We start from the raw sequence: 57,671 nt of genomic DNA on the forward strand, positions 1-57,671 counted from the left end.
CGAATCTGCGATGGGAGATATATAATGAAGTGGACGACGGAGGCCAAGGTAGGGGCTTTTACAATAATAGGTATAGTTCTATTTATTGCAGGCATACTATTTGTAGGCCGTATCGATATTTGGGCTAAACCGCAAATGACAATTACAGGTGATTTCACTCAAGTAAATGGCCTAAAAAATGGGAATCAGGTTAAATTTTCCGGCGTGGCCATTGGGACTGTTTCTGATATTGAAATTACACCGCGTGGCGTTGTGGTTAAGATGAAACTTGATGAAAAAACGCAGATTCCAAGTGACTCAATCTTTTCCTTGGGGTCAGATGGTTTTTTAGGTGATAAATTTATTCAAATTTCACCAGGACAGTCTAAAGTATATTTACAAGATGGTGACTCCGTTAAAGGTGAAGGCGTTGATGCTGTGGATAAGGCCATGCAGAGTGCACAAAAATTAATGGATGGTACTGAGAAGATGCTACAGTCTATTAATAGTATTATTGGTGATCCTGCAACTCAAAGTGCACTTAAATATTCTTTGCAATCTACAGCTGTGATGGCTGATAATGCGGTAGCTATTACACAAAATATGGCGGATGTAACGGCTCAGCTAAATCAAGCAGCACAGCAATTTAATGCTGATGGTAATGCAGGCAATGATATGCGTGCTATTTTAACTAATTTAAAACAAACTACTGATCGTGTAGATAATATGGCTCGTACCATGGAATCAACTGTAACAGATCCTAAAGCACAAGAAAATATTAAGGAGACTTTACATAATACGGCACAGATTTCAGCTCGCATCAATAAACTGATGGGCGGAAAGGCGTACCAAACGGATGTAAATGGAAATAGTGTAGAGGTTGGTATGACTGAAAAAAAGTCATCTACCAAGATTGAACCATCTGTAGATTTGTTGTATAACACAACGGATAATGAATTCCGTGTCAATGGTAGAGTACGTGCCTTTAACAATAAAGGAATGGCTGAAATTGGCCTTTCTAATATGGGTGATGATACTACTTTTGATCTGAATGCAGGTCGATTTATCAGTTCTAAATGGTTGGTGCGTGGTGGTATTTTTGAAAGTGAATTGGGTCTTGGGGTGGATTATAACCTCCGTGGTCCAGTGTCCTTATCAGCCGCGCTATATGACCTTAATCATCGTAAATATCGTATTCGTAGTGATATACGTTTGCATAAAGATACCTATGGCGTTATTCAAATGACCAGACCGTTCAGTTCTACGAATGGAGGTACCTATTTCGGTATTAAACAAGTATTCTAATGACTAACACATTTACTCTATATGAGTATGGAGGTACATATTATGAATAAAAAGGTTCTTTCCTTAGGTGTAATGCTTTCTTTAGTTACTACTGGTGCATTCGCCGCTGATGTAGTAACTACATCCGTTAACAACGGAGACCAATTAAGCAAATATCAAAAAGAAGCTATTCAATTAACACAAAAGCAATTAGCAGAAAAATCTGTTTTAGACAGTAAAACCTATGAACGTACATTAGCTTTAAACGAAGCCCGTACGGTTGATTTAGCATTAGCTAATAATCGTACAGCTAAGCAAACTAAATGGGGTTATGAAGCTGCTAAATCTGCAGTAAGCCAAGTAGCAGCTGGTAAGAATCCAAGTGTTAGTTATGGTTGGAGTGCTCAAAAAACGGGCGGTGACACAGGTAGTGGCAAATCTGGTAGTCATAACTTCTCCATTAGTGCGCCTGTATTCAATCCACAACTCGATGCAAGCATTGATTCTGCACGTTATACTCGTGAAGGTACTGGTGCTAGCTATGAAGAGGCTTTACAACAATCAAAATATGATGCTCTTAACGGTTATTATACATTGATTATGAGCCGTAATATGGTAGATGTAGCACAACAAGCTGTTAAAGATTATCAAGGTCATGTAACCAATGTAGAGGCACAGTATAATGTTGGTTTAGTGGCGAGCTCCGATGTATTGGCCGCTAAAACAAATCTTGATGATTCTCAAACATCTCTTGTAAAAGCGCAAAATGCTGCAAATTTAGCAGAGGCGAACTTAAATCAAGTTATTGCATACCCTGCACAAACGGCTATTACTACAGCAGAGCATGATTTACAATATAAACCATATAATGTAACCTTGGAGCAAGCGAAAGCATATGCTATGCTTCATCGTTCCGCTCTTGTTAAATCAGCTCTTGATGTAAAATCTGCGGAAGAAGCTGTAAAATCTGCTAAGGCGGGTTATTTGCCTACGGTTGCTGTAAAAGCTGGTCGTGGCTATGGTGATCCAGATGGTTACTTTGGTACAAGTACAAAGTCCTGGAGTGTTGGTGCTAGTGCTACTTGGAACTTATGGGATGGTGGTGCAACACAAAATGCTATTAAAAAAGCAAATGCACAACTTGAACAAGCAAAAGAAGCTAATTTGGCAACTGTTGATGCTGTATTGTTAGCCGTACAAAAAGCATACTTGAATTTACGAGCTGCTGAACAAACAATCCAAAGTACACAAACTGCAGTCGCACAAGGTCAAGAAAGTTTCCGTATTGCTACGCTTCGTTACCGTGCAGGTGTTGGTACGAACCTTGATGTACTTGATGCAGAAACTAAGTTGACAACAGCTCGTAATAACTATGTAGAAGCTCTTTATAATTACAATATTAGCATTGCGGCTCTTGAACAATTAACAGGCGTTCCATTGTCTACACCTGTAGGTCAAGGTGCTGAAGTTATCGCTAATAGTGGTGCTGTTGAACAATTGTCAAAACTAGGCGGCAATCAATAATATGATCTTTAAAAAGACGACTTCGGTCGTCTTTTTTTCTTGTAATGGACATTATAGACAATGAGTGTTCTTGATAGGTTTTATAAAATTCACTCTGAAAATACTATAGTTATTACTGTGTCTGTGGTAAGATTAGTATATATATTTATATTATTCATAATGTGTATGGGAGTATCATTATGACCCGTAAAAAGTGGCTCCTTATCGGTGCAGCGATTTTAGGTTTGTCTAGTATTGTTGGTGCCAGCATCAATCCTATGGCTCAAACTTACATTGCACCTATGGTTAAAGAACAAGTAAATAATGTCATAAACGGATCTATAGACTATGATTCTCTCCGAATTAATTGGAATGGTGATGTTGTTCTAACAGATGTGACTATCAAAGATAGAGATGGTCATTTAGTTGGAACTGCTCAAGAGGTAGCTGTAGGAGTTAAACTATCTTCTTTGCCGAAGATTGTCGGTGGCAACACATCAGGGGCTACGGCTATTTCTAGTGTAATCGTTGAGGCGCCAGATTTTCATATATGGCAACTAGCTGATGGGTCGTGGAGTATAACTAAGTTAGTAAAACCATCCGATCCAAATAAGTCGGGTACTTTTGATGGCTCTGTGACTATTAATGATGGTCGCGTAGCGCTACGTACTAAAGATGGAATAAAGAGGAATGTAGAAAATCTTGATGGGACTATGGCGCTTGATATGAGTGGCATGTCTAAAGGTGCCTTTACTGCTGATGTAGATGGTTCCGCAATTACCTTGAATGGCAAAATTGATATGAACAATGTATCTAATTTTGATCTCTTTGTACAAGCTGATGAAATTGATACTGCTGGTATTATGAGTTTTGTTCCACTTCGTAAGGATCTATCTGTAACGAGTGGTAAGTTACAAGATTTACATTTAAATCTTAAAAGTGAAGATGGCAAATACATTATGAGTGGTAATGTAGGCTTTAAAGGTTTAACAGGCACTTATAAACGGGGTAATACAATTTATAATATTACCGATGGCACGGGTCGCATTATGCTTAATAATGATCAAATCGTTATTAGTCGTAGTTCTTGGAGGGTAAATGATCAAGTAACAAAGATCAATGGCTTAGTTACACTAGGCAAAGATGAAGAGTATTTAAATCTTAATGTTGTGGCCGATAAAGTAGATTTAGAGGCGATAACAGACGTCGGTGTTTCTGGTATTGTAGGTGGGCGTGCACATATTGGTGGCACGACAGTAGCTCCACGTGTAGATGCAACGATTGCTAGTGATGGTATTTCTTATAATGGTTACTATATTGATCGTTTACAAGGTGATATTGTATATGATAACGGTTTAGTTCGTACGGATGATGTGCGCCTATCAGTAGGCGAAGGTAGTGCAAAGGTTAAGGGCCAATATGTGGTTGATACAGGGGATTTTGATACTACTATAAAGATTCAAAATTTACCTTTAGGCACTTTCACAAAAGATATGATCTCACCGGTTACAGGTAATATCGATGGTGAGATGCGTATCTTAGGAAAAAATAATCAAGTTACAGATGTTGTAGGCTCTGTTAAAGGTCGCCAAATAGGCATTCGCGGTGTTGTAGTTGATACTGCAAAAGCTAACTTTACGCATGCTGATAATAGTACAAATATGACCGTTGTAGGCACTATAGGAGATGGGGCGCTAAGCGGATATGGCTATATCCAAAATGGTAATATAGATGCCACTATTTCCGGTAATGCATTGCCATTGACCGCACTAAGTCTTATTATTGGTCAAGATGTTGATGGCACCTTGAATACCTCTTTTGCGATACAAGGTACATTGGATAATCCAAATGTAATGGGCACTGTATGGGGGCAAGAGGTACATTATAAAGGGGCTCGATTCAATAATATCCATGGAGATATTAAGCTAGATAACCATATTCTCACTATCACCAATGGACATATTGGTGATGGCGATGGGGGCTATGATGTTAATGGTTGGTATAATCTTAATACAGATGTGTTAGATCTAAATGCCAAGGCTCGGGCTGCTCGTATTGAAAATGTGATTCGTACTGTTACAGATGTTCCTATTACAGGTTGGTTTGAAACAGACAATCATATTACAGGGACGGCTGCAAATCCGATTATAGAAGGTCGTGCTCATTTGTGGGATGGTTCTGCTTATGGCAAACTCGTGACCAATGCGTTTGCAAAATATAACTATCAGAATGATACATTAGAGCTTTATAGATTTGATATTGAAGGTTATGGTGCAACTATCACAGGTGGCGGTACAGTATCTAAAGAAGCAATTAATATTGATTTTGAAGGCAAAAAAATTGATATGGGCAGATTGCTCATTAATACGGATTACAAAGTTGATGGTTTGCTATCTGGTCGAGGACAAATTACTGGATCTGTGGATAACCCTCAATTCAATGGCTATATTTCATCCGATGCCTTATCAGTTAATGGGGAATTATTGAACGATATTCATGGTCGTGTTTATGCAGATAAATCGGTTGTAAATGTGCAAGATTTCACCTTTGCTGAAGCCGATGGTGGTCGCTACACTGCTAAAGGTGGTATGAAGTTTGATGATAGTAGACAACTATTTGGTGTATTAGATGTTACTAATGGTAGCGTAAAGAATTTGCTAACCTTGCTAGACCGGTCCAATGAACACATTGATGGCAAATTAAATGGTTCTGTTGAAATCGGAGGTACACGCGACAATCCAAGCGTTAATGTAACAGGCAAGATTAATGATGTAAGTATTGATGAAAAGATTGTTGGTGATGCAACTATCGATGCAAGTCTTGCTAATCGTAAATTCAAAGTTACAACTTTGAAACTGCCTGTTGATGAAGGTCTCATTGCAATAGGCGGTACGATGGATCTTGATGGTCAAGCGGACTTACAGGTTGCATTAAAGGATGTTGATATAGTACCGTTCTTGCCACTTATGGGTAAGGATATTCAAGCTACTGGTTGGGTGACTGGCGTTGTAAATATCACTGGGGAAACTAAGAATCCTAAAGTAGAATTATCCGGTGCTGTAGAGTCGGGGTCCTTTAATGGTGTTGGTATTGATGAAGGTTTTGTATTGGCTACAATGCAAGATCAAGTTATTCAGATTCAACGAATTCAAGGTGCCAAAAGTGGGTATAAACTTAGCGTCTATGGTAAGATTCCATTAGCGGCAATCTTTACGTCTGGGTATATTCCAGCAAATGATAGCAAATCTATGGATGTAACTATTGATTTTAACGAAGCAGATATGGCTGTTATCCCTCTTCTTACAACTAGTGTTAAGGAGGCAACAGGTCCGTTAAAAGGCACGGTTCACATTACAGGCACTATTGATCAGCCTGAAGCATATGGTACTGTATCCGTACGTAATGGTACGATGAAATTAGCAAGTGTAGAAAATCAAATTACTGGTATTGATGGTGACTTAATTTTCTCTGGTCAACAAGGTGATTTCCAATCCCGTATTAATATGGGCAAAGGCTCAGCTGGTTTGGCTGCTAAAGTAAATTGGTCTGGACATACTCTTACTAATTACAAGGCGGCAGTTCAGCTAGAAGACTTAGAGGTTCGCAGTGAATATGTAAGAGGACCGTTGAATGGTGAACTTTATATTGCTGACCGAGATGGATTGCCGACCCTTATTGGTACTTTAAATCTTGAAAAGATTCAATTCAAAATTCCTCTTTCCTTACAATCTAGTGAAAGTACCAAAGATATGGGGGTGGATGTTACTGTTCATGCGGGTAAAGGTGTACGTTTATATGATCGCACCTTATACAACATGTTTATCAGTGGCGATGTTCATTTTGGTGGATCTTTACAAAATCCAACTGCTAGTGGTCAATTTGATGTTAGAAATGGCACGTTTAAGTATTTGAGCCATGTATTTAATATTACAAAAGGGAATGCCCATTTCGTAGGTGGCTCTTATTTACCAAACTTACAATTAGAGGCTGAAACAAATGTAAGTAATTACACTATTATGCTTGGCGTAAAAGGGACAGTGGATCATATGGACTTATCATTGTCCTCTAATCCTAGACTGTCTAGAAAGCAAATCATTTCCATGTTGACCTTCGGCCGCGGTGCAGATTCAAATAGTAGTACTTTGACAAATGAAGATGTGAATGCCGTGGCTACAGCAGGGCTTCAAATGTTTGCTTTTGGCTATGTACAAGATGCATTACAAAATACACTTGGGTTAGACCGCATCAATATTACAACAGGGTCAATTGATCCCGATGAGCCAACCAATAGGGATACGGCAAGTAATTATAATATTGAAATCGGTAAATATGTATTACCGAGAGTCATGTTGACTTATTCTCAAGGTATTAATAACAAACAAAATAAATATGGTATAGAATATTCTGTTAAACGAAACCTTAAGTTCACGGGATGGCATACATCAAAAGGGAACAATTATATAGGTGGTCGTTGGACACGTAGCTTTTAAGAGTATGGCTAGAATGTGTAAACCCCTTAGGTATGCACATTCTAGTCATATTAATTTCATAAAATTTGTTTAATATAGTACTCATTCCAAGCAATTTATGCTATAATGATAAAGATTTATTAGTCTTTATAAATAAGATGTAAACTCTTTATGGGGATGAGTTCTAGGAGGAATTTATGTTTAAACCAAAAGCTTATAAAAGTATGCTTGCAGCGTCCGTGTTGACTGCTGTCATGGGGACAGGCAGTGTATTTGCTGCTGAGGTACAAGCTGGCTATACTCCAGATTTAAATAGCACAACGACGACTAATGCTGCTACAGCAAATGATGCAGCTACTACACAAGCTGTTTATAATGCTGATGCAACTACTACAACTATACAAGATGAAACTGATGCAGCTATCTTAGCTGCTCGTGGTGATACGACTATATCTAGTGACGGCACTGTAGTAAAAGGTTCTGATGGAACTGTTACAGTCAATAATGCTGCTTTAAAAACTGATGATAAACAAGTAAAAATGGTATCTAAAACTACTGGTGGTACTGATCTTGATAAGGCTGCTGAAAATGGCCAAACTCAAGCTGTTACAACAGTAGAAGCACAATATGTCACATCTGCTAGTGCTGAATCTGTTAATCCTTACGTAGGTAAATTGATTACCGGTTTATCTATATCTGGCGTTACAGCTGAACAGCAAGCAAATTTGTTGCCAATTTTAACTGAAAAAGTTGGCGATACCGTATCTGTTGATGGCGTATTTAAAGATGTAACTAATCTTGGTAATACTGGTTACTTCTCCGAAGTAAATCCTGTATTTACTTCCGTGCCTGAAGGCGTAAAATTGGACTTTGCCGTAACAGTAAATCCAGTTACTACTGGCGTTTCTTTTGAAGGTAATACTGTATATTCCTCCGAAGTATTGACTAAGTTCATGGATATTCAACCAGGTCAAGTTCTTAACTCTGTATCCGTAGGGCAAAAAGTTCAAGGCATTAATGCTGCATATGCTCGCGATGGCTATATGTTAGCACACGTTGATGGTATCCGTGTAGATGACCAAGGCATACTTCATATACACATTGTTGAAGGTGTCGTAGAAGATATCATTCCAGCAGGTAACAAGAAAACCCGCAATAAAGTTATTACTCGTGAATTTGTTCAAAAGAAAGGAAAACCTTTTAATAAATTCTTGGTACGTCGTTCTGTAGAACGCGTATATAACTTAGGTTTCTTTGATGACGTAAACGTTCGTATGTTGCCAGGTGAACAAGATCCAAATAATGTAATTATTGAAATCGATGTATTGGAACATAAGACTGGTACCATCACATTAGGCGCTGGTTACTCTAAATCTGATGGATTGATGGGTATTGTTGAATTTGGTGAAGATAATTTACGTGGTACTGGCGATAAATTTAAAGTTCACTGGGAAATCGGTGGTAAGAAAAAATATAAGAACTACCAAATCTCCTATTTGAAACCTTGGATTGATAGCAAAGGTACATCCCTTGGCTTCTCCTTCTTCAACCGCGAAGATGAATACACAGATTACAATGAAGATGGTAGTGAAGTAGCAGAATACAATAAGAAATCTCGTGGTTTCAATATTTCCTTCGGTCGTCAAACTGGGGAATATACTCGTGATTACTTGACATTAGAATCTCGTAAAGATACTTATAAATGGGATGATGATGATAGCTCTGGTTTCCGTTATGATAAAAATGCGGGTAAAGGTACAAACTGGGATAATGGTTCCTATAACTTTGCATCTGACAACTATGTAAAAAATAACTTCGGTCGCATTAACTCCGTAACATGGCAAAAAGTATACGATTCTCGTGATAATATCTATGAACCAACTCGTGGTCGTCGTATTTCCTATACTACACAATGGGCTGGTCATGGTTTAGGCGGTGACTTCGACTTCTATAAATTCACAGCTGAAGCACGCATGTATAAAAAACTTGGTGCTAAGAATGTATTGGCATTCCGTGCACGTGGTGGCTTTATTCAAGGTGATGCTCCTTATAGCCAATTGTTCACATTGGGTGGTGCTGATTCCTTACGTGGTTATGAAGATGATCAATTCCGTGGCAAGTATATGTACAATGCTACATTGGAATTCCGTTTCCCAATCGTTAAAAAGGTTAGTGGCGTATTGTTTACTGATATCGGTGATGCATGGGATGCACCAAATGTTACATGGTATAATAGCAAGAAAACCTTTAACTATGGCGTTGGTGCTGGTGTTCGTATTACGACTCCAATTGGTCCAGTTAAACTTGACTATGGCGTGGGTAAACACAAAAATAAATTCCACTTCAGCTTCGGTACACAATTCTAATATAGTAAATGTATATGGTGAAGGCCTCTTTTTAAAGAGGCTTTCACCAATATCTCTATATGGCATCCTTTGATGCAGTGATTTAAAGAAATGAGGGCACTCTATTATGATGCGAATGATGAACAACAAGGCGAATGTAAAGATTTTTTCCATCGTCATTGCTGCAATTTTTATTGTTGGTATTGGTGCGTTAGCTTATACGCAAATGGCTTCGCCTAGTAGTAATAGTGGGACTAGTACTATTGGGGTTATTGATACATCTCGTATGTTGTCTCAAGATAATCCAATTTATATCTCTGCAGCTCAAGAATATATGAGCTATCAAAGCCAATTACAACAAGAAACGCAAGCTAAAATTGATGCAGCACAAGATGATGCTACTAAACAAAAAATCGCTGAAGAAGCGCGTCAAAACCTAGCAAAAAAAGATCAAGAAATTGCTAAATCCGTTCAAGATAAAGCTATGGAGGCTGCAAAAGCAGTTGGTGATGCTAAGGGTCTTAGCGTTGTTATGACTAAAGATACTGTACTATATGGCGGTGTTGACATTACAGATCAAGTATTGAAAAAACTAGCTACTGATGCAAAAAAATAAACTGTAGTTCTATGTAAGGGAGAACGACAATGAACGGGAAACAACGATATATAGGACTAGTCATATTTCTCGTTGCTGCAATAAGTGCTATGGTTTGGGCCTATGGTTTTGTAACAAATCGCCAACAGGGTCCTGATGGCATGTCAATAGGTGTTGTACGCATTGATGATGTACTAGCGTTTAATCCATCCTATGCGGATTATAAACAAGCCAAGAATGAACTGGAACTTTTACAACGTCAATATGAACTTGAACAACAAGCCTTAAATGCCAAGTCAGAGACACAAGATGAACAGTTGAAAACACTTGCACTGGATTCAACCTTGTCAGATGCTCTTACGGTAGAATTGCAAACTCGTATTGCAACAAAAGAAAATGAACTAAATCAGCAATTAAATTCGAAGCGCAATGAATTGACTCAAAAGTATTTAGCTGAGTTAAAGGTTAGTACTAATGAATATGATCTGGAAATCGTAAACCTTCAATTAGACTTATATGCCTATGATGCACGTGTATATATAGATGATGCACAAAGAGCAGCGGCTATGGCTGAAAAGGCTAAAAAAGAAGAAAGGTTAAAAGAATTATTAGCTAAGAGAAAGCCGTCGGATTTCGATGTGGATTCAATTAAAGCAAAGGTACAGGCTGAGCTTGCTCCAATGCAACAAAAAGGGCAGGAAGAGCTCAATCAATACGCTGCATCCCTACAGAAGGAATTAGCTGAGAAACGAGACTCCATGGTGCAACAACAAGCACAAGCCATCATTGCTAATAATAATCTGCCTGTGGCGCAAGAGTGGAATGATACATGGGCAAAAAAGCTTTCAGATAAAGAAGCTGAAGTGAGTGCGCTTCATGAGGCCATTTTAGAAGATGTTCGTATGCGCGTAGCAATTATTGCTGAGGAACAACATTTGGATTTAGTCATCATCGATGATGGTGGTAATATTAAAGGGCTTGATATTACTGATGCAGTGAAGGCGTCCTATCGAGTTCAATAAGGAGTTATATTATGAATAAACGTATTAAATCTTTAGTATTAAGTGCAGCTTTAGTAGCTTCTATGGCTATCTTAGGTGGTTGTGGTTCTAACAATGTTGGCTATGTGGATAGCGTGAAAGTAGCAAATAGTACTGAAAAAGGTATTGAAATTACTAAAGAGATTAACGCTAAAAAAGCGGAATTAGATGCTAAAATTGCTGCTGCTGATGAAGCATCTAAACAAAATGTATTTAACCAAGCGAATCAAGAATTAAATGCCTTTGCAAATGCAAAAGCACAAGAATACCGTCAATATCAAGAACAAAAAATCAATGAACTTGTGAAAGAAAAAAAACTTGATGTTATTATTGAAAAAGGCGCTGTTGTTGGTGGTGGCTCTGATGTAACCGATGATTTGATCACAAAAATGGGTAAGGCTTCTGACGATCAAATCAAAGAAGTTGAAAACGCAGCTAAAGCTCAAGAGCAACAAGATGCTCAGCAAAATGCACAGCAAGCAGATCAAGCTACAACAAGTACAACTGAAGCTGCACAATAATTGAGGATTACCACAGGGGGAGGAGTTTGCCTTGGAAAAAACTTTACAGGAACTCGCAAATTTAGTAGGCGGTCAACTTATAGGGGATGAGTCTATTGTCATTACTGAGACACGTAGCTTTGAACAAGCGGTAAAACAATCCATAACTTTTGCAATTGGTGAATATGTTGAACATATTGCGTTATGCCAAGCGGGTGCTGTTATCGTTGAATCAGAAGTAAAAAATGCACCGATGGCGCAAATCGTAGTTGATAATGCAAAATCTGCATTTGCCCAAGTGCTAGAAGTATTCCATCCACCTGTTGTAGTTCCCCGTGAAGTGCATAGTACTGCTATTATTGGCAAGAATGTTACACTTGGTAAAAATGTAGCTATTGGTGCCTATTGTGTTATTAATGATAATGCTGTTATCGGTGATAATGTAACGATTCGACCTTATGTATATATTGGTCATAATGTACGAATTGGGGAAGATTCTGACATCTATGCGGGTGCTATCGTACATGAGAACTGTATTTTGGGTAAACGCGTTGTATTGCGTGCTAAAGCAGTTATCGGTGGTGAAGGTTTTGGTTTTGCCACAGAAAATGGTATTCATACGCATATTCCTCAAGTAGGCAATGTTATTCTTGAAGATGATGTAGAAATTGGCTCTTGCACTACTATCGACAATGCTACAATGGGATCTACCTTGGTACGCCGCGGTACCAAAATTGACAATCTTGTTCACCTTGGCCACAATGTTGAGATTGGAGAAGATTGTTTCTTAATCGCACAGGTTGGGATTGCAGGTAGTACAAAATGTGGTAACCATGTAATCTTTGCAGGACAAACAGGCTGTACAGGTCATATTACAATTGGAGATAATGTACAATTTGCAGGTAAAACAGGAATTACTGGCAATGTGCCTTCTAATTCTGTTATGGCTGGGTATCCAATGAGACCTCATAAAGAGTGGCTAAAATTGGCTGCTTACGAGAATCGTTTGCCAGAAATGGTGAAAACTGTAAAACAATTACAAAAAGAAATTGACGCTTTGAAAGCACAGCTTAAGGAGAGCTAATAATCCATGTATAGGTTTATGAAAATCTTTAGTGCCTTTATTTGCTTATTACCTAAAGGTTTGCAATATGCTATTGGTACATTGCTTGGTGAAATTGCGTGGTTAGTGGTGCCACCTAAACGCAAGCGCCTGGCGATAGGCCAAATTTTATTCTGTAATATTACAGATGATCCCAAAGAAGCTCGACGTATTGCGAAAGCTAGTACTACACGCTTTGGCCGTATGATTATTGATGTATTGCGCTATCCTGAAATTAAAGATGGCGCATACAAAGATATGGTGGAGTTTATTAATCGAGAGTACTTAGATGATGCCTTAGAAAATGGTCGAGGTGCAATTTTAGCTGCTGTTCATAGTGGTAACTGGGAACTTTTAGGTGGCGTTCTTGCTTCTGAAGGATATCCATTGATTTCTGTGGCTATGAAACAGAATGGTGATGCCGATAAGTTTATCAATGAATATCGTCGGATTATGCATCAACATGTGACCTATAAAACAGGTGTTCGTGAAATGATTAATGAACTAAAAAAAGGTGCATTTTTAGGCCTTATTATGGATCAGGACCCTGGTGATGATGGCGTTCTTGTACCATTCTTTGGCTATGAAACATTGACGGCTGCTGGGCCAGCTGTACTGGCTCGTATGCAAGATGTGCCTATTATTTTTGTAACCATACATTATAGCCTGTTTTCTGAGAAATATGAGATTGAAGCACATCCACCAATTTATGTGGAACGTACAGATGATAAAAAGCGTGATATAGCGGTAACAACAACTCGTCTAAATGAGTTTATTGAAGATTATATTCGACGATATCCTGAAGATTGGTTCTGGCTTCATAACCGTTGGAAATGGACTCGTCGTTTTTATGGTGAACAAATAGATACACCACCTGATGTTTTTCAATAGTTAATAATTTTAAAGAGATTTTGTTTATGCGATTGTGGAATCTTCAAGATGAAACTGATTCCTACTAGCATGGATGAAATCTCTTTTTATTTTATAACTTATAACTTAGTGTTTAAAAATAATCTATTAAAATTTTAAAGACTAAGAATAGTCTTTCCAATTAGCGTAATATATGGTAAATTTCTTGTAACGCCTATGCAAATAGGGTATAATACATATTGGTGTATAGTAAACGTGAATTCGGATTATGAAAGGACATTCTTATGAGTAAGCCACAACAAACAATAAAAAAGGCTGTTTCATATCAAGGGATTGGCCTTCATAGCGGTGAACCAGTACATATGGTTTTTAAGCCTGCACCTGAAGATACAGGAATTGTGTTTGTCCGCACGGACATTGAAGGGCATCCTTCTGTGCGAGCACACATTGATAATGTGACGAACACTATGCGCGCTACCACGCTGGAAAATGGTGAAGCAAAGGTATTTACTGTTGAACATGTGATGGCAGCGTTCAGTGCTATGAATATTGATAACTGTTATATTGAAATGGATTCTCCAGAACCTCCTGTAGGTGATGGTAGTAGTGCTATTTTTGTCAATCTTATTGAAGAGGCTGGCATTGAAGAACAAATAGCATCGCGTCATATATACAAAGTGACTCGATCTCATGCTGTTTATGATGGGGATCGTTTTATTGTGATTTTGCCATATGATGGCTATCGCATGACTTTTACATCAATTAACAGCCATCCGTTGCTTGGTACGCAACAATGTGATTTTGAAGTATCGCCTGAGTATTTCAAAGCACACATTGGATCGGCTAGGACTATCGGATTTATGAAGGAATTGGAACAATTACAGGCCATGGGGCTTGCAAAAGGCGGTAGCCTAGATAATGCATTAGTCTATGATGATGAGAAATGTCTATCTATACCACGCTTTGAGGATGAATTAGTTCGCCATAAAGCATTAGATGTTATAGGGGATTTATTCTTGTTAGGACCGATTGAAGGCCATGTAATTGCTTTGAAATCGAGTCATGAATTAAATTCAAGATTGGCTCGCAGTATAATGGAAGAAATAAGGGAGACACAGCCATGATTCTTAATCACGAAGATATTTTAGAAATTTTACCTCATCGTTACCCAATGCTTTTGGTTGATCGCATTGTTGAGTTAGAACCTATGAAACGTGCTGTGGGTATTAAAAATGCTACATTCAACGAATTGTTCTTCCAAGGTCACTTTCCAGGGAACCCAGTTATGCCAGGTGTATTATTGACTGAAGCTATTGCTCAAGTCGGTGGTATTGCATTATTGTACCCTGAGGAAAATCGTGGTCTTACTCCTATGTTTACAGGTATTGATAAAGTGCGTTTCCGCCATCCTGTAAAACCTGGCGATCAAGTTCGCATGGAGGTAGATATTGTTAAAATTAAAGGTAAAATGGGCAAGGTTGAAGGCCGTGCCTATGTTGGCGACAAATTGTGCGCTAGCGGTGAATACATGTTTGCCCTTGTATAATAGAATGAGGAGTGATTGTAGTGATAGTTGTAGGCATGGAAAATGCGGAATCCAACATCCATAGTACAGCCATAGTCCATCCAAATGCTAAATTGGGCAAAGATGTAATCGTAGGTCCTGGCGCTGTTATCGGCGAACATGTCGAGATTGGCGATGGCACACAAATCGGTGCACATGTTGTAATTGGTGGTTGGACAACCATTGGTAAGCGTTGTGAAATTTATCCTAACGCATCTATTGGGTTGGAACCGCAAGATTTAAAATTTAAAGGCGAAAAAAGCTATTGTAATATTGGCGATGAAACGGTTATTCGTGAATTCGTAACTATTAGCCGCGCTACTGGTGAAGGTGAAGAAACACGTGTAGGCAATAATTGTTTACTTCAAGCCTGTACACATGTGGCTCATAACTGTATCGTTGGTAATAATGTAATAATGAGTAATTGTGCTGGTCTTGCAGGGCACGCTATCGTTGAAGATCGCGTTGTTATTGGTGGCCTTGCAGGTATTCATCAATTTGTTAAAATCGGTCGTAATGCAATGGTTGGCGGGATGGCTAAGGTGGTACAAGATATCCCACCTTACGTAATTGCTGATGGTCAACCGGCACGTGTTATCGGGCTAAACTCTGTAGGCTTATCTCGTGCAGGAATTTCCGAAGATGTACGACGTGATTTGAAACAGGCATTCCGTATTATTTATCGTTCTGGATTCAGTTTATCTAAGGCGATTGAAGAAATGGAATTACAATTGGATTCTTCCGTAGAAATTGAAAATTTATTACGCTTCCTACGCAATGCTGATAGGGGAATTATGCGTACTCGTCGCGACTAATTATGAGGACCTCGTACAATGTACGAGGTCTTTTTGTGTGCATTATCACTAGTTGAGTTTTATATCAATGATTAATTTACATTATATTTTTATATTTATAGAAAAGTTTTGATAGATATAATCGTAGATTTTTTAGTGCTTAAAAGGAATAAGGGAATTATAATAAAATGATGAAGAAAAGGGCATAAACCATGGCTTTTTAATGGTAAAAAGTAGCTATTTATAGTACAATATATTGTATATGATTATGTCTATTTTTAGGCCTTTTCATAGGGAACTTGAAATTACTAATTGATATATAGGCCGTGAGGCCATCTAGGAGGTATAGTCTTGGCAAAGGTAGGATTAATTGCGGGCATAGGTGTTTTGCCTGTAGAATTCATGCGTGCCGCTCATGTATTGGGCCACGAGGTGGTTGTTATCGGTGTAGTACCTGATATAGACCCGGCTCTAAAGGCTGAGGCTGATGCTTTCTACGATATTGGTGTTGCTAAACTAGGTAAAATCTTCAAAACCTTGAAAAAAGAAGAGGTTGAAGAGTTAACCATGCTTGGGAAAGTTACTAAAGAGATTCTTTTTAAAGGTCTTACGTTTCCTGATTTAAAAACATTAGGTGTTTTAAAGCGTCTTAAAAATCGTAAAGATGATACGATTATGCTTGCCATCGTTGATGAAATAGAGCGAGAAGGCTTTAAAGTATTAGATCAAACCGTATACTTAAAACCATTTATGCCAAAGGTTGGAGTGCTTTCAAAAGCACAACCTACAGATGAGCAATGGGCTGATATTTGTTTTGGTTTTGAACTAGCTAAACAAATGGGTGCCCTTGATATAGGTCAAACTGTTGTTGTTAAGCATAAGGCGGCCATGGCTATTGAAGCTATTGAAGGTACTGATAAGTGTATTTTACGAGGTGGCGAGCTCGGCCGTGGGGATGCGGTTGTCGTTAAAACCGAAAAACCAAATCAAGATGTACGCTTTGATGTGCCGGCAGTAGGCATAAAAACGCTCATGTCTATGATTGATAGTGGTTGTAAGGTACTAGCTGTAGAAGCGGAAAAGACTATTTTCGTACAACAACAAGACGTGCTTGATATGGCAGATCGTCATGGTATTGTTATCTGTGCTGTTGACCAAGAATTTGTAAATTCCAGAAAGGATGCATAATGAAAGTCATGTTTTCCGCCGGTGAAGCTTCCGGCGATACTCATGCGGCAAGTGTAGCCAATGCATTGAGAGAAATAGATCCTTCTGTAGAAATGTTTGGTATGGGTGGCACCTTGATGGAGCGTGTTGGTGTTCGTATCGTGTATGATATTAAGAATCTTGGTGTCATTGGTATTGTAGAGATTGTGAAATCATTGCCAAAATTCTTTAAGTTGCGCACGTATTTGAAACGCGTCATGATGAAGGAGAAACCGGATATTCTCGTTTGTGTAGATTACCCAGGTTTTAATATGAAATTAGCTGCGGTGGCTCATGAACTGGAGATTCCTGTTTTGTATTATATTGCTCCAACGATTTGGGCATGGCATAGTAGTCGAGGTAATACAATCCGTAAGTATGTAACTAAGGTAGCATCTATCTTTCCATTTGAAGCTGAAGCATATCGCAAGTATAAATGTAATGTAGATTTTGTAGGGCATCCTTTACTCGACATCGTACATCCTACGATGACTAAGGATGCGGCCGAAGCATACTTCGGGGCTCGCAAAGAGGCTAAAAAGGTATTGCTCATGCCAGGCAGTCGTAAACAAGAGGTTTTATCCTTACTTGATACGATGTTAAAAAGTGGTGAGCAATTGATGGCGAAGTATGAAGATATTCAATTCTTCTTGCCTCGAGCACATACAATTGATCGAAGTGAGTTAGAAGCGTTTATTGATGCTCATAAGGTGCCTGTTACGATTACGGAAGACCATACATATGACTTGATGCAGATTTGTGATGTGTGCCTTGCCGCATCAGGAACGGCTACATTAGAAACGGCGATGATGGAATTGCCAACGGTGTTATTGTATCGTGTATCTCCAATTACGTATGGTATTGGTAAGATGGTTGTGAATGTAACACATGTGGGCTTGCCTAATATTGTAGCGGGTAAAGAAGTCATTCCCGAATTATTACAAGATGCTGTCACTCCAGACGCAATTGTGTCTTTGGTAGAACCATTGCTCAGAGATGTAGACAAAAATGAAGCTATGCGCAGTGAATTGCGCGAAGTACGTCATAAATTAGGTGAGCCGGGTGCAGTAAAACGGGTAGCACATCTTGTATATAATCTCGGTAAGGAGAAATGTAATGAATAGTTATTCTAGGCTCTTATACTTTGTAAAGCCTTATTATAAGCGAATGCTTTTTGCAGTGTTCTGCATGATTGTCGCTGCTGCTGCCTATTTGGTAGTACCTTGGCTAATTAAGAATGTAGTAGACCAAGTATTAGATGAAAAGAATATGTTTATGTTGAACCTTATTGTAGGTGCTATTATACTGATTTTCCTAATTCGTGGCTTTGCTACCTATGGTCAAACTTATAACATGTCCTACATCGGACAGCGCGTGATTATTGATGTACGTGAGGCTATTTTTAATCATCTACAAAAATTAAGCTTATCCTATTTCGATCGTCGTAAGACGGGCGTTATCATGAGTAATCTTACAAATGACGTAGCTGCATTGCAAACGGCCGTGGTAGATAACTTGATTTCTTTTATTACGGAATCTGTAACACTTATCGGTTCCTTGGTGTCTATGCTTCTCATTGACTGGAAATTGACGTTAGTTACTTTTATTACGGTTCCCGTAGTTTTAGTGATTATCAATGTTTTTGGTAAGAAGCTTCGCGTGGCGGGGCATGATGTCCAAGGGCGTGTAGCTGACATTACGGCACTTTTACAAGAGGTAATTAGTGCAGTTCGCGTTGTAAAATCCTTTGCTCGTGAAGATTTTGAGCGTAAGCGCTTTGAAGATGAAAATGATCGCAATTTTAAAGCAGTTATCAAAGCTACTAAATTGACTAGCTTGTTAAGCCCAATGGTTGAGTTTTCTGCGGCAATCGCTGTAGCGGTCATCCTTTGGTACGGTGGTTACTCCGTAGTAACAGGTGCTATTACTGCAGGTTCTTTAATTGCGTTCTTGATTTATGCTATTAACTTGTCAAATCCCGTAAAACGTTTGAGTCAAGTATATGGTAATATTCAAAAGGCGTTGGCTGCTGCCGATCGTGTATTTGAAATTTTAGATACTAAAACAGATGTTGTGGAGAAACCTGATGCTATTACATTGCCTGCTATTACCGGCAATGTGGAGTTTAATGATGTTTCTTTCTCCTATGATGGAGAAAAGACTGCCTTAGAAAATTTTACCTTGTCAGTTAAGGCTGGCGAAAGTGTAGCCCTTGTTGGACCATCTGGTGCAGGCAAGACAACTCTCGCTAACTTACTACCTCGTTTCTATGATGTAACTGGTGGTTCTATTACAATTGATGGTTATGATATAAAAGATGTTACTTTTAAATCTTTGCGTGAACAAATTGGTCTTGTACCACAGGAAACCGTATTATTCAATGCTACAATTAAAGAGAATATCTTGTATGGCCGTTTAGATGCTACTGATGAAGATGTGTATGAAGCGGCTAAAGCGGCTAACGTACTTGAGTTCGTTGAGAAGATGCCTGATGGTCTCGATACAATTGTAGGCGAACGAGGCAGTTCATTATCTGGTGGACAACGTCAACGCGTTGCCATCGCACGCGCTATTTTAAAAGACCCTCGTATTTTAATTCTAGATGAAGCTACATCTGCTTTAGATACGGAGAGTGAAAAACTTGTACAAGAGGCGTTAGATCGCCTTATGAAAGGGCGTACGGCATTTGTTATTGCCCATCGATTGAGCACTGTTCAAAATGCTCATCAAATTGTTGTACTCAATCAAGGCCGCTTGGTAGAGCAGGGGACTCACCAAGAGCTATTAGCTATTGACGGCGGATTGTACAACCATCTTTATTCCGTTCAATTCTCCAATAAAGGATAACCATGTACTGGATATATAACGTATTGCTCATATTCTATTGGATTGGCTTGATTCCGGTTATTTTATACCGACTTGCCTTTGAAGATGGATTTTATGAGCGTATCAAACAGAGTGCAGGCTATATGCCAGCTTCACTATTAAAGAAAATTGAAGGGCGTCGTGCTATTTGGATTCACGCCGCTTCTGTAGGGGAAATTGTGGCTACCAGTCCATTGGTAAAAGAAGTCAAAAAGGAGTTTCCTGAAGCTGTTGTGGTCGTGTCTGTAGTTACTGCTACTGGTCATGCTATGGCTCATCGTATCATTCCTGAAGCCGAAGGAATTATTTTCTTTCCCCTTGATTTACCATATTTAACTCGTAAAATTTTACATATTATTAAGCCGATTACTATTTTACTTGTAGAAACTGAAATCTGGCCAAATTTCTTGCGTATCGCCGAATCGGAAAATATTCCAGTTATGATGGTTAATGGACGCATTTCAGATCGCAGTATGAAACGTTATAAGTATATCAGTGCTTTTACGCGTGAAATGTTACGTTCTATTGAGCGTTTCTGCATGCAGTCCAAATTTGATGCGGCGTATATTGAAAGTTTAGGTGCTCATACACCTGATATTACCGTAACAGGTAATATGAAATACGATCAAACATATGCCACCGTATCATATGAAGAAAAACAAGCTCTTCTCGATGAATTTGGCTTTGGGAATAATCATCCTATCATTATTGCAGGTAGTACTCACAAAGGTGAAGAAGAGGCTATTTTTGAAACTTTCAAGCAAGTATTGAAAGCGTATCCACAAGCTCGTTTATTGATTGCACCTCGTGAGATTTATCGCGGTCATGATGTGCAAAATATTGCAAAGCGTTATGAATTGAGTGCTATTTGTCGTAGCGATATGAAGGAGCCTGTTCACGAAGGCATTCCCGTTGTTGTTTTAGATACCATTGGTGAACTTGGACGACTGTATAGCTTAGGCGATATTATCTTTGTTGGTGGTTCCCTTGTTAAAACTGGAGGCCATAATATTTTGGAACCAGCTGCACATGGTAAGCCAATTTTGGTTGGGCCTCATATGTTTAACTTTAAAGAAATTTTCGCCTTATTAAACTCTCGAAATGCTTGTGAGCAAGTGAAGAATGGAAAAGAGTTAACCGCTATGGTCTTGCGGTTATGTAATGATAGAGACTTGGCTAAAAAGATGGGGCAAAACTGCCTGGATATCATTAAAGAAAATCGTGGTGCTACGCGACGTAATACACAAGAGTTGCGTTTGCTATTTGAGAAACATCAAATTATTCCGTAGTAAGACTAAATTTGTAGATTAGTTTACTGTATTACATAATAGGAGGCGTCACCTATGAGTGGGGAAGCATTATTCAAATCCATCGTTAGTGGTGAAGATCAATCCGTATTAGGTGATATAGCTCGCTCCAGTTTAGGCCTTTTGAGTAAAGGTTATGAGAAAGCTGTATCAATACGCAATGCTCGATTTGATGAGGGTAAAGGCGTTACGAAAGTTATAGTGCCTGTAATCAGCGTTGGCAACATTACGGCTGGTGGTACTGGAAAAACACCGATGGTGCGATTTATTTGTGATGTGCTTACTCAGAAAGGCCTTCATCCTACTGTTCTTAGTCGTGGGTACCGTGCAGAAGATAATAACAAAAATATTATTATTTCTAAAGACGGAACAATGCTTGTAGAGCCATCTATCAGTGGTGATGAGGCTTGGTTACTGGCTAAGGTTTTACAAAAATCCAATGTAATTATTGGACGTGAACGTTCCAAATCTGCAGAAATCGCTATTAATGAGCTAGGTGCCGATTGTCTTATTATGGATGATGGATTTCAACATCGTGCACTAGCAAGAGATATTGATATTGTACTAATTGATGCATCCAATCCGTTTGGCTATGAACATGTGTTACCACGGGGACTATTACGTGAACCCCTTAGTGGTTTACAGCGCGCGGATATTATCGTTCTTACTAAGGTTGATCAAGTAGCACCAGGTATTGTATCCGGCATTCGAAAGCGATTAACTCAGATGATTCCCAATATACCTGTCTATGAAACAACACATAAACCGCAATTTATGTACACCTTAGATGAGTGGGCTAATGGTTTTGTTGGGGCTTCTGTAGATGCTTACAAGGAACAACGCATTATGGCTGTAAGTGGAATCGGAAACCCTCAATCCTTTACACAAACGTTAACTGATGTAGGGTATAACGTTGTTCATACCTTGCCATTTGGAGATCATCATGACTTTTCAAATGATGATGTAGTTGAGATTTGGAAACAAGCATTTGCTCATCAAGCTGATGCTATTTGTATTACAGAAAAGGATGCAGTTAAGTTAAGTCAGTTGCATGCAATTGAAGACTTAAAAATACCGATTCTGGTGCTATCTATAGGGATTGAATTTGTTTCTGGAAAACAAGAATTCATAGAAAATTTAGAGATTTAGTGTATAATAATAAGATACACGAATAACAGAAATGGGGTTTTATCGTGAAGTTTGGATGTGTTATTCCTGCGCGTTATGGTTCTACAAGATTACCAGGCAAACCATTAGCTGATATTGCAGGTAAACCTATGATTGAACGGGTTTATGCAAGGGTATCACAAGCTACAAAGACAGTATGTACAATTGTAGCCACTGATGATAACCGCGTATATTCTGCAGTACAACAGTTTGGGGGAACTGTTATGATGACAGATCCTAATCACCCTACAGGAACGGATCGATTAGCAGAGGTTGCTAGTCATTATACAGACTTAGATGTTGTTATCAATGTCCAAGGTGATGAACCGATGATTGATCCAAATCTTATTGATGACTTGGCACGTCTATTTGAGGAAGATCCAAACTTGCAGATGGCCACAGTAGCTACTCCTTTATTAGAGGAAGAGTACGAGGAGCCATCAGCGGTAAAGGTCATTTTAAATAATCGTAATGATGCGATGTATTTTTCTAGATCTTTAATCCCATATCCTCGTCATGACTTTGTGCGTCCGCCACTAAAACATATTGGCATCTATGCATATCGTAGAGAGTTCTTATTAAACTACGCTAAGATGGAGCCAACTCCGGCGGAGCAAACAGAATCTCTAGAACAATTACGTGCTCTAGAAAACGGTTATACAATTCGTGTTATTCTAACAAATAAACGATTTATCGGTGTTGATACACCTGAAGACTTAGCTCGTGTTAATGCAATTTACGAGCAAGAGGAGAAATAAATGAAAACAGTTCAAATTAAAGATATTACTGTGGGTGGCGGCAAGGGTTTATTTGTCCTTGCAGGTCCATGTGTTATTGAGGACTATGACCGCACATTAGCTATCGGTAAACGAGCAAAAGAGATATGCGAACGTTTAGGTGTTCCTTATATCTTTAAAGCTTCCTTTGATAAAGCTAATCGCTCTAGCTTTAACTCCTTCCGTGGACCAGGTCTTGAGGAAGGGTTAAAAATGCTTGCTTCTATTAAGAAGGAACTCAATGTACCTGTTGTCAGTGACATTCACTCTATCGAGCAAATTGAACCTGCAGCTGAAGTATTAGATATTCTACAAATTCCAGCTTTTTTATGCCGTCAAACTGATCTTGTTTACGGCGCTGCTAAAACTGGTAAATGCGTAAATGTTAAAAAAGGTCAATTCATGGCTCCTAAGGACATGGAAAATGTTCTTAATAAAATGAAAGAAACAGGTAATGAAAATCTTATGCTTACCGAACGTGGTTTTAGCTTTGGTTATAATAATCTCGTAGTTGACATGAGATCGTTCCCAATTATGCGTTCTTTCGACTATCCAGTAATCTTTGATGCTACTCATAGCGTTCAATTACCAGGTGGTGCAGGGACTAAATCTAGTGGTAACCGTGAATTTGTACCAAATTTGGCGCGTGCGGCTGTGGCTAGTGGTGTAGATGGGCTATTCTTTGAAGTGCACGATAATCCTGAGGAAGCATTATCTGATGGTCCTAATATGTTGTATTTAGATCAATTCGAAGATGTGCTTCGTGATTTAGTAGCTATTGATAAAATCGTAAAAGGTTAGGGGCGGTATTTGTGACTATTTTAGAACAAGCGGCACAGGTGCTTCATGAGGAAGCTCGTGCTATTGAAGAATTAAGTTCTCGTTTGGATCACAATTTTGTAAATGCTGTAAATATGATTTTGGCTTGTAAGGGCCGTGTAGTATGTACAGGAATGGGAAAATCTGGTCATATTGGTCGTAAAATTGCGGCTACCTTGGCTAGTACAGGGACACCGGCACTTTTTATGCATCCTGGTGAAGGCGTGCATGGTGATCTTGGTATGATTACTGAAGATGATGTAGTGTTAGCCTTTTCTAATAGTGGTGAAACAGGAGAAATTATTAGTATTTTGCCGTCTCTGCGCCGCATAGGGGCTAAATTAATCTGTGTTGTAGGGAAACCAGAGTCTACATTAGCAAAAAATTCTGATATTGTATTGTTGGCAGAGGTAGAACGAGAAGCTTGCCCATTAGGTTTAGCACCTACTACAAGTACTACTGTTGCCCTAGCACTAGGTGATGCGTTAGCAGTATGTTTATTGGAACGCCATCATTTTACTCCAGAAAACTTTGCTGTATTCCATCCAGGTGGTTCCTTAGGTCGCAAATTATTGTTGACTGTAGAAAATATCATGCATGGTGGCGAGGATAATCCAACAGTATTTAAAGGGGCTACCGTTCGTGATGCACTTTTTGTAATGACAGAAAAAGGGTTAGGTGCTACAAATGTTATTGATGAAGAAGGACATTTGTTAGGTCTAGTGACTGATGGTGATGTTCGACGTGGACTTGATTCTGGCAGCAATTTTTTAGAATGGCCCGTAGAGGATATGATGACGTCTATGCCGCGTACGATTACAAAGGATAAATTGGCCGCAGAAGCGCTTCATTTGATGGAGAAAAATCAACCTCGCCCTATCACCGTATTACCTGTGGTTGATACTAATAATGTATGTCTTGGCATTGTTCACATTACCGATTTATTGCGTAGAGGCATTGTATAATGAATATTCAATGGATTGTTCTCGATGTTGATGGAGTTTTATCAGATGGCACTCTAATTTATACATCGACTGGAGAAGAGCTCAAAGCCTTTTCTGTAAAAGATGGTTTAGGCTTGACTGCGGCTCGTAAATCAGGGATAAAGCTAGCAATTATTACGGCTCGTGTATCTCCGATGGTAGAGCGCCGTGCGAAGGAGTTGCATTTTGATGAACTTCTTATGGGGCATGCTAATAAAACTGAAGCATTAAGAACTCTTTGTAAAAAACATCAAATCGACTTAGACTCGATTGCTTACATGGGGGATGATCTTAATGATTTAGGAGCTCTTCAACTCGTAGGTTTGCCGATGGCACCAAATAATGCGGTATTAGAGGTTAAATCAATAGCTAAATTTATTTCTACCGTCAATGGTGGACATGGTGCTGTTAGAGAGGCTGTAGAATATATCTTGAAGAATCAAGGTTTATGGGATTCTGTTGTTGCAGATTATGCGCAAGAGGCCCATGCTCATGGACAATAAAGGAGGTGGGCAGAATGAATAACGAATGGCAATACCATTTAGTTAAAGGCATTAGTTGGCTTGTTTGTCGACTACCATACAAGCTCATTTTGCTCATAGGCGCTTGTTTAGGTCCTGTATATGGGCTAATAGCGAAGAAGCAAAAGCTTAGAGGCATAAATAATATTAAAATTGGTATGAATATGAACGATCAAGAGGCGGAACAATTAATTAATAAGTTGTTCAAGAATCTTGGTCGAAGTGTTATGGAAGTATTATACATGCCAAACCTGACGAAATCCTTTATCAATAAACACATAGAGATGCGTGGTGTTGAACATTTAGAAAAGGCCATTGCTGAAGATAAGGGAGTTATCGTTCTTACTGGCCATGTAGGCAACTGGGAATGGATGGGGGCTGCTATGGCAGCTCATGGATATCCTTCCACTACAATTGTTAAGAAACAACCTAATGCTCAATTCACACGCCTTATGAATGAATATCGTGAGATGGTGGGGCTTGACGTATTTGCTAGTGGTGGCAACGAAATCGTTTCTGCTGCTAAGGCTTTAAAAAAGAAAAAACTACTTGGATTCTTAGCTGACCAAGATGGATATATAAATGGTTTACCAGTTCCGTTTTTGGGACAAGATTCATCAGCTGTTATGGGACCAGCAACATTTGCAAAGAAATTTGGCTCTCCTGTAGTACCTATTTTTGCATCTCGTAAGCCTGAAGGAGGACATATCGTTCATATCTTGCCAGCATTACATTATGAGGAAACTGGCGATGAAGATGTTGATATGTATCGTCTAACTGAAGCCTGTGTACGTGTTACGGAAGAATTTATTCGTGAACATCCAGATGAGTGGCTTTGGTTCCAACACCGTTGGATGACTAAGATGGATCAAATTATTGATTACGATAAGAAGATAGCTATACGGGAGAGAGCGCATGAAAAACAATAAAAAGTTAATTGCCATTGTGGTCGCTATAGTATTAGCTCTAATCGGTCTTATTGTATTTATTATGAAAGACTCTAATGAGGCTAATTCCACTCAAAATCAAAGTGGACAACTCGTTAATTTCCAAGGTGCGGACTTGCAAGAGGAAAAAGATGGCAAGCTAGTATGGGCATTATCGGCTGAGAAGATTGAATATGACCCGCGTACAAAAGCTATCGTTCTGACCAATTTGAAAGGTCTGTTCTATCAAGATGATGTGACTACTACGATTACAGCGCCTCATGCTGTCCTGACGGGCGATCGAAATTCTCTTGATATTGATCAAGGCGTTACTGCTACTAATACGGAAGGTGCAGAATTTAAAACTGAGGCCCTTCATTTTGATAACAAAACGAAAACATTGACATCTAAAACGGCTTTCACTTATAACAGTAAGGATGTAACCCTCACAGGGGACAAGCTTGAGGGCAATATGTCTTTAAAAATTATTAAAGCCATTGGACATGCGAAATTAACAAAGAAGTAATTGAGAGGAAATATGATGAATAAGAAAAAACAGATTGGTATGGCTATATTAGCTGTACTCATGACTGCATCTGTTACAGTTTGGGCTGCAAATGATCCGTTGACTATCAGCGCTGATACATTGTCTTATGATGGCAATTCAGGTCGTGCAGATGCAACAGGTAATGTTGTTATTACCCAAGCGGATAAAACTATGACTGGTGCCAAGGGTTGGTACAATACAAAAACTCAAGAAGCAAATCTTGATGGTGGTGTATCTATGATTGGTTCTGATATGGCCATGTCTGCTCAAGCGGTTCACAGTTACAATAATAATAAATTCACTGCTAATGGTAGCGTTCATTTACAACGTGCTGATCGCCAAATCTTTGGTGACAGTGTTGAGTATAATACTGACTCTGAATACGGTCTTGTTACAGGCAATGCCCGTTTGATTGCTGAAGGGACAACCTTAACCGGTGATAAGGTAGAAGGATGGATGAAGGAAGTTCGTGCTGTAGCGCAAGGTAATGTTACTTTCTCTAATCCCGAACGAAACGTGTCTGGTTCTGCTGACCGAGCTACATATACACAAACGCCAAACCAAAATGATGGAGTGGTACTCTTATCTGGTTCTGCGCATGCCGTTCAAAATGGTAATGTACTGAATGCACCGGAACTGAAAATTCGTTTAGCTGATGATTCTGCTGAAACATTAGGTGGACGTAGTACACTCGTCATTGTTCCGAATAAATAAGGATAATATATGTATATAGAAACCAAAAACTTAGTTAAAACCTTTAGCGGACGCAATGTGGTAGATGGTGTAAGTCTACGCGTTGATAAAGGCCAAGTTGTAGGTCTATTAGGGCCTAATGGGGCCGGTAAAACTACGTCATTTTATATGATTGTAGGCATTGAAAGACCAAGTTCTGGTATCATTACCGTTGATGGCAAGGATATAACAAATATTCCTATGTATAAGCGGGCGGCTGAAGGTATTGGATACTTACCGCAAGAGGCATCAATCTTTCGTTCCATGTCTGTAGAGGACAATATTCGTGCCATGCTACAGACTACGGCAAAAAAGCCTGATGAGATTGAAGCTATCGTGGAATCATTGATTGAAGAATTTCATATTGGACATGTCCGTGACCGTATGGGGATGCAATTATCTGGTGGTGAACGACGCCGTGTAGAAATTGCGCGTTGCCTCGCCTTAGAACCTAATTTCATCCTTCTTGATGAACCTTTTGCAGGTGTCGATCCAATTGCGGTTGCTGATATTCAGCAAATTATCTTACACGTTAAGAACCGCGGTATTGGTATCTTGATTACAGACCATAATGTTCGCGAAACATTGGGGATTGTAGATAAGGCTTATATTTTGAGTAATGGTAAAATCCTCCTAGAGGGTACCCCTGATGAAATTGCGAATGATCCAATCGCTCGTGAACATTATTTAGGGGATAACTTTAAATTATAGGAGGGGCTATGCGATTATTAGATAAATATATTTTAAAAGCTTTTGTAGGCCCATTCCTATTTGGGGTTTTTGCTTTTACTAGTATTTTTATTGGTACAGGCACATTGTTTAGGATTGCTCAATATATTACTGAATATGGAGCGCCATTGTTGCTTGTCATGCAAGCATTTGTCTTGGCTTTACCAAGTATTGTTATCTTAACATTCCCAATGTCGGTTTTATTGGCTTCTCTTATGACCTTTAGTCGTTTGAGTAGCACTAGTGAAATCGTTGTTATGCGTGCTGGTGGACTAAGCTTTTTACGCTTGGCCATGCCCGTATATATCATTGCACTCATCATTTCCATTGGGGCTGTAGCATTTAATGAATTTGTTGTGCCTCGTACAAATCATATGTATCAAACGATTGTGCGCGAACAAATTATGAAAAATGCATCACCTCAAACACAAAATCATATTGTGTTAAAAACGATGAATGGTGACGAGCTAGGCACATTGCTGTATGCTAAGAGCTATGATGCTGAAACCAAACAGTTGTCCATGATTACGGTTCAACAATTTGGGGAGGGCGGCAAGTTACAACAAGTTGAAAATGCTGATACAGCTATCTGGAATGGTCAATATTGGGTGATGCAGAATGGTATCATCTATGATCTATCAGCTGGTAATGGTGTTGAACGTACCATGAAATTTAAGGAGCAATCCTTGCCGATTAAGTCTGCCCCAAAAGATATTCAACAAGATCAACGTAAACCTGAGGAATTAACGATTAAGGAGTTACGTCATCAAATCAGAGCTTATAAGGCTGCTTATACTAATGCTAATAAACTTGAAATGGAAATGTACCAACGTTTTACAATTCCGTTGGCAAGTTTTGTATTTGCTCTTGTAGGTGCACCTTTAGGCCTTCAAAAACAACGTTCTAGTTCATCTATCGGCTTTGGTATTAGTATTCTTATCATCTTTATTTATTATGGGGTGATGACCTTTGCTGGTGCCTTAGGGAAAGGTGGAGCATTGCCAACCGTATTAGCTGCATTAATACCGGATACATTAGGTATTATTGCAGGGTTGTATTTGAATTGGCGCGTATCGAAATAACAGATTGTATTCTTAGGAGAAAGGAGGGACATGATGTTAGTAGGTGTCAAAATCTTAATAATTATCGCTCTTATGGGTGGTCTCATTGCTTACATGGGGGATAAGCTAGGCACTAAAATTGGTAAACGTCGTATGTCCCTCTTTGGATTACGACCTAAGCACACATCTATTATAGTTACTATTGTGACAGGCCTTTTGGTTGCAGCAGCTACAGTTGGGGTATTAACCTTTACGTCTCAAAGTGTGCGAACCGCATTGTTCGGTATGGATCAGTTGCGAGCTGATATAAAGCAGCTGAATAATGAGGTTGCTGCAAAGACGCAAGAACTGATTCGTGGGCAGGCTTTGTTAGAACAAAATAAACAAGAGCTTGAAGAACGGATGGCTGAGATCGAACAAATTCGCCGTGAAGTAGAGGCTACAAAAGCTGAATTGGCGAGTGCACAAGCTGCTAAAGACGCAACAGAAGCCGAATTGGCATCTTTACAAGCCTCTTATGCAGAGGTGTCTCAAAAGGTAGCTGAGCTTGAAGCAACACGTGCTAAGATGGAAGCGCATATTAAGAATCTACAAAATACACAAGAACAATTGCAGAATGGCATCATTCATTTACGGGAAGGAACCATTCTCTTCCAAGTAGATCAGCTATTAGCACAAGCTGTTGTACGACCTGGTTTAAGTGAAGAAGATAGTAATAATGCTATTAAACATATTATCGATGATACAAATAAACTTGTTTTACGTCGCTTAGGTATAGAAGATAATGGTCAATCCGTTGTGTATGTAGATCGACAAAATGTTGAGGTAGCTACTCAAAAGCTAATCAATTCCAAGACTCCTATGGTGGTTCAAGTTGTGGCAGCCGGAAATATTATTTCAGGTGAACCTGCAGTTGCAGTTATTCAAGTATATCCACAACAGTTTATCTATAAAAATGGAGAGGTAATTCACTCTACGGTAATTGATGGGGGTACTAATGCTCAATCGTCTATGCTTCAATTCTTGAAACAAGTAAATGAGCGTGCTAAGGCAAAGGGGATTATTCCTGATTCCTTATCAGGTGATATTGGAACGATACCTGGTGATGATTTGTTTACAGCTATTAAAAGAATAAGTACTATGCGTGGCAAGGTTCATGTGGAAGCTTATACTGATGGAGATACATATTCATCTGGTCCTGTTCACCTCAAGTTGCGTATTACTCAAATGCCAGATTTCAATGATAAGGCAAAAATGCAAACTAATTAATATAATGAAGGTATGCTGTTTTCATACATTATAAAAGAAGGTCTTATGTAATTTTCAACATAAGACCTTCTTTTTATGTTAAAATATAACTACTGTACTTACAAAGGGGATAATCAAATGACTGAAAATACATATATTTTAGCAGTGGATCCAGGAAATGAGAAAACTGGCGTAGCTATACTCTCACCTTCCGGTGAGATGATATGCCGTAAAATTATTTCTTCAAATACTTTCAATAAAGATATTGAGCGTATTTTAACTGAATATTATGGTATTGTTCATATTGTTTGTGGAAATGGTACAAATCATAAACATTTGTATCCTTCGCTTCAACAAATTGGACGTAATCATAAAATTACAACTAGTTTAATCGACGAATCTCATAGTACAGAGGAGGCCCGTAAATTATATTGGCAATATAATCCTCCTACAGGGTGGCGCAAGATTATTCCTACATCTATGCAATTTCCACCAGAACCTGTAGATGATTTGACGGCTCTCGTTATTGGATTGCGCTATACGAAGCAGTTAGCTCAGAACGAAGCGGCAATCAAAGAAGAAACTATGAGTTCAAGTGAGTTAGAAGAGAAAAGATTACATGCTATGGAGCAGTTATACGGAAAAGGAGATAATCATGACAAGTGAAACTTCAACGCGTAACTGGTCAAATCTTATTATGCGCTGTGTAATGATGATTCTAGGCGCCCTAATATATACGGTGGGCTTAGATTTGTTTTTAGTACCAAATAGCATCATCGACGGCGGTATAGTTGGTATCTCTTTGATGGCTGCGGAACTATCAGGTATTTCCTTTAGTATTTTCGTAGTACTTTTCAACTTACCCTTTTTATATTTAGGCTATAAAGTAATTGGTAAAGGATTTACCTTGTCTACTTTGTTCTCTATTATATGGATGGCAATATTTTCTACCATTGCACACCGCTTTACACCTATTACAACTGACCCATTTTTAGGGGCAATCTTTGGTGGTATAATCTTAGGTATTGGAGTAGGGCTTATTATTCGTAATGGTGGCTCATTAGATGGATCTGAAATCGTAGCTATTATCTTTGATAAACGGTCCACCTTTTCTGTAGGCGAAATTGTAATGGCCATGAATTTAGTTATTCTTGGAGCAGCGGGCTTTGTATATAGTTGGAATAGTGCCATGTATTCCTTAATTGCTTATTTTATTGCTTATAAGATGATTGATGTGACCATTACTGGACTTGAAGAATCTAAAGGGGTTATGATTATTACCGATGCAGATAATTCCAAGATTATTGCTGATGCATTAAATGCTAATCTTAATCGTGGTGTTACTATTATGTACGGAGAAGGCGGGTATTTAAAACAACCGAAACATGTATTATATTCTGTAGTAACGCGGCTAGAAATTACAAGATTAAAGGATACCGTTTATGAAGTAGATCCTACAGCATTTATTACGATCCAAGACGTACATGATGTCTTTGGTGGGAGATTTACGAAAGGTGGTCATTAAGAGGAAACTATGAGTAATAAGTTAGGTAATACAATAGTAAAAGAAATATTAGATTGGATTTATGCTATTGCATTGGCATTAATCATTGCTATGGTAATTCATATTTTCTTGATTCAACCTACTAGAGTGTCTGGGGAATCAATGGATGATACATTACACAATGGACAATATTTGATTGTTACCAAATGGCATCATATTATGAATGATATGCCCGAATATGGACAAATCGTTATTATTGATAGTCGTGTTAATCGTGTTCGTACATGGGTGGATGATGTAAAAGAACCACTGATGAACTATGCATCTGTTTTTAATAAATCCGCTCAAACAAATGATGTATGGGTAAAACGTGTAATAGGTAGACCTGGTGATGTACTAGAGTTTAAAGATGGTTATGTATGGCGTAATGGAGAAAAATTACAAGAACCATATACAAAAGATACAAAAATGAATTATACTCGGTCTACACCTGTAACAGTTCCTGAAGGTCATGTATTTGTGATGGGGGATAATCGCAATCATTCTAGTGATAGTCGTTTTATCGGCCCAGTTCCTGTTGATCATATTCTAGGATTTGTTTCTTACGCAATTTAATAATCGTGAAAGCCTATCTACGATAAATTTCATCGTAGATAGGTTTTTTATAAGTTAAGAAGGATTAAGTTATGTTGTATCTTGTGAAATGTATACTAAATAAAATTTAGCAAGACGGCTAGGTCGAATCTAAATATATCACTTATCAAGCTTATAGAAAATAAACAATTCAAACAAATGAATTAATATAAATTATAAGTGTAGCTAAATTTAATAAGTAATAATTATTAAAATTGTGGCTGTAGATAATAAAATTATCTATTTTTTTAGACTATAAAATGAAATTTTGTAAAATTAAATTTTTAAAAATGCAGTAATAATCTATGTTTTTGATATAATTTTTATTCATGAAAGAAATTTCATAAAATTTAGTTGTGTAAAATGCTTTACAAAGTTTTGGGGTGGTGGTATATTCACATCAACAGAAAGGCTACGCTACAAAGAAGTGGAGCTAAGATAGATAATTTAGTTGAGGAAACATGGACACTCCTAATACATCTTTCATAGTGATACTACTTATGTAGTGAATGTCTTCTGCAAATATAAATTCTTATTTATAAGAAAGAAGGAATTCATTATGAAAAAACAATTCGCAACAATGTTAGCAGCAACAGCAGTGTTAGGTGTAACAACAGCATTTGCTGCAAATCCATTCTCCGATGTAACTCCAGATAGTTGGGCATACCAAGCAGTATCCCAATTAGCACAAGCTGGTATCGTTAATGGTTATCCAGATGGCACTTTCAAAGGCCAAAACAATATCACTCGTTATGAAATGGCTCAAATGGTAGCTAAAGCTATGGCTAACCAAGATCGTGCTAACGCTGAACAACAAGCTATGATTAACCGCTTGGCAGATGAGTTCTCTAACGAGTTGAACAACCTCGGAGTTCGAGTATCTCGCTTAGAAGACCGTGTAGGTAATGTAAAGGTAACTGGTGATGCTCGTATCCGTTATCAAGGTTCTGAAGACAAAGGTGTTTACAAAGCTAATAGTAAATCTTTAACTGACGGCCGTGCACGTGTACAATTCAATGCTAATGTAAATGATAAAACACAAGCAGTTGTTCGTGTAAAAGGTAATTACGAATTTGGTGACTCTACTAAAGGTTCTCAAGCAACAATCGATCGTGCTTACGTAGATCACAAATTTGGTAGCAACGTATCTGCTAAAGCTGGTCGTTTCCAACAAACAATTGGTGGCGGTTTGATGTACGATGATACATTTGATGGTGCACAATTGAACGTAGGTAATGATAAAGTTCAAGTACAAGGTGCGTATGGTTATATGATTGATGGTGCTGCTGATGGCAACTCCAAATCTGATAACCCATCTGTATCCTATGTAGGCTTAAAAGGTAAAGTTGGTAAAGAATCCTCCGTTGGTGGTTTCTACTCCAGATTATCTAGCGGCAACTTGAACCATAATGGTGTAACAGTTAATTCCGATAAACAAGATGTTTACGGTTTCAATGCGGACTTCCGTAAAAATAAATTGTGGGCTGGCGGTGAATGGTTGAAAGCTTCCAACGTAGATAATTCTCAAGCTTGGACAGCAGGTCTTGGCTATGGTAACTACGACATCGCTAAAAAAGGTACATGGGATGTGAAAGGTCAATACTTCAACCAAAAAGCTAATGCACCAATCGTAAGTTCCACTTGGGATCAAGCATATGATTTAACAAATACATCTAATGGTTACAAAGGTTACATGGCTAGCGTAGACTACGCAGTACAAGATAACGTAGGTTTATCCGCAGGTTATGGCTTCAACTCTAAAGACCAAAGCGGTAATGATCTTTCCGATTTCTATCGTGCAGAATTAAATTACAAATTCTAATTCCCTCACAAACAAAAAAAGACTTCTTCGGAAGTCTTTTTTTGTTGCATAAAAGTATTATGAATTATTTTATATATAATAGTATATATATATAGTAAAATGTTTTATAAATACATAATATTAAAAGTAATCGAATAATTTAGTGGTTATCAAGAATTATATCCCTTATATTGTAGGATATATTTATAAAATCTTTCTGTATAGAAAGATAAATTTCTTATTAATTATATATATATTAATAAGTTTAACTTAATGAAAAATATAATAAAAATTCTCAATTAATAGAAAAGGATATAAAATTAAATTTTTTTATGAAAAAAATTATATCCTATAAAACTAGATAAAATCTAACTTAGCAAGCATTTTAAGTTATAAAAACAAGATAATGAGAACACAATTGAGAAAAAAGGGTTTACACGAAAAAGTGGTTGTGCTAATATCACCGTACGAGAAGTAGCAAACACATGAAATGAAGAACTTCGATGTAGAATGTGGCGAGGAAACGTGGACACTCCCAAAGATTCTTAATCTGAAGAACTGAGTAGAATGTGAATGTTATGACTTGTAACATTTTATTTTCTATTTTTTTCAGAAAGAAGGAATTTAACTATGAAAAAACAATTCGCAGCAATCTTTGCAGCAACAGCAGTATTGGGTGTAACTACTGCATTCGCAGCTAACCCATTCTCCGACGTAACTCCAGATTCTTGGGCATACCAAGCAGTTTCTCAATTGGCTAACGCTGGTGTTATCAATGGTTACCCAGATGGTACTTTCAAAGGCCAAAATAACATCACTCGTTACGAAATGGCTCAAATGGTAGCTAAAGCTATGGCTAATCAAGACCGCGCTAACGCTGAACAACAAGCTATGATCAACCGTTTGGCTGATGAATTCTCCAACGAATTGAACAACTTGGGCGTTCGTGTAGCTCGCTTGGAAGACCGCGTTGGTAATGTAAAAGTTACTGGTGATGCTCGTCTTCGTTACAAAGATGCTGAACATGCTAAATCCAAATTTGACGCTCGTGCACGTGTACAATTCAACGCAAAAGTAAACGATCGTACAGACGCTGTAGTTCGTTTGACTTCTGGTAACTTCGAATTAGGCAATTCTGAAAATGAAGATAAAGCAGATGCTACAATTGACCGCGCTTATGTAAACCATAAATTCGGCGAACGCGTATCCGCTAAAGCTGGTCGTTTCGGTCAATCCTTCGGTGGCGGCTTGATGTTCGACGGCACATTCGACGGTGCTCAATTGAATGTTGGCAACGATAAAATTAATGTACAAGCTGCATACGGTTACATGGTATCCGGTGATAATGGTAGAATTGTTGCCAATAATACCAATGGTAACGAATTAACAAAAGATCAAAATGTAACTAACACATATATTGGTTTAACTGGTAAAGTAGGTAAACACACTATGGTAGGCGGTTTCTACGACCGTGTAAATCAAGATACTGATAATGGTTACAAAAACATCTATGGCTTCAATGCTGATGCTAACTTCGACAAAGTTTGGGTTGGTGGCGAATGGTTGAAAGATTCCCATGTAGACGACTCTCAAGCTTGGACTGCAGGTCTTGGCTTTGGTAACTACGACATCAAAAAAGCAGGTACTTGGGGCGTAAAAGGTCAATACTTCAACCAAAAGAAAAATGCACCAATTGTAGATACTACTTATAATCAATTCTACACTACAGATGCTAAAGGTTGGATGGCTTCCGTTGACTATGCATTGCAAAATAACGTTGGTTTATCTGCTAACTATGGTTTCGACTGGAAAACTCAAGATGGTACTGACAAAGGTGACTTTTACCGTGCAGACCTTAACTACAAATTCTAATTTGATAGTTAATTATATGAAAGAGACTTCTTCGGGAGTCTCTTTTTTGTGTTTAATATAAAGTTAAATGAAAATTATATGAAGTGTTTATTATAGTGTTTTATTAATATTATACAATTGATTAAGAAATAATAATTAATTGATAATAGAGGATTTTGCATTTAATGAAAGTTTTATGACTATACTTTCTAATCATTATTAGAGTTCTTACCGCTAATTTCTATCTATATAGCCACTATTAATGGTATAATAAAGAGTATTTAAAATTTTTATAAAGGAGGCAAACATGAATCCTTCTTTTTCTCATATTAAAATGGTTGCCATTGATTGTGATGAAACCTTGGTACGCAGTGATAATACTGTATCTGACTATACAGTAGATGTGTTACATCGTTTACAGCAAAGGGGCATCGTTGTTACCATTGCTACGGGACGGATGTATCAAACGGCAAAGCCTATTGGTTCTGCTTTAAAGCTTGGTAATGTACCCATGATTTTGTTCTCTGGAGGACTCATTCAAGAATTAGAAACAGGGTGTAAACTATTTGAGCAGACCGTTTCTGTTGAGGCTGTACAGCGTATTTATGAATTAGCAAAACAATATGATTGGCATATACAATCCTATATAGATGATCATTTGCTATGTCATCATAAAACATGGCAGTCCGATCTCTATGAAGTTCAAACGGGAGCGAAAGCAGAGTTTTTAGGTGATGGGTTATATACTTTAGAGTCTGAACCAAATAAGCTAATCGCTATTGATACAGTAGAGGGGATTGATCAAATTATTGATACTTTGACTCCTGAAGTGGGCGATTTGGTTAATCTAGTTCGTAGCCAAAAAGACTTTTTAGAAATCGTTGCCCTTAATGTGTCAAAGGGGCGTGCTTTGACACAACTAGCTTTAGATAATCATATTAGTTTAGAACATATCGTTTCTTTTGGTAATGCAGAAAATGATATTTCTATGCTACGTAAAACAGGTTATTCTGTAGCTGTTGAAAACGCTACAGATCATGTAAAATCTGTGGCTCATACAATTTGTGGCCATCATAATGACGATGGAGTAGCCCATTGGATTAAAGATAATCTTTTATAATGGAGTAAAACTATGGAAGCATTTCGTTTGTTAATAGTTACAGGTATGTCAGGTGCCGGCAAAACTCAAGTATTGCAAGCTTTAGAAGATATGGGGTATTTATGTATTGATAATATTCCCCCTGTGCTGATTCCTAAATTAAGTGAAATTTGCCGACAAGGTGGAGAACGGACTAATCGCGTTGCTCTTGTTGTAGATATTCGGGGGGGCGAATTTTTTGAAGCTCTTTCTTCATCTTTAGATACATTAAAAGATATGAAGGTAGATTTTGAAATTGTATTTATGGATGCTACAGATGAGACTTTGATTCGTCGATATAAGGAAAGTCGACGGAGTCATCCATTGGCTCCTAATGGGCTAATTACAACAGGGCTAAAAAAAGAACGCCAAATTCTTAACTCTGTGCGCCATAAAGCAGATTTTATTATTGATACCACTAATATGAAGACGGCTAGCTTGAAAGAGTATTTAAAAACGCGCTTTGCTCAAGTTGATGAAGCTCATGGTATGGCGATTACTGTAGTGAGCTTTGGTTTTAAGTATGGTATTCCTCTCGATGCAGATATGGTATGGGATGTTCGTTTTCTACCTAATCCATTTTATATTCCTGAGTTTCGTCATAAAACAGGTCGTGTGAAAGCAGTGAATGAATATATCCATTCCTTTGAAGTAACCGAGGAATTTAAAAAACGTTACTTTGATACCATGGACTTCCTTGTACCAAATTATGAACAAGAAGGGAAATCTCAGTTTATTGTGGCAGTAGGTTGCACAGGTGGTATGCATAGATCTGTAGCTATGGCAGAGGCTCTATACTCCCACTTGTTAGAAAAAGGATATCGTGTAACTGTTGAACATAGAGATATGATGAAAAATAATGTAGAAGAAGATTATAATCCTCATGAAATTATAACACTTGATAACTAGGTAGGGGGGATTATGTTGCGAAAAGGATGGTTCCGGTGGCTAATTCCGGGTCTAAATATAAAACGTTGGCTTGCCCTATTTAGTTGTGGTGTAGGCCTTTTAATTATTGGCATTTCCTTGATGTTTAACTATCAATGGCTTGCGGTTCTTGAAGATATTGTACTTGCCTTTTCTTATAATATGACGGGCTTTTACAATTATAATGTACTCATTGCTGTAGGGGCTGTAGTATTATCGATTGGCGCTGTATTAATGCTCATCGGTACAAGTAAAGTTATAAAAACGATTATTCGTGCGGTACTACCTAATCCTGACAGCAAGGTATCGGATATTATCTTTCAAAATATCCGACTCGATAAGGGCCCTAAAATTGTAGTAATCGGTGGGGGTACAGGCTTATCAAATTTATTGCGTGGTTTGAAATCACATACATCAAACCTATCTGCGATTGTAACAGTTGCTGATGATGGAGGTTCTTCTGGCCGCTTGCGAGAAGATTTTCAAATGATAGCACCTGGTGATTTAAGAAACTGTTTAGTATCACTAGCTGAACAAGAAGGGGTAATGGAGAACTTATTCCGTTACCGCTTCGAAGGGGAAAATGAGCTTTCTGGACACAGCTTTGGTAATCTCTTTATCACTGCGCTTGCTCAAGTTTACGATGGAGATATTGAAGAAGCTCTTGAAGCGGCTAGTAAATTGTTGCGTGTCCGTGGTCGTGTAATTCCTTCCTCTACAGAGTTCATTAAATTGCGTGCAGAGATGACAGATGGCACTATTGTAGAAGGTGAAAGTAATATACCACACTCGGGTAAACGGATTCGTCATATCTATAGTGATCCAGCATTGCCTAAGCCAGAGGGGGCTGCATTACGTGCCATTGATGAAGCCGATGTGATTATTTTAGGTCCTGGTAGTTTATATACTAGCATTATCCCAAATTTACTAACTGATAAATTGGCCTCTCATGTACGTGCCAGTAAGGCTAATAAAATCTATATTGCTAATGTTATGACACAACCGGGTGAAACCACAGGCTACACATTAAATGACCATGTAGAGGCTTTAATTGCTCATGGCGGAGAAGGAATTATAGATACTGTTCTTGCCAATGATGGGCCGTTGCCAATTCAAATGGTTGAACAATATAGTGCTGTAGGATCTGAACCATTGGTATTAGATACTAAAAAGTTACAAGACAAAGGAATCCGCACTATACGAGCTACCTTAATTAATCCTCAAAAACCAGCTGTTCACGAACCTGAACGGTTAGGTAAAGTTATTATGGATATCATTCATGCTATGCAATCTAACACTGAACCGCATATCTTAGAATATTATCTTCAACGAGATGATCATTAATGAGAAGGGATGTCCATGTCATTTGCAGAAGATGTAAAAAATGAATTATGCCAATATGAAGCCTCTAGTGATGCGGATGTGGCCATGAAAATTGAAGCGTCTTGCTTATTGCGTATGAGCGGATCTATCATTTTGGGGATGAAAGGTGCCGTTGGCATTCGTTTGGCTACGGCTAATAATGCAGTAGCTCGTCGGTTGCTTGGTATTTTGAAAAAGCAATACGAATTACCTACAAATGTATTAGTACGACAAGGTTTAAACCTGCGTAAAAAAAATATGTATACGCTCTCTGTGGAACCTTCTACAGAGGGGAGACAGGCTTTAGAGGATCTCGCTTTATGGCCTGTAACCGAACAAATCCCTCGCAGTTGGCTCAAATCAATGGAAGCACGACGTGCCTTTTTAAGGGGAGCTTTTTTAGGGGGAGGCTCTGTTAATAAACCACAAAGTGATTACCATCTTGAGTTTATGACGGGGAATGAGACTTTTGCGAGGGAAATTATTCATGTATTACGACTCTTTCACATTCACGCTGGTCTAACGGAGCGGAAGGACGAGTATGTAGTATATCTTAAAGAAGGGGATGCAGTAACAAATTGTTTGCAAATCATGGGTGCTCAATCGGCGCTTATGGAATTTGAAAACGTGCGGATTATGAAAACCGTACGGAATCAAATTAATCGTCAAGTCAACTGTGAGACGGCAAATTTACAGAAGGTTGTGGATGCAGCAGTTCGTCAGGTAAAAGCAATCCGTATTATTGATAGAGAAATCGGTATTGAAGAATTACCTGAAAAGTTGCGCGTCGTTGCAAGACTTCGGTGGGAGAATCCTGAAGCGAGTTTAAAAGAGCTTGAAGAGTTGATGGAGGGGGAACTATCTAAATCTGGAATTGGCCATCGACTAAAGAAGATTGAAGCATTAGCACTTACGTATGACCCGTTGGGGCTCGAAGAAGTATAGAGGTAATAATATATGTTTTCCTATAAATCAAGATATTGTGTAGCTGCGGCTATGGCTGCCATGGCTGCCCTTACAGGCCATGTAGAAGCTCGTGATATAGATTTACAATCAATTGGATATTTTCAGTTTTCTCCGTTGCCACCATCGTTGGTGTCTCAAACGGATACATTGCTCCTATCGGATAGTCCTGAATATGTAGGACCTGTAGGAGGTACGTTAAGTGCAGGTACAATTAATGGCAATGGTCGTATCTATTTCTATCATGTAAATGAAATGGATTTACCTCACAAGATTGCTATCGTCTTAGAAAACCAAACGGCTTATCCAACTTCAGTACATGTCATGAGACAATTAAAATCTGTAGCTACACCTGATTATTTTGCAGCAGGTCGTGATTTGTCTCGAAAGGATTTGGAGCAACCTCTTAATGAAAGCCCAGATGCAAGACCATTATATACTCTTAGCATCCCACCACAAGGGCGCCAATTAATCTTTAGTGACTTAGAAAATACACCGGTAAATCGAGATGCATTATTTACGGGTATTGTAGATATTAAAACAGAAGGGCCTATATTTGCGCGTGTCATGATGTTGCCTATGGGGATGGACCCTGTAGATGCATCACATTGGGTGAAAAACCTTCCTATTGATGAAATACAATTACGCGGTACTTATACTGGTGCTAAGCGTAATATGGAGGTTACTACACCATTCGATACCTCTTTAGGTGGTGCCTTTGTAGAAATTGGTAATGACCGAGAAGATACGTTTATTAATGGTGTAGACGAAATGCAAAATAAAGCATTTGTTCGAGATCGTGGTAACTATGGCGTATCGTATACGTTAAAAATTCCTACAAAGGGGAATGAACCGTTTAGACTGTATTTTAATCCTCTTGGGGGACCTTATTCTGGTTCCTTTACGGTAAAAACATTGCATCAACAAGGTGCTAGAAGGGGGCAGACAGATACACGGACTTACCACATTGGTGGTGCAGATGGTATTTCCGCATTAGGGGAAGGTACTATATTAGATAGCCGTCTTTTAGGGAACTATAATGCGGGCGATTTATTAACATTAAACTTTATGCCAGCCGGTGCATCGAATTTGCCAATTCGTTTCTTGTTGATTCCTGAATCTCTTGCAAATCCACAAAAACATCAAACTATTGCTGTTAATGTACCAAAAGATGTTAAAGATATTTTAGGGAACCCAACTCAAGGGGGAACACAAATACCTGTAGGACCTGTAGGTGGTAAAGATGGAGATAAAGGGTCCGTAGATACTAAAAAATCTACTGTTGAAAGTCCAGCTAAACGGGCAGAAATAATTGCTCATGAAGAAACTAAAAAGTTAAGCGATAAAGCTGTAGCAGATGTAAAAAAAGAAGCACAACTTAAAAAGGCAAAAGATGAGAAAGAAGCATTAGCTCGTAAAAAAGCTGAAGAGGCTCGACTAGCTGCAGAAAAAGCCGAAATGTTGCGAAAGGCTGCAGAAGCCAAGCATGCTGAAATTGAGCGCAAGATGGCTGAAAAAGCCGAAGCAGAGCGTAAAGCAGATGAAGCTCGCAAGGCGGAAGCGGCTCGTAAAGCTGAAATGGCACGTATCGAGGCAGCGAGAAAAGCGGAAGCAGATCGGCTAGAGGCGGCTCGTAAAGCAGAAGAAGCTCGACTAGCAGCGGAAGCAAAACGTCTTGAAGAAGAACGTAGAATTGAAGCTGCTCGTATTGAGGCCGCACGCAAAGCGGAGGAAGAAAGAAAAGCGGCCGAAGCTAAGGCACGCTTTGAAGCGCAAAGAGCAGCAGAAAAAGCTGCTTTAGAGGCCAAAAAGGCCGAAGAGGAACGCTTGGCTGCTGAGGCTAGAGCTCGTTTAGAAGCACAACGTAAAGCCGAGCAGGAAGCATTGGAAGCAAGACGTGCCGAAGAAGCTCGTAAAGCAGCAGAAGCGAAAGCTGCTTTAGAAGCACAACGTGCTGCTGAGCAAGCCGCTCTTGAAGCGAAGCGTCAAGAAGATGCTCGTAGAGCGGCAGAGGCTAAGGCTGCTTTGGAAGCACAACAAATGGAAGCAGCAAGAAAAGCAGAAGAGGCTCGTCGTGCGGAGGAAGCGCGTAGAGTAGAAGAAGCTCGAATTGAAGCGGAACGTAAAGCTGAGGCCGCTCGCGTAGCAGCAGAAGCAAAACGAGCAGAGGAAGCACGCAAAGCTGAAGCTGCGAGAATTGAAGCGGCGCGTAAAGCTGAACAAGCTCGTTTAGAAGCAGAAGCACGTAGAGCAGAAGAAGCTCGGAAAGCAGAAGCAGCTAGACTTGAGGCACAACGTAGAGCTGAACAGGAACGACTCGAAGCAGCGCGCCGTGCTGAAGAAGCTCGCATTGCTGCAGAGGCTAAACGTGCCGAAGAAGTGCGTAGAGCCGAAGAAGCTCGTCGCATAGAAGAAGCAAGACGTGCCGAAGAGGCTCGTAAAGCAGAGGCGGCTCGCATAGCGGCGGAAGCTCGTAAGGCAGAGCAAGAGCGACTTGCTGCAGAACGAGCTGAAGCAGAACGTCAAGCAGCCGAGGCACGACGCCTTGCTGAGGAACGATATAAAGCGCAACTAGAGGCAGAACGTAAAGCTGAAGCTGCCCGTCAACAAGCGTTGGCTCAAGCTGAAATAGAGCGTAAAGCAAAAGAGCGTGCTGAAGCGATTCAACGTGTTCGAGATCAACAAGAGAGCGCTCGTCGTCGTGCAGAACTTGCCCGTCAACAACTTGAAGCCGAACGTAAGGCTGCTCAAGCATCTAAGAGGACTCCTTCCTTCAGTGAACTTGATGATATTCATGGGGATACATCAAATGTAACTATTCCAAATGCTGTATCCATTGATGAGTTGACAAAACCTAGACCGACTGCATCTCAAAATACACGTCGTCGTGAGCAACGTCAACCTCAATTGTCGCCAAATCAGCAATATGTGCAGATAAATCCTGTAGCGAATGAGCCGCAACAAGATCAAATGCCATATACTCCACAAAATGAACAGCAAAATGATGAAGAAAACCCACCAAGATTATATCCATTAGGTTAAGACCCTTAATTTCTAAAAAGAAATTTTAGATTAAAGTTTAAGATATAGAAGTGGATTAATAGCTGTTTAAATATAGAGAGGACAAGCAATTTTATATGCTTGTCCTCTTTTTAAAATCCATATGAATTTTGTGTTTTACATTGACTTTCAAAGGTGGATTCAGTACAATAAATAAAGAAAATGCATATATGGTACGAGAGACCATTGCATAATACAATACCTTTTAATTTAGTCCAGAGAGGCTGAGAAAGGAATATAGTTGAAGTGCCCATAGGGGCTTCTTTGTGCAAACTATTTGACCTTTTGCCCTGGGCAAAAGGTCTTTTTTGTTACGTGAGTTAGGAGGAAATCATGGGACAAGTTAGCCTAAAAGGCAAAGATTTATTGGGTTTGCAAAATGTGTCACCTGAAGAAATCAAATTGATTTTAGATGTGGCAAAGAAAATGAAGAAAATCGTTCTTTCTGATGACAAGAAGGTTCCACTATTAAAGGGGAAATCCATTATCAACCTTTTTATGGAACCAAGTACTCGTACTCGTAGTTCCTTTGAGTTAGCCGGAAAATATTTAGGGGCTGACGTAATCAATCTTTCTCCTAGTGGATCTTCCATGGGTAAAGGTGAAAGCTTCCGCGATACATTATTAACTATGTCCTACATGGGTACAGATGCTATCGTAATGCGCCACAGCGCAGAAGGTGCACCTTTATACGCTACGAAAGCCGTAGATCCGATTATCATTAACGCAGGTGATGGCGCTCATGAGCATCCAACACAAGCATTACTAGACATGTATTCTATCTTAGAGAAAAAGGAATCTATTGAAGGATTAAAGGTGGTTATCCTTGGCGATATAATGCATAGTCGCGTAGCACGCTCCAACATTTATGGACTTACAAAAATGGGGGCTGATGTACATCTGGCTGGTCCTCGTACAATGGTATATCCAGAACTTGAAAAATTAGGTGTTACCGTACACCACGATATTCGTGAAGCCGTTGTTGATGCAGATGTTGTAAACGTACTTCGCATTCAATTAGAACGCATTCACTCTGCACTATATCCTACAAACAGAGAATATGCACGTATCTTTGGTATTAATAACGATGTATTGAAATTAGCTAAAGACGATGTAATGGTCATGCATCCAGGCCCAATGAACCGTGGTCTAGAAATCGCACCAGATGTGGCGTATTCTGATCAATCAGTAATTCAAGAACAAGTGCGTAATGGCGTAGCTATACGTATGGCTGTATTGTACTTAACTATTATCGGAGGTGACGGTAGTGAGCTTGCTTATTAAAAATGGTACGGTAGTAAATCCGGCGAAAAAACAAAACGAAGTAGCAGACATTCTCGTAAAAGATGGTAAAATTGCAGCCATCGGTCAAAACTTAAATGCTGAAGGTGCTGAGATATATGATGCAACAGGTCTTATTGTAGCACCAGGCCTTATTGATATTCACACACATTTGCGTGAGCCAGGTCAAGAAGCGAAAGAAGATTTCCACTCCGGTACACAAGCCGCTGCTGCAGGTGGTTTCACACGTGTTGTAACTATGGCTAACACAAATCCTGTGGTAGATAATGCTGCGCTCGTAAGAGGGTTGCAAAAGCAAGCCGAACTTACTGGTGTTGTTAAGGTAGAATTTATTGGTGCTGTATCAAAAGGTCTTGAAGGTAAGGAACTTGCTGAAATGGGGGATATGGCAGAAGCTGGTGTAGTAGCTTTCTCCGATGATGGCCACTATGTAGAAAATGCTGCATTTATGCGTCGTGCTTTAGAATACTCGTCCATGTTTAATAAGATGGTTATCGACCATGCAGAAGATATTACATTGACTAAAAATGGCCATATGCATGAAGGTATTGTTTCTTATGAATTAGGTGTTATTGGTCGCCCTGCAGTAGCTGAAGATTTGGCTGTTGCTCGTGATATCTTGTTATCTGAAATGACAGGTGGTCATATCCATATTGCTCACGTAAGTAGTAAAAATACTGTAGATATGGTGCGCCGTGCGAAGGCTAAAGGCCTTAATGTAACCTGTGAAGTTACAAGCCAACATTTGTCTTTCACAGATGAATACCTACGCGAATATAATCCAGCATTTAAAATGGCTCCTCCAATTCGCTCAGAAGATCATCGCCAAGCATTATTAGAAGGCTTGAAAGATGGCACAATCGATGCGATTATTACAGACCATGCACCACATGCATACGAAGAAAAAGACCATGAATTCTGCTGTGCACCAAATGGTTTCAGTGGCCTCGAAACATCTTTGGCAGCGGTTATTACAAATGCATATGGTCCTGATAAACTTAGCATTGATCAAGTTGTGTACTATATGAGTACTCGACCAGCTGAGTTGATGCACCTTGATGCAGGTGTTCTTGAAGTTGGTAAGCCAGCGGATATTACTGTATTCTCTACAACTGAAAAGTGGACAGTAGATAGAAATAAATTTTATACAAAAGGTAAAGTTAGCCCATTTGATGGTATGACTGTTACAGGTAAAGCTAAACTTACAGTAGTTGATGGCAAAATTGTTATGAAGGAGGGCGTAGTCTTATAATGAAAGGCAAGTTAGTTCTTGAAGATGGTTCCGTGTTTGAAGGTTCCTTATTAGGTGGCGCCCCAACGGTAGGTGAAGTTGTATTTAACACAGGTATGACCGGGTATCAAGAAATCTTGACTGACCCATCCTATGCGGATCAAATTATTACATTAACCTATCCTTTAATTGGTAATTATGGTACTTTAAATTCTATCACTCAAGGTCCTAAGCCATATTGTAAAGGTTTTATTGTAGGTGAACTATGTGACTTTCCATCTAACTGGCAAAATGAGGGGTTATTTAGTGAGTATCTTCGTTTGCACGGCATCCCTTGCCTTTATGATGTAGATACACGTGCGATTACACGTGTTCTTCGTAACCATGGTGTAATGAAGGGCGTACTCGTACGCTCTGATTACCCTATGGAGGATATTCAAAAATTGTTTAAACAAGACTTGCCAACAGATCAAGTTATGCGTGTAACTACAAAATGGCAAGGTATGCGTGGCGATAAAAATGCTGAATTCCACGTAGCGGTAATGGATTATGGTGTAAAGGAAAATATCCTTCGCTCTCTAGAAGCTGCAGGCTGTCGTCTTACTGTATTTCCTGCAGATGCTAAGGCTGAAGATGTGTTGGCAGCAAATCCAGATGGTATTTTTTTATCTAATGGCCCTGGAGACCCTCAAGATCTTGGCTATGCAGTAGAAGAAGTAAAGAAAATGTTTGGTAAGAAACCAATCTTTGGCATCTGTATGGGGCATCAAGTATTGGCACAAGCTTATGGTGGTACCACATTCAAATTGAAATTTGGTCACCGTGGTTCTAACCATCCTGTACAAGATTTACGTACTGGTCGGGTATATATTACATCTCAAAACCATGGTTATGCGGTAGATGATACTTCTTTGCCAGATTTCGTAGAAATTACACATCGTAGTGTAAATGATGGTACCGTAGAAGGTATGCGTCATAAAGAATTGCCAATCTTCTCCGTACAATACCATCCAGAAGCATCCCCAGGACCTACTGATAACCTATATTTATTTGACGAATTTGAAGACTTAATGAGAAAGGGAAAATAATATGACCTCAGAAGCAAAAAAAGTACTTGTAATTGGTTCTGGTCCAATTATTATCGGTCAAGCTGCAGAGTTTGATTATGCTGGTACACAAGCATGCCGTTCCCTTCGAGAAGAGGGTTATAAAGTAGTATTAGTTAACTCCAACCCTGCTACTATTATGACTGATACAGATATTGCAGACCGCGTATATGTAGAACCGATTAGTCTTGAATTCGTAACAGAAGTTATAAAAAAAGAACGCCCTTGGGGCTTGTTGGCTACATTAGGTGGTCAAGTAGGTCTTAATATGGCGGTACAATTGTCTGAAGCTGGCGTATTAGAAGAATATGGTGTAAAACTTCTTGGTACAACTCTTGAAGCCATTAAACAAGCGGAAGACCGTGAGCTTTTCAAAGAAGCGATGAAGGAAATCAACCAACCGGTTCCTGAATCCGATATCTTTAACGATCTTGAAGAAGCAGTAGCCTTTGCTAATCGTATTGGGTATCCTATTATCATCCGTCCTGCATACACATTAGGCGGTACTGGTGGAGGTATTGCCCATAATGAAGATGAAATGTATGAAATCACACGTCGTGGTTTGAAACTTTCACCAATTCACCAAATTCTAGCAGAACGTTCCGTTGCAGGCTGGAAAGAGATTGAATACGAAGTAATGCGCGATAGTGCAGATAACTGCATCATCGTATGTAATATGGAAAATATTGACCCTGTTGGTGTGCATACTGGGGATTCTATCGTTGTGGCACCAAGCCAAACCTTGAACGATATTCAATACCAAATGCTGCGTACCGCATCTGTAGAGATTATCCGTTATTTGAAAATCGAAGGCGGTTGTAACGTACAATACGCTTTGAATCCAAATAGCAACGAATATATTGTTATCGAAGTAAACCCTCGCGTATCTCGTTCCTCTGCATTGGCATCTAAGGCAACTGGGTACCCAATTGCGAAAGTAGCAGCAAAAATTGCAGTAGGCATGACATTGGATCAAATTACAAATGCTGTAACCGGTGAAACTAAAGCATGCTTTGAGCCGACTCTTGACTATGTAGTAACTAAGTTTCCACGCTGGCCTTTTGAAAAATTCAACTTGGCAGATCGTACCTTGGGCACACAAATGAAAGCCACTGGCGAAGTTATGGCCATCGACCGTTCTTTGGAAGGCTCCTTACTTAAAGCAATTCGTTCCTTGGAAATTGGTTTAGACCATATTGAGCTTAAGAAAATCGCTCATGAGTCTATGGAACAATTGATCGAACGTTTACATTTAGTAGATGATGAACGTATCTATGTTGTAGCAGAAGCACTTCGCAAGGGAATTAGTGTAGAAAAAATCCACTATATTACAAAAATTGATACATTCTTTATTGAAAAAATTAAAAACATTGTTACTGTGGAAAAAGCATTGGCTGAGCAAGGTTTAACAGAGGATGTATTGCGCAAAGCAAAACGTTATTCCTTCACTGATTCTGTTATCGCTCGTTATGCTAATACAACTGTAGAAGATGTTCGTGCAAAACGTAAAGAATGGAATATTCTTCCAACATATAAATACGTAGATACTTGCGCAGCTGAATTTGAATCTAAAACACCTTATTACTACAGTGCGTATGCACAAGAGGATGAGGTCCGTCCATTAGGCGATAAATCCGTAGTGGTACTTGGTTCCGGTCCAATTCGCATCGGTCAAGGCGTAGAGTTCGATTACTGTTCCGTACATTCCTCTTGGGCCCTTCGTAAAGCGGGTTACCAATCTATTATGATTAATAACAACCCAGAAACAGTGTCTACTGACTTTGATATTTCTGACTCTTTATACTTTGAGCCATTGACTGTGGACGATGTTATGGAAATCATCAATAAAGAACAGCCAGCGGGCGTCATTGCTCAATTTGGTGGTCAAACGGCTATCAATTTGGCAGGCCCATTGGCAGAACGTGGCGTCAAAATCCTCGGTACATCCGTAGATAGCATCGATATGGCGGAAGACCGTGAACGCTTTGATGAATTGTTGGCGAAACTTGGTATCCCTCGCCCAGTAGGTGCTTTGGTAACCTCTGATGAAGAAGCACAAGAAGCAGCTAAAAAGTTGAAATACCCGTTAATCGTTCGCCCTTCTTATGTATTGGGCGGTCGTGCGATGGAAATCGTATACAACGATAAAGAGCTTGATGTATACATGAAGGAAGCCGTAGTAGCATCTAAGGAGCATCCTGTTCTTATCGACCGTTACATGGTTGGTATGGAGGTAGAGGTTGACGCTATTTCTGACGGTACCGATGTATGTATCCCTGGTATTATGGAACAAATCGAACGCGCCGGTGTTCACTCTGGTGACTCCATGGCCGTTTATCCAGCTCAACATTTGAGCCAAGAATTGATTGATCAAATCGTTGATTATACACGTCGTATTGCAGTAGGCCTTAATGTTAAAGGTGTACTTAATATTCAATATATCGTGGCTGATGGTGAACTTAATGTAATCGAAGTTAACCCTCGTTCTAGCCGTACTGTACCATTCATTTCTAAGGTTACAGGTATCAATATGGTAGAATGTGCAACACGCATTGCCCTTGGTGAAAGCTTAAAAGACTTAAGCTTACCACTTGGTCTTGTACCTAATAAACCATATGTAGCTGTAAAAGCACCTGTATTCTCCTTCTCTAAAATGGGCCTTGTAGAAATCGCTCTTGGACCTGAAATGAAGTCTACTGGTGAGGTTATGGGGATTGGTCGCACATATTCTGAAGCTTTATTCAAAGCTATCAATGGTGCAAACATGCGTATTCCAGAGGATGGTACAATTCTCATGACAGTAGCAGACCGTGATAAAGCAGAAGCTTGTGAACTTGCAAAAGGGTTCATCGATCTTGGTTATCATATTGAAGCAACTGGTGGTACAGGTAAATACTTTATCGAACACGGTGTTGATTGTAAGGTGGTTAATAAAATCTCTGAAGGGGATGACAACTGTGCTGACCACATTCGTCAAGACAAGGTCGATCTTGTACTTAATACATTGACTGCAGGTAAACGTCCTGAACGCGAAGGCTTCCAATTACGTCGTCTCGCTGTAGAAATGGGTACACCTTGCTTAACAAGTCTTGATACAGCTCGCGAAGTATTGCGCGTTGTAGCAAACCGTAAAGATGATGCGAACTACAATGTAGAAGCATTGCAAGATTTTGAATTGGAGTAAAACCATGAGTGGCTATGTAGAACAGGGCGAAGTCGTTCGCAATGAGCAAATAGGCTCTGATGTGTGGATTATGGATATTCACGCACCAAAACAAGCAGCAGAAGCACAGGTAGGACAGTTTTGTAATGTTCGCGTAGCGGACTCTACGGCGCCATTATTGCGTCGCCCTATTAGCTATGCTGGATTTGATGCCCGAAAGGGTATAATTACCCTTTTGTATCGCGTCGTAGGTAAGGGGACTGAAATTATGACACGTCTCGTGCCTGGTGATACATTAGATTGTTTAGGCCCTTTGGGCGAACCGTTTGTAACATCTAATAATATGCTTCTCATTGGCGGTGGCGTTGGTATTGCACCGATGCTATGTATCGCATCGCATTTGAAAGAAGGTGAAGAAGCACAAGTTATTTTGGGCTTTAGAAATGAAAGCGAAACCTTCTGGGCTGATCTATTTAAAGATAGACCTGTTACAGTACATATCACTACTGATGATGGTAGTGTGGGCACAAAAGGTTTCCCTACGGCTATTATGCCTGACCTAATTAATGCTAATTCCTTTACTTCTGTCATGACTTGTGGTCCTACGCCGATGATGAAAGGCGTAGCTCAAGTGGCTAAAGAACTCCATGTGCCTTGCCAAGTTTCTCTTGAGGAGCGCATGGGCTGTGGTACTGGAGGTTGTTTAGGCTGTGCTTGTGATGGTGCAGAAGGTAAACGCTATAAAGTTTGTAAAGATGGTCCTGTATTCCCAGCTGAGGAGGTGTTCTTTTAATGCGTGAACACGATTTAAATAACACCGTTACGCCAAATCCAAAGCTTGCCATTGATTACTGCGGCATTAAGATGAAAAACCCTATTATCGCTGCATCTGGCACCTTTGGTAATGGTCCTGAATATGCAGGCTACCTTGATCTAAGTAATGAAGTAGGTGCTATTTCTGTAAAAGGTTTAACACCAAAAGGCCGTCATGGCAATCCTGGTACTCGTATTGCAGAAACTCCATCTGGCGTATTGAACTGTATTGGCCTTGAAAATCCTGGCGCTGAACATTTTGTTAGAGAAATTTTACCAGAGCTTAAGAAATATGATGTACCTTTATTAGCCAATATGTCTGCGGGCACAATTGATGAGTTTGCTTGGATGGCAGAGACATTATCTGTAGATGGCATTGCAGGATTAGAAGTCAATGTATCTTGCCCAAATGTAGAATGCGAAGGCATGGCCTTTGGTGTAGATCCTAAGGTCGTTGAAGCGGTAACTAAAGCGGTTCGTAAGGTAACGGATAAACCTGTTATCGTTAAGCTTTCACCAAATGTTACAGACATTGTAGAAATCGCAAAAGCTGTTGAAGCAGGCGGTGGTAATGGGGTAAGTTTAATTAATACGTTGTTGGGCATGGCTATAGATATTTACCATCGCAAGCCTGTATTGGGTAATACTTACGGTGGATTATCTGGCCCAGCCGTAAAGCCCGTGGCTCTTCGCATGGTGCACCAAGTTTATAAAGGGGTAACTATTCCTATTATTGGACTTGGTGGTATCATGACTGGCACAGATGCTATCGAATTTATGATGGCAGGGGCGCAAGCCGTTCAAGTTGGTACAGCTACGATGGTAGATCCAACAGCAATTTCACGTATTGCCCGTGAAATGAGCGAATATGTAGAACAATATAATCTTAACAGCATCACTGATATTGTAGGTGCTGTTCATCACGTATAACAAACAGCATTATATGTACGACAAACTTAAACAACCATAAGAATTGTCGTTATATAGGATATGATACAAAAAGACCTAGCACATTCAGTACTAGGTCTTTTCTTATGTATTGAATTGAGGTCTATAATTACATAGATGCCAATTATATAGACTGTTAATGTCATAGTATGGTAATAATATGTATAATTATGATTATACATATGCTTTGTAGAAGTCAATAAATTGTTGTGCTACTGGGGAAAGTGCATGGCCTTTAAGCGTGATAAAAGCTTTTTTGAAATCCCCCGAGAATTCTGGCAATTTAATGCGGGCCATTTTGCGATGATTGATGAGTTCCTTGGCGTCCATTGGGACTAAAGAAACTGTACGACCAGAAGAGGCCCACTCAATAGCTGAGCTTTTTGTTGTAGTTATAGCTATTGCATTAAGTTGCTCCATATCTGTTAAGCTAGACTGCATAATCATTCGGACGGAGCCACCAGAAAGGGATAGAGGACATTTTTTTATGTCTTCCCACGTGATGGTATCATGTTCACGATCTGTCCAGAATACATCACGGCGGAAAATAGCGTATAAATGCTCTTCTTGGGTAAGCAGAATATCGAATTTATCGATATCTACCATTTGAATATTGGCGATACCTAATTCGGCGCTACCATTGATGAGTTGGGTCACTACATTTGTCATAAGTCCTTCATAAATTTCAAAATGGACAGATGGATATTTCATGGAAAAAGCTGGTAAATATTGCTGTACGATTGGCGTTGAACGAGATGCAGACGTCGCAATGCGTAAAGTACCTTCAATGCGTGAGTTCAATTGTTGTACAGCATTATATGTAGATTCTTCAATAGAGCAGAGTTGTTGCGCTTTTTCGTAGAAGATTTTACCAGCATCTGTTAATTGCAAGTTTGAGCCTCGTTGGCCGCGTTTAATGTTGATTAATTGAGCCCCAAATTCAGCCTCTAAATATTTCAACTGCTTACTTAACGCTGGTTGTGTAATATGAAGAATCTCTGCGGCCTGTGTCATATTGCCCGTTTGAACAAGGGTAATAAAATTGTGGTAGTAAGATGTATCCATAGAATCTCCCTATTATACACAAAATAAGATAAATAAAAATTATAACGAACTAAGTAACGGTCATTTCACATTTAATAAAATGCTATATATACTAAATTCAACAAAGTAATAGAAAGTAAATTAAGTTTTAAATTATCTTTCTATACTCATCACAAATTTTGATATATAACAACAGTTAAGAAAGTAGGTACTACTATGGGCGTGGTAAAAAGAACATTAAGTCGAGCAATTCGTAATTGGGAAGCACGTAGATTAATGACGGCTCGTAATAAAATTAGCCGGAAAAAACAATTAGAACGAGTATGGCCTTATCCAATGACTACAGACAAACGTCGTGAACTTGGTCAAGGCATAGCCGGTTTAGTTAATAGCGGCAATTAAAACTTGGAATCTACTGACTAGATTGTTTATCTAGAGGTAGTACCACTTCAATAGAATCTAATACCGTGCAAGCTGCAGCTCCATGACTTATGTCTTGGAGCTCTTTTTGTATGCGCTCTACATCAGTAGGTGGTATTAGGATTGTTATGTCTACATATTCACCAAAGCTTGCTTCGTAATGTAATTTTTCGTCCTGTACATATCTTTCTACTGCTCCAAACAGTGAGTAGTCAATCTTTGCTTGTAGCCGAGTTCGTGTTGTATGTAGTTCTTTAGGCGCAAGACGTAATGTTTCCGCAACGGAGTGTGAATAGGCCCGAATCAAGCCTCCAGCGCCCAATTTAATGCCTCCAAAATAACGTGTTACGACGACGGCTACATTGGTAATACCAGTCTTTTTGAGTACTTCTAGCATTGGTTTACCTGCTGTGCCCGATGGTTCTCCATTATCAGAAGATCGTTGCTGTTCTTGCTGTGGACCTAATGCATAGGCTGTGCAGTTATGACGTGCATCCCAGAATTCTTTATTGATACGGCTTATAAAGGTTTGAGCGTCCTCTTCAGTCTTACAAGGATATACAGTTGTTATAAACCGTGATTTTTCAACAACATATTCATGGCGAAATTCTTTTGCTACCGAAGTAAATTCCACCGTAGGGCTTATTGATTCAGACATATATTCACCTCCTTTGGAATCAAATTTTATGTTTATTCATCATCACTTTATTATAATCTATTTATGAAGGCTATGTATAGGTAAAAGCGGTTAATTCCCTTATAAAAAAGAAATAACCCCCTATATTTAGTAGGATATTGACGTAATGAGAATTTATGTTATTATTAAATATAGATATATGAGTAGTTACTCATGTAATATGTTCATATATTGAAGTTTTAGAATATATTGAAACATTCTTAGTGAACTTGTTTATGGCTATTTTATTTACAATAGGGTATATAGTATTTTTATAGATAGATGTTTAGGCGTATATTTAAGTACATAAATACAAAATATAGTACGGATTTGTAATAATATAGTAAGTTGTAAAATAAGATATATGTATCGATAGAGTAGAAAGGCCTGTGAATATGAGCTTAAAAAAACAAGAATTTGATATTACGGGTATGCACTGTGCAGCCTGTGTAAAACGTGTTGAAAACGTTGTTTCTAAAGTTGATGGCGTAGAATCTGTTAAGGTTAATCTCTTAACTCGGAAGGGGAGCGTTGAATATAAAGACGGAGCTACTGTAGATTCACAACAGATTATCGATGCCATTACCAATATCGGCTTTGGTGCTGCAGAAGCAGACGAAACAAAGCAAGAAATAGAAAAGGTTAACTTAAAACCTCATATTACACGCCTTATTATAGCCGCTTGTATGGCAGTACCGATGATGATTAATATGACGTTACATCGATTTGGTATTCAGGCATTGCCTGTATGGGTAGAGTTTGTTCTTGCTACTATTGCTCAGTTCGGTCCTGGTCTCATGTTCTATAAGAGTGCCTGGAGTGCAGTGAAAAATGGAGCGCTTACGATGGATGTGCTTGTAGTAATGGGCACAACCGTAGCGTATCTATTTAGTATTTATAATTGGCAGTTCCACCCCGAACTAGGACCTCATGGAATTTACTTTGAAACCTCTGCGTGGCTTATTACGTTTATCCTTCTTGGTAAACTCTTAGAAGAAATTGCAAAAGGGCGTACCTCTGAAGCACTTCAAAAATTAATTGCTTTACAACCTGCAACGGCTCATGTGTTGCGTGATGGAGAATTTATTGATATCCCTACATCTAAGGTGGTAGCGGGTGATATTTTACAAGTTCGTGCAGGCGAAAAAATCCCTGTTGATGGTACAATTACTGAGGGGTATTCCACAGTAGACGAGGCTATGCTGACCGGTGAAAGCTTACCAGTTGAAAAGCAAGTTGGCTCTGAAGTTATTGGTGCTACTATAAATCTAAGTGGTGCTTTTACCATGGAAGCAAAGCGTATCGGTTCCGATACGATGTTATCTCAAATCATCAAGGTTGTCGAAGAGGCACAAACCTCTAAGGCTAGTATTCAACGTATTGCAGATATCGTGGCTCAATATTTCGTACCGACTGTTATTGGACTTGCTGTTTTGACAGGTCTCGTATGGTACTTCATTATGGGAGATTCTATTAACGTTGCTCTCATTAACGCAACAGCGGTACTTGTTATCGCATGTCCTTGTGCGCTTGGCCTTGCTACACCAACATCTATCATGGTTGGGTCTGGACTTGGTGCGGAACACGGCGTGCTCATCAAGAGTGCAGAATATCTTGAAAAGGCGGGTAAGCTCGATGCCATTGTTATGGATAAAACCGGTACCCTTACACAGGGTGTATTGGATGTGACGGCTTTTAAAAATTACAATGGTGATGAAAGTACGAATATGTCTATTATGATGGCTCTTGAAAGTGGCACATCTCATCCGATTGCAAAGGCTATGGTTTACTACGGTGAAGATCAGGGCTACAAAGGTAAAGCTGTTGAACTTGAAAGTTTCACCGATGTACCAGGTAAAGGGTTACAAGGTGCCTACCAAGGCGTATCCGTACAACTTGGGCACAGTCGTTGGATGAACGAACTAGGTTATGATTTAACGGCGGTTCAAGAAGATATTTTACAATTTGAAGAACAAGGCGCCTCCGTATCTGTTCTGGCTATAGATGGCGTTATTAGTGCTATGTGGGCTGTAGAAGACGAATTACGTCCAGAAACTATTGAGGTTGTAAAAGAGTTACATGCTCAAGGTATTGATGTATGGATGCTTACTGGTGATAATCGTCGAACTGCTCAATATATTGCTAAACAGGCGGGTATCGCCCATGTTATAGCTGAAGTATTGCCTCAGGATAAGGCTAGTAAGGTAAAAGAATTGCAAGATAAGGGCCTTGTAGTGGGGATGGTTGGTGACGGTATCAATGATGCTCCTGCTCTTGTTACGGCAGATATTGGCTTTGCTATTGGCAGTGGTACAGATATTGCGGTAGAAGCAGCCGATATCGTCCTCGTACGTAATGATTTGCATACACTGGTACAAGCTGTACGACTCAGTCGTAAAACAATGACAAACATTAAGCAAAACCTATTCTGGGCATTGATCTTTAACTGTATTGGCATTCCTTTGGCCGCTATCGGTGCGTTAAACCCTATGATTGCTGGCACGGCGATGGCATTTAGCTCTGTTACAGTTGTAAGTAATTCACTTCGTTTGAAACGAGCTAAAATTTAAGATTATACATATAATTGAATACTATAAAGCACCTATACAGAGGTATAGGTGCTTTATTATATCTACAGACATATAGTTAAGTATATATTTATATCTTGTATTGAGACGTGAAATGGATATTTAATTCCTACGATAATGGTGTTTTTAGACGGCTTATGATTTGTTATACTGAATATAGTGATTGATTTAAAAGAGAGGTTCATGATTATGAAATTAAGTACTCGAGA

At 39.1% G+C, this 57,671-nt stretch carries 49 protein-coding genes (2 of these 49 running past the window's edge); 47 read left to right on the top strand and 2 right to left on the bottom strand.

Annotation, left to right across the window (positions count from 1 at the left end; translation table 11 throughout):
- From DWV85_RS08175 to DWV85_RS08390, 44 genes are all read left to right on the top strand, one after another.
- Nucleotides 1-25: the 3' end of an ABC transporter ATP-binding protein gene (locus tag DWV85_RS08175; protein ID WP_004695454.1), read on the top strand. Its footprint begins 734 nt before the window's first position; only the last 25 of its 759 coding nucleotides appear in the window; its start codon lies off the left edge, out of view; its stop codon occupies nt 23-25.
- Nucleotides 25-1,284 carry an MlaD family protein gene (locus tag DWV85_RS08180; protein WP_024061015.1) on the top strand — a complete coding sequence of 420 codons (1,260 nt, stop codon included), beginning with the start codon at nt 25-27 and terminating at the stop codon, nt 1,282-1,284. The genes DWV85_RS08175 and DWV85_RS08180 overlap by 1 nt, the downstream gene beginning before the upstream one ends.
- Before the next feature lie 42 nt (nt 1,285-1,326).
- Nucleotides 1,327-2,787, top strand: a complete 1,461-nt coding sequence (locus tag DWV85_RS08185) for a TolC family protein (protein ID WP_038125910.1) — start codon at nt 1,327-1,329, stop codon at nt 2,785-2,787.
- A 179-nt stretch (nt 2,788-2,966) separates the two neighbouring features.
- Nucleotides 2,967-7,256, top strand: a complete 4,290-nt coding sequence (locus DWV85_RS08190; protein ID WP_123138502.1) for a translocation/assembly module TamB domain-containing protein — start codon at nt 2,967-2,969, stop codon at nt 7,254-7,256.
- Nucleotides 7,257-7,432: 176 nt separating this feature from the next.
- Complete coding sequence (locus tag DWV85_RS08195) at nt 7,433-9,601, top strand: BamA/TamA family outer membrane protein (RefSeq protein ID WP_038125908.1); 2,169 nt, start codon at nt 7,433-7,435, stop codon at nt 9,599-9,601.
- Nucleotides 9,602-9,707: 106 nt separating this feature from the next.
- Entirely contained in the window at nt 9,708-10,196 is a 489-nt protein-coding gene (locus DWV85_RS08200) for an OmpH family outer membrane protein (protein WP_004695463.1), read from the top strand.
- 29 nt (nt 10,197-10,225) lie between these two features.
- Entirely contained in the window at nt 10,226-11,197 is a 972-nt protein-coding gene (locus DWV85_RS08205; RefSeq protein WP_008715796.1) for a hypothetical protein, read from the top strand.
- A gap of 11 nt (nt 11,198-11,208) precedes the next feature.
- Nucleotides 11,209-11,736: an OmpH family outer membrane protein gene (locus DWV85_RS08210; protein ID WP_004695467.1), complete on the top strand. Its 528-nt coding sequence runs from the start codon at nt 11,209-11,211 to the stop codon at nt 11,734-11,736.
- A 31-nt stretch (nt 11,737-11,767) separates the two neighbouring features.
- Nucleotides 11,768-12,799, top strand: a complete 1,032-nt coding sequence (gene lpxD, locus DWV85_RS08215) for a UDP-3-O-(3-hydroxymyristoyl)glucosamine N-acyltransferase (RefSeq protein WP_004695469.1) — start codon at nt 11,768-11,770, stop codon at nt 12,797-12,799.
- 6 nt (nt 12,800-12,805) lie between these two features.
- Nucleotides 12,806-13,708, top strand: a complete 903-nt coding sequence (locus tag DWV85_RS08220; protein WP_123138503.1) for a lysophospholipid acyltransferase family protein — start codon at nt 12,806-12,808, stop codon at nt 13,706-13,708.
- A gap of 263 nt (nt 13,709-13,971) precedes the next feature.
- Nucleotides 13,972-14,811: a UDP-3-O-acyl-N-acetylglucosamine deacetylase gene (gene lpxC, locus DWV85_RS08225; RefSeq protein WP_004695472.1), complete on the top strand. Its 840-nt coding sequence runs from the start codon at nt 13,972-13,974 to the stop codon at nt 14,809-14,811.
- The gene (gene fabZ, locus DWV85_RS08230) at nt 14,808-15,233 is read left to right on the top strand and encodes a 3-hydroxyacyl-ACP dehydratase FabZ (protein ID WP_004695477.1); all 426 of its coding nucleotides are present in this window, start codon (nt 14,808-14,810) and stop codon (nt 15,231-15,233) included. The genes lpxC and fabZ overlap by 4 nt, the downstream gene beginning before the upstream one ends.
- 20 nt (nt 15,234-15,253) lie before the next feature.
- Nucleotides 15,254-16,066: an acyl-ACP--UDP-N-acetylglucosamine O-acyltransferase gene (gene lpxA / locus DWV85_RS08235; protein WP_004695481.1), complete on the top strand. Its 813-nt coding sequence runs from the start codon at nt 15,254-15,256 to the stop codon at nt 16,064-16,066.
- Between the two features lie 330 nt (nt 16,067-16,396).
- Nucleotides 16,397-17,233, top strand: coding sequence for a UDP-2,3-diacylglucosamine diphosphatase LpxI (gene lpxI, locus DWV85_RS08240; RefSeq protein ID WP_004695483.1), 837 nt, complete (start codon nt 16,397-16,399; stop codon nt 17,231-17,233).
- Complete coding sequence (gene lpxB, locus DWV85_RS08245) at nt 17,233-18,375, top strand: lipid-A-disaccharide synthase (RefSeq protein WP_123138504.1); 1,143 nt, start codon at nt 17,233-17,235, stop codon at nt 18,373-18,375. Before lpxI ends, lpxB begins: the two co-directional genes overlap by 1 nt.
- The gene (locus DWV85_RS08250; protein WP_004695487.1) at nt 18,368-20,098 is read left to right on the top strand and encodes an ABC transporter ATP-binding protein; all 1,731 of its coding nucleotides are present in this window, start codon (nt 18,368-18,370) and stop codon (nt 20,096-20,098) included. The genes lpxB and DWV85_RS08250 overlap by 8 nt, the downstream gene beginning before the upstream one ends.
- A gap of 2 nt (nt 20,099-20,100) precedes the next feature.
- A complete protein-coding gene (locus tag DWV85_RS08255) occupies nt 20,101-21,405 on the top strand; it encodes a 3-deoxy-D-manno-octulosonic acid transferase (RefSeq protein WP_004695490.1) in 1,305 nt (434 codons plus the stop codon).
- 54 nt (nt 21,406-21,459) lie between these two features.
- Nucleotides 21,460-22,572 (top strand): tetraacyldisaccharide 4'-kinase, encoded by a 1,113-nt coding sequence (gene lpxK, locus DWV85_RS08260; protein WP_077708249.1) that lies wholly within the window; start codon nt 21,460-21,462, stop codon nt 22,570-22,572.
- A gap of 44 nt (nt 22,573-22,616) precedes the next feature.
- Nucleotides 22,617-23,348 (top strand): 3-deoxy-manno-octulosonate cytidylyltransferase, encoded by a 732-nt coding sequence (gene kdsB, locus DWV85_RS08265; RefSeq protein ID WP_004695494.1) that lies wholly within the window; start codon nt 22,617-22,619, stop codon nt 23,346-23,348.
- A complete protein-coding gene (kdsA, locus tag DWV85_RS08270) occupies nt 23,349-24,167 on the top strand; it encodes a 3-deoxy-8-phosphooctulonate synthase (protein WP_004695496.1) in 819 nt (272 codons plus the stop codon).
- Between the two features lie 11 nt (nt 24,168-24,178).
- Entirely contained in the window at nt 24,179-25,150 is a 972-nt protein-coding gene (locus tag DWV85_RS08275) for a KpsF/GutQ family sugar-phosphate isomerase (RefSeq protein WP_004695498.1), read from the top strand.
- Nucleotides 25,150-25,671: an HAD-IIIA family hydrolase gene (locus DWV85_RS08280; protein WP_008603441.1), complete on the top strand. Its 522-nt coding sequence runs from the start codon at nt 25,150-25,152 to the stop codon at nt 25,669-25,671. Before DWV85_RS08275 ends, DWV85_RS08280 begins: the two co-directional genes overlap by 1 nt.
- A 14-nt stretch (nt 25,672-25,685) precedes the next feature.
- On the top strand, nt 25,686-26,618 hold the full coding sequence (locus DWV85_RS08285) for a lysophospholipid acyltransferase family protein (protein ID WP_004698446.1): 933 nt from the start codon (nt 25,686-25,688) through the stop codon (nt 26,616-26,618).
- Nucleotides 26,605-27,141, top strand: coding sequence for an LPS export ABC transporter periplasmic protein LptC (gene lptC / locus DWV85_RS08290; protein WP_004698432.1), 537 nt, complete (start codon nt 26,605-26,607; stop codon nt 27,139-27,141). The genes DWV85_RS08285 and lptC overlap by 14 nt, the downstream gene beginning before the upstream one ends.
- A gap of 12 nt (nt 27,142-27,153) precedes the next feature.
- Nucleotides 27,154-27,876 (top strand): LptA/OstA family protein, encoded by a 723-nt coding sequence (locus DWV85_RS08295; protein WP_008603439.1) that lies wholly within the window; start codon nt 27,154-27,156, stop codon nt 27,874-27,876.
- A 9-nt stretch (nt 27,877-27,885) separates the two neighbouring features.
- Complete coding sequence (gene lptB / locus DWV85_RS08300; RefSeq protein WP_008603437.1) at nt 27,886-28,605, top strand: LPS export ABC transporter ATP-binding protein; 720 nt, start codon at nt 27,886-27,888, stop codon at nt 28,603-28,605.
- Between the two features lie 8 nt (nt 28,606-28,613).
- Complete coding sequence (locus DWV85_RS08305) at nt 28,614-29,705, top strand: LptF/LptG family permease (protein WP_008603435.1); 1,092 nt, start codon at nt 28,614-28,616, stop codon at nt 29,703-29,705.
- A gap of 33 nt (nt 29,706-29,738) precedes the next feature.
- Entirely contained in the window at nt 29,739-30,953 is a 1,215-nt protein-coding gene (locus tag DWV85_RS08310; RefSeq protein WP_039965495.1) for a DUF3084 domain-containing protein, read from the top strand.
- 117 nt (nt 30,954-31,070) lie between these two features.
- Nucleotides 31,071-31,598: a hypothetical protein gene (locus tag DWV85_RS08315; RefSeq protein ID WP_008603431.1), complete on the top strand. Its 528-nt coding sequence runs from the start codon at nt 31,071-31,073 to the stop codon at nt 31,596-31,598.
- On the top strand, nt 31,588-32,457 hold the full coding sequence (locus DWV85_RS08320) for a YitT family protein (RefSeq protein WP_039965494.1): 870 nt from the start codon (nt 31,588-31,590) through the stop codon (nt 32,455-32,457). The genes DWV85_RS08315 and DWV85_RS08320 overlap by 11 nt, the downstream gene beginning before the upstream one ends.
- Before the next feature lie 9 nt (nt 32,458-32,466).
- On the top strand, nt 32,467-33,051 hold the full coding sequence (gene lepB, locus DWV85_RS08325) for a signal peptidase I (RefSeq protein WP_004695516.1): 585 nt from the start codon (nt 32,467-32,469) through the stop codon (nt 33,049-33,051).
- 577 nt (nt 33,052-33,628) lie between these two features.
- Nucleotides 33,629-34,891 (top strand): S-layer homology domain-containing protein, encoded by a 1,263-nt coding sequence (locus DWV85_RS08330; protein ID WP_004695518.1) that lies wholly within the window; start codon nt 33,629-33,631, stop codon nt 34,889-34,891.
- Nucleotides 34,892-35,500: 609 nt separating this feature from the next.
- Nucleotides 35,501-36,742, top strand: a complete 1,242-nt coding sequence (locus DWV85_RS08335; RefSeq protein WP_004698453.1) for a putative porin — start codon at nt 35,501-35,503, stop codon at nt 36,740-36,742.
- Nucleotides 36,743-37,028: 286 nt separating this feature from the next.
- Nucleotides 37,029-37,841, top strand: a complete 813-nt coding sequence (locus DWV85_RS08340; RefSeq protein WP_004698428.1) for a Cof-type HAD-IIB family hydrolase — start codon at nt 37,029-37,031, stop codon at nt 37,839-37,841.
- A 12-nt stretch (nt 37,842-37,853) separates the two neighbouring features.
- Nucleotides 37,854-38,768, top strand: a complete 915-nt coding sequence (gene rapZ, locus DWV85_RS08345; protein WP_004695526.1) for an RNase adapter RapZ — start codon at nt 37,854-37,856, stop codon at nt 38,766-38,768.
- 12 nt (nt 38,769-38,780) lie between these two features.
- Nucleotides 38,781-40,130: a gluconeogenesis factor YvcK family protein gene (locus DWV85_RS08350; protein ID WP_123138505.1), complete on the top strand. Its 1,350-nt coding sequence runs from the start codon at nt 38,781-38,783 to the stop codon at nt 40,128-40,130.
- A gap of 15 nt (nt 40,131-40,145) precedes the next feature.
- On the top strand, nt 40,146-41,093 hold the full coding sequence (gene whiA / locus DWV85_RS08355) for a DNA-binding protein WhiA (protein WP_123138506.1): 948 nt from the start codon (nt 40,146-40,148) through the stop codon (nt 41,091-41,093).
- Nucleotides 41,094-41,105: 12 nt separating this feature from the next.
- Nucleotides 41,106-44,153 carry an ATPase gene (locus DWV85_RS08360; protein ID WP_123138507.1) on the top strand — a complete coding sequence of 1,016 codons (3,048 nt, stop codon included), beginning with the start codon at nt 41,106-41,108 and terminating at the stop codon, nt 44,151-44,153.
- 351 nt (nt 44,154-44,504) lie between these two features.
- Nucleotides 44,505-45,455 (top strand): aspartate carbamoyltransferase catalytic subunit, encoded by a 951-nt coding sequence (locus tag DWV85_RS08365; protein WP_012864090.1) that lies wholly within the window; start codon nt 44,505-44,507, stop codon nt 45,453-45,455.
- Nucleotides 45,439-46,725: a dihydroorotase gene (locus tag DWV85_RS08370; RefSeq protein ID WP_123138508.1), complete on the top strand. Its 1,287-nt coding sequence runs from the start codon at nt 45,439-45,441 to the stop codon at nt 46,723-46,725. Before DWV85_RS08365 ends, DWV85_RS08370 begins: the two co-directional genes overlap by 17 nt.
- Entirely contained in the window at nt 46,725-47,792 is a 1,068-nt protein-coding gene (carA, locus tag DWV85_RS08375; protein ID WP_008715755.1) for a glutamine-hydrolyzing carbamoyl-phosphate synthase small subunit, read from the top strand. Before DWV85_RS08370 ends, carA begins: the two co-directional genes overlap by 1 nt.
- A 1-nt stretch (nt 47,793) precedes the next feature.
- Nucleotides 47,794-50,994, top strand: coding sequence for a carbamoyl-phosphate synthase large subunit (carB, locus tag DWV85_RS08380; RefSeq protein WP_123138509.1), 3,201 nt, complete (start codon nt 47,794-47,796; stop codon nt 50,992-50,994).
- A gap of 4 nt (nt 50,995-50,998) precedes the next feature.
- Nucleotides 50,999-51,766, top strand: a complete 768-nt coding sequence (locus tag DWV85_RS08385) for a dihydroorotate dehydrogenase electron transfer subunit (RefSeq protein ID WP_123138510.1) — start codon at nt 50,999-51,001, stop codon at nt 51,764-51,766.
- On the top strand, nt 51,766-52,716 hold the full coding sequence (locus tag DWV85_RS08390; protein ID WP_123138511.1) for a dihydroorotate dehydrogenase: 951 nt from the start codon (nt 51,766-51,768) through the stop codon (nt 52,714-52,716). Before DWV85_RS08385 ends, DWV85_RS08390 begins: the two co-directional genes overlap by 1 nt.
- A gap of 192 nt (nt 52,717-52,908) precedes the next feature.
- On the opposite strand, the gene DWV85_RS08395 is transcribed toward DWV85_RS08390, so the two are convergent.
- A complete protein-coding gene (locus tag DWV85_RS08395; RefSeq protein WP_123138512.1) occupies nt 52,909-53,799 on the bottom strand; it encodes a LysR family transcriptional regulator in 891 nt (296 codons plus the stop codon).
- A 195-nt stretch (nt 53,800-53,994) separates the two neighbouring features.
- Between DWV85_RS08395 and DWV85_RS08400 the strand changes: the two genes are divergently transcribed.
- Complete coding sequence (locus DWV85_RS08400) at nt 53,995-54,180, top strand: hypothetical protein (protein WP_123138513.1); 186 nt, start codon at nt 53,995-53,997, stop codon at nt 54,178-54,180.
- A 10-nt stretch (nt 54,181-54,190) separates the two neighbouring features.
- Here the strand turns inward: DWV85_RS08400 and DWV85_RS08405 are convergent, their stop codons facing one another.
- The gene (locus DWV85_RS08405; protein WP_123138514.1) at nt 54,191-54,856 is read right to left on the bottom strand and encodes a YigZ family protein; all 666 of its coding nucleotides are present in this window, start codon (nt 54,854-54,856) and stop codon (nt 54,191-54,193) included.
- A 413-nt stretch (nt 54,857-55,269) separates the two neighbouring features.
- Here DWV85_RS08405 and DWV85_RS08410 point away from each other — a divergent pair, with 413 nt between their 5' ends.
- Together DWV85_RS08410 and DWV85_RS08415 are read left to right on the top strand one after the other, a co-directional pair.
- The gene (locus tag DWV85_RS08410) at nt 55,270-57,444 is read left to right on the top strand and encodes a heavy metal translocating P-type ATPase (RefSeq protein ID WP_123138515.1); all 2,175 of its coding nucleotides are present in this window, start codon (nt 55,270-55,272) and stop codon (nt 57,442-57,444) included.
- A gap of 207 nt (nt 57,445-57,651) precedes the next feature.
- Nucleotides 57,652-57,671, top strand: partial view of an ECF transporter S component gene (locus DWV85_RS08415; RefSeq protein ID WP_008603416.1) — the start only. The gene runs 508 nt beyond the window's last position; 20 of the gene's 528 nt are visible here — the first part of the coding sequence; its start codon is at nt 57,652-57,654; its stop codon lies beyond the right edge, outside the window.

Source organism: Veillonella sp. AF13-2 (genome assembly GCF_003603295.1).
Lineage (GTDB): Bacteria > Bacillota > Negativicutes > Veillonellales > Veillonellaceae > Veillonella > Veillonella parvula_E.

Coding starts and splice junctions, on each gene's coding strand:
- DWV85_RS08180 (WP_024061015.1), top strand. CDS start 25: ATGAAGTGGACGACGGAGGCCAAGGTAGGGGCTTTTACAATAATAGGT.
- DWV85_RS08185 (WP_038125910.1), top strand. CDS start 1,327: ATGAATAAAAAGGTTCTTTCCTTAGGTGTAATGCTTTCTTTAGTTACT.
- DWV85_RS08190 (WP_123138502.1), top strand. CDS start 2,967: ATGACCCGTAAAAAGTGGCTCCTTATCGGTGCAGCGATTTTAGGTTTG.
- DWV85_RS08195 (WP_038125908.1), top strand. CDS start 7,433: ATGTTTAAACCAAAAGCTTATAAAAGTATGCTTGCAGCGTCCGTGTTG.
- DWV85_RS08200 (WP_004695463.1), top strand. CDS start 9,708: ATGATGCGAATGATGAACAACAAGGCGAATGTAAAGATTTTTTCCATC.
- DWV85_RS08205 (WP_008715796.1), top strand. CDS start 10,226: ATGAACGGGAAACAACGATATATAGGACTAGTCATATTTCTCGTTGCT.
- DWV85_RS08210 (WP_004695467.1), top strand. CDS start 11,209: ATGAATAAACGTATTAAATCTTTAGTATTAAGTGCAGCTTTAGTAGCT.
- DWV85_RS08220 (WP_123138503.1), top strand. CDS start 12,806: ATGTATAGGTTTATGAAAATCTTTAGTGCCTTTATTTGCTTATTACCT.
- lpxC (WP_004695472.1), top strand. CDS start 13,972: ATGAGTAAGCCACAACAAACAATAAAAAAGGCTGTTTCATATCAAGGG.
- fabZ (WP_004695477.1), top strand. CDS start 14,808: ATGATTCTTAATCACGAAGATATTTTAGAAATTTTACCTCATCGTTAC.
- lpxB (WP_123138504.1), top strand. CDS start 17,233: ATGAAAGTCATGTTTTCCGCCGGTGAAGCTTCCGGCGATACTCATGCG.
- DWV85_RS08250 (WP_004695487.1), top strand. CDS start 18,368: ATGAATAGTTATTCTAGGCTCTTATACTTTGTAAAGCCTTATTATAAG.
- DWV85_RS08255 (WP_004695490.1), top strand. CDS start 20,101: ATGTACTGGATATATAACGTATTGCTCATATTCTATTGGATTGGCTTG.
- lpxK (WP_077708249.1), top strand. CDS start 21,460: ATGAGTGGGGAAGCATTATTCAAATCCATCGTTAGTGGTGAAGATCAA.
- kdsA (WP_004695496.1), top strand. CDS start 23,349: ATGAAAACAGTTCAAATTAAAGATATTACTGTGGGTGGCGGCAAGGGT.
- DWV85_RS08280 (WP_008603441.1), top strand. CDS start 25,150: ATGAATATTCAATGGATTGTTCTCGATGTTGATGGAGTTTTATCAGAT.
- DWV85_RS08285 (WP_004698446.1), top strand. CDS start 25,686: ATGAATAACGAATGGCAATACCATTTAGTTAAAGGCATTAGTTGGCTT.
- lptC (WP_004698432.1), top strand. CDS start 26,605: ATGAAAAACAATAAAAAGTTAATTGCCATTGTGGTCGCTATAGTATTA.
- DWV85_RS08295 (WP_008603439.1), top strand. CDS start 27,154: ATGATGAATAAGAAAAAACAGATTGGTATGGCTATATTAGCTGTACTC.
- lptB (WP_008603437.1), top strand. CDS start 27,886: ATGTATATAGAAACCAAAAACTTAGTTAAAACCTTTAGCGGACGCAAT.
- DWV85_RS08305 (WP_008603435.1), top strand. CDS start 28,614: ATGCGATTATTAGATAAATATATTTTAAAAGCTTTTGTAGGCCCATTC.
- DWV85_RS08310 (WP_039965495.1), top strand. CDS start 29,739: ATGTTAGTAGGTGTCAAAATCTTAATAATTATCGCTCTTATGGGTGGT.
- DWV85_RS08315 (WP_008603431.1), top strand. CDS start 31,071: ATGACTGAAAATACATATATTTTAGCAGTGGATCCAGGAAATGAGAAA.
- DWV85_RS08320 (WP_039965494.1), top strand. CDS start 31,588: ATGACAAGTGAAACTTCAACGCGTAACTGGTCAAATCTTATTATGCGC.
- lepB (WP_004695516.1), top strand. CDS start 32,467: ATGAGTAATAAGTTAGGTAATACAATAGTAAAAGAAATATTAGATTGG.
- DWV85_RS08330 (WP_004695518.1), top strand. CDS start 33,629: ATGAAAAAACAATTCGCAACAATGTTAGCAGCAACAGCAGTGTTAGGT.
- DWV85_RS08335 (WP_004698453.1), top strand. CDS start 35,501: ATGAAAAAACAATTCGCAGCAATCTTTGCAGCAACAGCAGTATTGGGT.
- DWV85_RS08340 (WP_004698428.1), top strand. CDS start 37,029: ATGAATCCTTCTTTTTCTCATATTAAAATGGTTGCCATTGATTGTGAT.
- rapZ (WP_004695526.1), top strand. CDS start 37,854: ATGGAAGCATTTCGTTTGTTAATAGTTACAGGTATGTCAGGTGCCGGC.
- DWV85_RS08350 (WP_123138505.1), top strand. CDS start 38,781: ATGTTGCGAAAAGGATGGTTCCGGTGGCTAATTCCGGGTCTAAATATA.
- whiA (WP_123138506.1), top strand. CDS start 40,146: ATGTCATTTGCAGAAGATGTAAAAAATGAATTATGCCAATATGAAGCC.
- DWV85_RS08360 (WP_123138507.1), top strand. CDS start 41,106: ATGTTTTCCTATAAATCAAGATATTGTGTAGCTGCGGCTATGGCTGCC.
- DWV85_RS08365 (WP_012864090.1), top strand. CDS start 44,505: ATGGGACAAGTTAGCCTAAAAGGCAAAGATTTATTGGGTTTGCAAAAT.
- carA (WP_008715755.1), top strand. CDS start 46,725: ATGAAAGGCAAGTTAGTTCTTGAAGATGGTTCCGTGTTTGAAGGTTCC.
- carB (WP_123138509.1), top strand. CDS start 47,794: ATGACCTCAGAAGCAAAAAAAGTACTTGTAATTGGTTCTGGTCCAATT.
- DWV85_RS08385 (WP_123138510.1), top strand. CDS start 50,999: ATGAGTGGCTATGTAGAACAGGGCGAAGTCGTTCGCAATGAGCAAATA.
- DWV85_RS08390 (WP_123138511.1), top strand. CDS start 51,766: ATGCGTGAACACGATTTAAATAACACCGTTACGCCAAATCCAAAGCTT.
- DWV85_RS08395 (WP_123138512.1), bottom strand. CDS start 53,799: ATGGATACATCTTACTACCACAATTTTATTACCCTTGTTCAAACGGGC.
- DWV85_RS08400 (WP_123138513.1), top strand. CDS start 53,995: ATGGGCGTGGTAAAAAGAACATTAAGTCGAGCAATTCGTAATTGGGAA.
- DWV85_RS08405 (WP_123138514.1), bottom strand. CDS start 54,856: ATGTCTGAATCAATAAGCCCTACGGTGGAATTTACTTCGGTAGCAAAA.
- DWV85_RS08410 (WP_123138515.1), top strand. CDS start 55,270: ATGAGCTTAAAAAAACAAGAATTTGATATTACGGGTATGCACTGTGCA.